At 60.9% G+C, this 54667-nt stretch carries 55 protein-coding genes and 1 pseudogene (1 of these 56 running past the window's edge); 23 read left to right on the plus strand and 33 right to left on the minus strand.

Going from position 1 to position 54667, the window contains the following annotated elements; all coding sequences use genetic code 11:
- Positions 1-115: 115 nt before the first annotated feature.
- Positions 116-547, minus strand: coding sequence for a nuclear transport factor 2 family protein (locus tag AC3WKX_RS03155; protein WP_003215089.1), 432 nt, complete (start codon positions 545-547; stop codon positions 116-118).
- A 255-nt stretch (positions 548-802) separates the two neighbouring features.
- Between AC3WKX_RS03155 and AC3WKX_RS03160 the strand changes: the two genes are divergently transcribed.
- On the plus strand, positions 803-1273 hold the full coding sequence (locus tag AC3WKX_RS03160) for a RidA family protein (protein ID WP_102604950.1): 471 nt from the start codon (positions 803-805) through the stop codon (positions 1271-1273).
- A 6-nt stretch (positions 1274-1279) separates the two neighbouring features.
- Positions 1280-2014, plus strand: a complete 735-nt coding sequence (locus AC3WKX_RS03165) for a CPBP family glutamic-type intramembrane protease (RefSeq protein WP_102604949.1) — start codon at positions 1280-1282, stop codon at positions 2012-2014.
- 6 nt (positions 2015-2020) lie between these two features.
- On the opposite strand, the gene AC3WKX_RS03170 is transcribed toward AC3WKX_RS03165, so the two are convergent.
- Positions 2021-2386 carry a hypothetical protein gene (locus tag AC3WKX_RS03170; protein ID WP_003215095.1) on the minus strand — a complete coding sequence of 122 codons (366 nt, stop codon included), beginning with the start codon at positions 2384-2386 and terminating at the stop codon, positions 2021-2023.
- Between the two features lie 288 nt (positions 2387-2674).
- Between AC3WKX_RS03170 and AC3WKX_RS03175 the strand changes: the two genes are divergently transcribed.
- Complete coding sequence (locus AC3WKX_RS03175; protein WP_003215097.1) at positions 2675-3091, plus strand: hypothetical protein; 417 nt, start codon at positions 2675-2677, stop codon at positions 3089-3091.
- Between the two features lie 18 nt (positions 3092-3109).
- Here AC3WKX_RS03175 and AC3WKX_RS03180 read toward each other — a convergent pair whose 3' ends face one another.
- Positions 3110-3919: a helix-turn-helix domain-containing protein gene (locus AC3WKX_RS03180; protein ID WP_173883029.1), complete on the minus strand. Its 810-nt coding sequence runs from the start codon at positions 3917-3919 to the stop codon at positions 3110-3112.
- A gap of 116 nt (positions 3920-4035) precedes the next feature.
- Between AC3WKX_RS03180 and AC3WKX_RS03185 the strand changes: the two genes are divergently transcribed.
- Both AC3WKX_RS03185 and AC3WKX_RS03190 read left to right on the plus strand, forming a co-directional pair.
- On the plus strand, positions 4036-4353 hold the full coding sequence (locus AC3WKX_RS03185; RefSeq protein WP_003215101.1) for a DUF2834 domain-containing protein: 318 nt from the start codon (positions 4036-4038) through the stop codon (positions 4351-4353).
- Positions 4353-4775: an MAPEG family protein gene (locus AC3WKX_RS03190; RefSeq protein WP_102369213.1), complete on the plus strand. Its 423-nt coding sequence runs from the start codon at positions 4353-4355 to the stop codon at positions 4773-4775. Before AC3WKX_RS03185 ends, AC3WKX_RS03190 begins: the two co-directional genes overlap by 1 nt.
- Here AC3WKX_RS03190 and AC3WKX_RS03195 read toward each other — a convergent pair.
- Genes AC3WKX_RS03195 through AC3WKX_RS03205 form a run of 3 tightly spaced genes read right to left on the minus strand, consistent with a single transcriptional unit; the run spans position 4765 to position 7724 of the window.
- On the minus strand, positions 4765-5688 hold the full coding sequence (locus tag AC3WKX_RS03195) for a substrate-binding domain-containing protein (protein ID WP_102604947.1): 924 nt from the start codon (positions 5686-5688) through the stop codon (positions 4765-4767). The two genes, AC3WKX_RS03190 and AC3WKX_RS03195, sit on opposite strands and share 11 nt — an antisense overlap.
- 48 nt (positions 5689-5736) lie before the next feature.
- Positions 5737-6879, minus strand: coding sequence for a phytanoyl-CoA dioxygenase family protein (locus tag AC3WKX_RS03200; protein WP_102604946.1), 1143 nt, complete (start codon positions 6877-6879; stop codon positions 5737-5739).
- Positions 6879-7724: an SDR family oxidoreductase gene (locus AC3WKX_RS03205; RefSeq protein WP_003215109.1), complete on the minus strand. Its 846-nt coding sequence runs from the start codon at positions 7722-7724 to the stop codon at positions 6879-6881. Before AC3WKX_RS03205 ends, AC3WKX_RS03200 begins: the two co-directional genes overlap by 1 nt.
- A gap of 123 nt (positions 7725-7847) precedes the next feature.
- Here AC3WKX_RS03205 and AC3WKX_RS03210 point away from each other — a divergent pair, with 123 nt between their 5' ends.
- Together AC3WKX_RS03210 and iolG are read left to right on the plus strand one after the other, a co-directional pair.
- Complete coding sequence (locus AC3WKX_RS03210; RefSeq protein WP_003215111.1) at positions 7848-8873, plus strand: LacI family DNA-binding transcriptional regulator; 1026 nt, start codon at positions 7848-7850, stop codon at positions 8871-8873.
- 36 nt (positions 8874-8909) lie between these two features.
- Positions 8910-9914 (plus strand): inositol 2-dehydrogenase, encoded by a 1005-nt coding sequence (gene iolG / locus AC3WKX_RS03215; protein ID WP_102604945.1) that lies wholly within the window; start codon positions 8910-8912, stop codon positions 9912-9914.
- A 42-nt stretch (positions 9915-9956) separates the two neighbouring features.
- Here iolG and AC3WKX_RS03220 read toward each other — a convergent pair whose 3' ends face one another.
- Both AC3WKX_RS03220 and AC3WKX_RS03225 read right to left on the minus strand, forming a co-directional pair.
- Positions 9957-11123, minus strand: a complete 1167-nt coding sequence (locus AC3WKX_RS03220) for a cystathionine gamma-synthase (RefSeq protein ID WP_102604944.1) — start codon at positions 11121-11123, stop codon at positions 9957-9959.
- Positions 11120-12496 carry a pyridoxal-phosphate dependent enzyme gene (locus tag AC3WKX_RS03225; RefSeq protein WP_102604943.1) on the minus strand — a complete coding sequence of 459 codons (1377 nt, stop codon included), beginning with the start codon at positions 12494-12496 and terminating at the stop codon, positions 11120-11122. Before AC3WKX_RS03225 ends, AC3WKX_RS03220 begins: the two co-directional genes overlap by 4 nt.
- A 265-nt stretch (positions 12497-12761) precedes the next feature.
- On the opposite strand from AC3WKX_RS03225, the gene atzF reads away from it, so the two are divergent.
- On the plus strand, positions 12762-14561 hold the full coding sequence (atzF, locus tag AC3WKX_RS03230; RefSeq protein ID WP_102604942.1) for an allophanate hydrolase: 1800 nt from the start codon (positions 12762-12764) through the stop codon (positions 14559-14561).
- Positions 14562-14563: 2 nt separating this feature from the next.
- Positions 14564-15250, plus strand: coding sequence for a GntR family transcriptional regulator (locus AC3WKX_RS03235; protein ID WP_003215120.1), 687 nt, complete (start codon positions 14564-14566; stop codon positions 15248-15250).
- Positions 15251-15398: 148 nt separating this feature from the next.
- On the opposite strand, the gene dapA is transcribed toward AC3WKX_RS03235, so the two are convergent.
- On the minus strand, positions 15399-16262 hold the full coding sequence (gene dapA / locus AC3WKX_RS03240) for a 4-hydroxy-tetrahydrodipicolinate synthase (RefSeq protein WP_102604941.1): 864 nt from the start codon (positions 16260-16262) through the stop codon (positions 15399-15401).
- Positions 16263-16554: 292 nt separating this feature from the next.
- A complete protein-coding gene (locus AC3WKX_RS03245; RefSeq protein WP_102604940.1) occupies positions 16555-17523 on the minus strand; it encodes an alpha/beta hydrolase in 969 nt (322 codons plus the stop codon).
- Between the two features lie 96 nt (positions 17524-17619).
- Between AC3WKX_RS03245 and AC3WKX_RS03250 the strand changes: the two genes are divergently transcribed.
- Positions 17620-18099, plus strand: a complete 480-nt coding sequence (locus tag AC3WKX_RS03250; RefSeq protein WP_087695027.1) for a VOC family protein — start codon at positions 17620-17622, stop codon at positions 18097-18099.
- Between the two features lie 13 nt (positions 18100-18112).
- On the opposite strand, the gene AC3WKX_RS03255 is transcribed toward AC3WKX_RS03250, so the two are convergent.
- Positions 18113-19276 carry a GGDEF domain-containing protein gene (locus AC3WKX_RS03255; protein ID WP_008436297.1) on the minus strand — a complete coding sequence of 388 codons (1164 nt, stop codon included), beginning with the start codon at positions 19274-19276 and terminating at the stop codon, positions 18113-18115.
- A gap of 70 nt (positions 19277-19346) precedes the next feature.
- The gene (locus AC3WKX_RS03260) at positions 19347-19967 is read right to left on the minus strand and encodes a LysE family translocator (RefSeq protein WP_102604939.1); all 621 of its coding nucleotides are present in this window, start codon (positions 19965-19967) and stop codon (positions 19347-19349) included.
- A 241-nt stretch (positions 19968-20208) separates the two neighbouring features.
- Between AC3WKX_RS03260 and AC3WKX_RS03265 the strand changes: the two genes are divergently transcribed.
- Entirely contained in the window at positions 20209-20775 is a 567-nt protein-coding gene (locus AC3WKX_RS03265; protein ID WP_102604938.1) for a hypothetical protein, read from the plus strand.
- Between the two features lie 175 nt (positions 20776-20950).
- On the opposite strand, the gene AC3WKX_RS03270 is transcribed toward AC3WKX_RS03265, so the two are convergent.
- Together AC3WKX_RS03270 and AC3WKX_RS03275 are read right to left on the minus strand one after the other, a co-directional pair.
- Positions 20951-22096: a serine hydrolase domain-containing protein gene (locus tag AC3WKX_RS03270; protein WP_102604937.1), complete on the minus strand. Its 1146-nt coding sequence runs from the start codon at positions 22094-22096 to the stop codon at positions 20951-20953.
- 71 nt (positions 22097-22167) lie between these two features.
- A complete protein-coding gene (locus AC3WKX_RS03275; protein ID WP_102604936.1) occupies positions 22168-23235 on the minus strand; it encodes a fatty acid desaturase in 1068 nt (355 codons plus the stop codon).
- A gap of 315 nt (positions 23236-23550) precedes the next feature.
- Here AC3WKX_RS03275 and AC3WKX_RS03280 point away from each other — a divergent pair, with 315 nt between their 5' ends.
- Positions 23551-24114 (plus strand): recombinase family protein, encoded by a 564-nt coding sequence (locus AC3WKX_RS03280; protein WP_102604935.1) that lies wholly within the window; start codon positions 23551-23553, stop codon positions 24112-24114.
- 43 nt (positions 24115-24157) lie between these two features.
- Here the strand turns inward: AC3WKX_RS03280 and AC3WKX_RS03285 are convergent, their stop codons facing one another.
- The gene (locus AC3WKX_RS03285) at positions 24158-25216 is read right to left on the minus strand and encodes an NAD(P)/FAD-dependent oxidoreductase (RefSeq protein WP_102604964.1); all 1059 of its coding nucleotides are present in this window, start codon (positions 25214-25216) and stop codon (positions 24158-24160) included.
- A gap of 81 nt (positions 25217-25297) precedes the next feature.
- A pseudogene (locus tag AC3WKX_RS03290) lies at positions 25298-25393 on the minus strand (AAA family ATPase); the annotation flags it as partial.
- Positions 25394-25514: 121 nt separating this feature from the next.
- On the opposite strand from AC3WKX_RS03290, the gene AC3WKX_RS03295 reads away from it, so the two are divergent.
- Positions 25515-25883 (plus strand): avidin-fold protein, encoded by a 369-nt coding sequence (locus tag AC3WKX_RS03295; RefSeq protein ID WP_102604934.1) that lies wholly within the window; start codon positions 25515-25517, stop codon positions 25881-25883.
- 16 nt (positions 25884-25899) lie between these two features.
- Here AC3WKX_RS03295 and AC3WKX_RS03300 read toward each other — a convergent pair whose 3' ends face one another.
- Positions 25900-26781 (minus strand): LysR family transcriptional regulator, encoded by an 882-nt coding sequence (locus AC3WKX_RS03300; protein WP_003215146.1) that lies wholly within the window; start codon positions 26779-26781, stop codon positions 25900-25902.
- Positions 26782-26903: 122 nt separating this feature from the next.
- Between AC3WKX_RS03300 and AC3WKX_RS03305 the strand changes: the two genes are divergently transcribed.
- Positions 26904-28034: an epoxide hydrolase family protein gene (locus AC3WKX_RS03305; protein ID WP_102604933.1), complete on the plus strand. Its 1131-nt coding sequence runs from the start codon at positions 26904-26906 to the stop codon at positions 28032-28034.
- On the opposite strand, the gene argC is transcribed toward AC3WKX_RS03305, so the two are convergent.
- Complete coding sequence (gene argC / locus AC3WKX_RS03310; protein WP_102604932.1) at positions 28018-28950, minus strand: N-acetyl-gamma-glutamyl-phosphate reductase; 933 nt, start codon at positions 28948-28950, stop codon at positions 28018-28020. The two genes, AC3WKX_RS03305 and argC, sit on opposite strands and share 17 nt — an antisense overlap.
- Positions 28951-29062: 112 nt before the next feature.
- Between argC and AC3WKX_RS03315 the strand changes: the two genes are divergently transcribed.
- Complete coding sequence (locus tag AC3WKX_RS03315) at positions 29063-29947, plus strand: LysR family transcriptional regulator (RefSeq protein ID WP_102604931.1); 885 nt, start codon at positions 29063-29065, stop codon at positions 29945-29947.
- Positions 29948-30008: 61 nt separating this feature from the next.
- Here the strand turns inward: AC3WKX_RS03315 and AC3WKX_RS03320 are convergent, their stop codons facing one another.
- The gene (locus AC3WKX_RS03320) at positions 30009-30644 is read right to left on the minus strand and encodes an HAD family hydrolase (protein WP_102604963.1); all 636 of its coding nucleotides are present in this window, start codon (positions 30642-30644) and stop codon (positions 30009-30011) included.
- 185 nt (positions 30645-30829) lie between these two features.
- Between AC3WKX_RS03320 and AC3WKX_RS03325 the strand changes: the two genes are divergently transcribed.
- Together AC3WKX_RS03325 and AC3WKX_RS03330 are read left to right on the plus strand one after the other, a co-directional pair.
- Complete coding sequence (locus tag AC3WKX_RS03325; RefSeq protein ID WP_102604930.1) at positions 30830-31636, plus strand: alpha/beta fold hydrolase; 807 nt, start codon at positions 30830-30832, stop codon at positions 31634-31636.
- 101 nt (positions 31637-31737) lie between these two features.
- Positions 31738-33933, plus strand: coding sequence for an OsmC domain/YcaO domain-containing protein (locus AC3WKX_RS03330; protein WP_087695051.1), 2196 nt, complete (start codon positions 31738-31740; stop codon positions 33931-33933).
- 155 nt (positions 33934-34088) lie between these two features.
- On the opposite strand, the gene AC3WKX_RS03335 is transcribed toward AC3WKX_RS03330, so the two are convergent.
- The 3 genes from AC3WKX_RS03335 to AC3WKX_RS03345 are packed head-to-tail and all read right to left on the minus strand — an operon-like array spanning position 34089 to position 38192.
- A complete protein-coding gene (locus tag AC3WKX_RS03335; protein ID WP_102604929.1) occupies positions 34089-35510 on the minus strand; it encodes an efflux transporter outer membrane subunit in 1422 nt (473 codons plus the stop codon).
- Positions 35507-37087 (minus strand): DHA2 family efflux MFS transporter permease subunit, encoded by a 1581-nt coding sequence (locus AC3WKX_RS03340; RefSeq protein ID WP_003215162.1) that lies wholly within the window; start codon positions 37085-37087, stop codon positions 35507-35509. The genes AC3WKX_RS03335 and AC3WKX_RS03340 overlap by 4 nt, the downstream gene beginning before the upstream one ends.
- Positions 37080-38192 carry an HlyD family secretion protein gene (locus AC3WKX_RS03345; RefSeq protein ID WP_008436342.1) on the minus strand — a complete coding sequence of 371 codons (1113 nt, stop codon included), beginning with the start codon at positions 38190-38192 and terminating at the stop codon, positions 37080-37082. The genes AC3WKX_RS03340 and AC3WKX_RS03345 overlap by 8 nt, the downstream gene beginning before the upstream one ends.
- Before the next feature lie 99 nt (positions 38193-38291).
- On the opposite strand from AC3WKX_RS03345, the gene AC3WKX_RS03350 reads away from it, so the two are divergent.
- Positions 38292-38996, plus strand: a complete 705-nt coding sequence (locus AC3WKX_RS03350; protein ID WP_003215166.1) for a CerR family C-terminal domain-containing protein — start codon at positions 38292-38294, stop codon at positions 38994-38996.
- A 2-nt stretch (positions 38997-38998) separates the two neighbouring features.
- On the opposite strand, the gene AC3WKX_RS03355 is transcribed toward AC3WKX_RS03350, so the two are convergent.
- The 3 genes from AC3WKX_RS03355 to AC3WKX_RS03365 all read right to left on the minus strand — a co-directional run bounded on the left by AC3WKX_RS03355 (position 38999) and on the right by AC3WKX_RS03365 (position 41566).
- Positions 38999-39619, minus strand: coding sequence for a LysE family translocator (locus AC3WKX_RS03355; protein WP_008436344.1), 621 nt, complete (start codon positions 39617-39619; stop codon positions 38999-39001).
- A 16-nt stretch (positions 39620-39635) separates the two neighbouring features.
- Positions 39636-39812 (minus strand): DUF6630 family protein, encoded by a 177-nt coding sequence (locus AC3WKX_RS03360; protein ID WP_003215170.1) that lies wholly within the window; start codon positions 39810-39812, stop codon positions 39636-39638.
- Positions 39813-39934: 122 nt separating this feature from the next.
- The gene (locus AC3WKX_RS03365) at positions 39935-41566 is read right to left on the minus strand and encodes a sensor domain-containing diguanylate cyclase (protein WP_102604928.1); all 1632 of its coding nucleotides are present in this window, start codon (positions 41564-41566) and stop codon (positions 39935-39937) included.
- 153 nt (positions 41567-41719) lie between these two features.
- Between AC3WKX_RS03365 and AC3WKX_RS03370 the strand changes: the two genes are divergently transcribed.
- Positions 41720-42757: an alpha/beta hydrolase family protein gene (locus AC3WKX_RS03370; RefSeq protein ID WP_102604927.1), complete on the plus strand. Its 1038-nt coding sequence runs from the start codon at positions 41720-41722 to the stop codon at positions 42755-42757.
- 3 nt (positions 42758-42760) lie between these two features.
- Here AC3WKX_RS03370 and AC3WKX_RS03375 read toward each other — a convergent pair whose 3' ends face one another.
- The 6 genes from AC3WKX_RS03375 to AC3WKX_RS03400 all read right to left on the minus strand — a co-directional run bounded on the left by AC3WKX_RS03375 (position 42761) and on the right by AC3WKX_RS03400 (position 48534).
- The gene (locus AC3WKX_RS03375; protein WP_102604926.1) at positions 42761-44104 is read right to left on the minus strand and encodes an APC family permease; all 1344 of its coding nucleotides are present in this window, start codon (positions 44102-44104) and stop codon (positions 42761-42763) included.
- Positions 44105-44237: 133 nt separating this feature from the next.
- Positions 44238-44990: an N-formylglutamate amidohydrolase gene (locus tag AC3WKX_RS03380; RefSeq protein ID WP_003215178.1), complete on the minus strand. Its 753-nt coding sequence runs from the start codon at positions 44988-44990 to the stop codon at positions 44238-44240.
- Positions 44974-46308: a type I glutamate--ammonia ligase gene (locus AC3WKX_RS03385; protein ID WP_256579787.1), complete on the minus strand. Its 1335-nt coding sequence runs from the start codon at positions 46306-46308 to the stop codon at positions 44974-44976. The genes AC3WKX_RS03380 and AC3WKX_RS03385 overlap by 17 nt, the downstream gene beginning before the upstream one ends.
- Positions 46305-46949, minus strand: a complete 645-nt coding sequence (locus AC3WKX_RS03390; protein WP_003215182.1) for a cysteine hydrolase family protein — start codon at positions 46947-46949, stop codon at positions 46305-46307. The genes AC3WKX_RS03385 and AC3WKX_RS03390 overlap by 4 nt, the downstream gene beginning before the upstream one ends.
- A 2-nt stretch (positions 46950-46951) precedes the next feature.
- Positions 46952-47806, minus strand: a complete 855-nt coding sequence (locus AC3WKX_RS03395; RefSeq protein ID WP_102604925.1) for a MurR/RpiR family transcriptional regulator — start codon at positions 47804-47806, stop codon at positions 46952-46954.
- Positions 47807-48033: 227 nt separating this feature from the next.
- Positions 48034-48534 (minus strand): Lrp/AsnC family transcriptional regulator, encoded by a 501-nt coding sequence (locus AC3WKX_RS03400; protein WP_102606534.1) that lies wholly within the window; start codon positions 48532-48534, stop codon positions 48034-48036.
- Between the two features lie 118 nt (positions 48535-48652).
- Between AC3WKX_RS03400 and AC3WKX_RS03405 the strand changes: the two genes are divergently transcribed.
- The 4 genes from AC3WKX_RS03405 to AC3WKX_RS03420 all read left to right on the plus strand — a co-directional run bounded on the left by AC3WKX_RS03405 (position 48653) and on the right by AC3WKX_RS03420 (position 53381).
- Positions 48653-49687 carry a histone deacetylase family protein gene (locus AC3WKX_RS03405; RefSeq protein ID WP_102606533.1) on the plus strand — a complete coding sequence of 345 codons (1035 nt, stop codon included), beginning with the start codon at positions 48653-48655 and terminating at the stop codon, positions 49685-49687.
- 77 nt (positions 49688-49764) lie between these two features.
- Positions 49765-51174: an amino acid permease gene (locus AC3WKX_RS03410; protein ID WP_102650496.1), complete on the plus strand. Its 1410-nt coding sequence runs from the start codon at positions 49765-49767 to the stop codon at positions 51172-51174.
- A gap of 204 nt (positions 51175-51378) precedes the next feature.
- Entirely contained in the window at positions 51379-52788 is a 1410-nt protein-coding gene (locus tag AC3WKX_RS03415; protein ID WP_023658889.1) for an OprD family outer membrane porin, read from the plus strand.
- A gap of 164 nt (positions 52789-52952) precedes the next feature.
- Positions 52953-53381, plus strand: coding sequence for a TOBE domain-containing protein (locus tag AC3WKX_RS03420; protein WP_087695062.1), 429 nt, complete (start codon positions 52953-52955; stop codon positions 53379-53381).
- Between the two features lie 99 nt (positions 53382-53480).
- Here AC3WKX_RS03420 and AC3WKX_RS03425 read toward each other — a convergent pair whose 3' ends face one another.
- On the minus strand, positions 53481-53990 hold the full coding sequence (locus AC3WKX_RS03425) for a cytochrome P460 family protein (RefSeq protein ID WP_003215197.1): 510 nt from the start codon (positions 53988-53990) through the stop codon (positions 53481-53483).
- A protein-coding gene (locus AC3WKX_RS03430; protein ID WP_102605876.1) for an alpha/beta fold hydrolase crosses the window boundary here: on the minus strand, positions 53990-54667 show its 3' portion. It continues 363 nt past the right edge of the window; only the last 678 of its 1041 coding nucleotides appear in the window; its start codon lies beyond the right edge, outside the window — the gene reads right to left on this strand; its stop codon occupies positions 53990-53992. The genes AC3WKX_RS03425 and AC3WKX_RS03430 overlap by 1 nt, the downstream gene beginning before the upstream one ends.

Here is a 54667-nt window from a genome sequence, read left to right on the forward strand (position 1 = left end):
GGGGGGGAAACGCCGCCTTGGACGCTCCGCGTCCCGCTGTAGATTTGCGCGATAGTGACGCAGAGCGTCACCGGATGCATTCCCACGCAGAGCGTGGGAACGATCCAGGCGGGACTCAGAACTTGTAGGCCTGGCGCCCGATCAGCAGCCATTTGCCTTTCTGCTTCTGCCAGACCTGGAAGTTTTCAATTTCGGTGGGCACCTCGACGCCACTGTTCACCGCCTGTGCGGAAAAGTGGTTGCGCACCAGGGCGGTGTCGCCATTGAGGGTGATGGTCTGTTTCTGCATTTCCAGGGTCTTGAAACCACTTCTGCCGGTTTCAATGTCGGCGATAAATTCCTGCTTGTTCTGGACCTTGCCGCTGGAATGGCCGTAGGTGAGGTTGTTCGCGGTGAGGGCCTGCAGTTGCGGGATGTCCTTGTGCAACATGGCCTGGGTCAGATGATCGACCGCAGCGGCTACATCCTTGTCACTTGCGGCGGGCGCGGCGGCCGCGTAACCGCTGAACAGGCACAGAAAACCAATCAGAACCTTGACGTTTTGCATGGGTGTTTCCTTGTTGTTGTGGGTACCGGGACGACTCGGATTGTGTTTTTAAGTCGTCGTACAACCATGCCGTATTTACCGGGATCAAGGAAAGTGAAATTTGTTCTTGGCTAGAAGATAAGCGCTGTTTGCCAGTATTGGTTGTCGTATCACTTGCGAAATAGCGGTCGGCACTTCCCGTGGAAATGGCACATAGCTATGCTGTGGCCGGCGACTTCATGGCGTGGATTCGCAACGACTGAGGAAAACAAAAAAATGACACCGGATCAAAAGTATGCGGCGGCCATGGTGCGCCTGGGTTATCAACTCAACGAGTTCAAGATCGGCGGCAACTACACGCCGCTGCTGAGGGACGGCAATCACGTCTACATCAGCGGCCAGATTCCGCGGGTGGGTGACGCCATCGTGTTGCCCGGCAAGGTCGGCGAAAGCCTCAGCCTGGCCGACGCACAGATTGCCGCGGGCGTCAGCGCACTGCGTTGCCTGGGGTTGCTCAAGCAGGCACTGGGTTCGCTGGACAAGGTCAAGGCGATCCTCAAGATCAATGTGTACGTGCGCAGCGCGGATGACTTCGACCAGCAAAGCGAAGTGGCCAACGGTGCGTCGGACCTGTTGAACGAGATCCTGGGGGCTGCCGGTTCTCACACGCGCACCTCGGTGGGCGTGCTGCAACTGCCCAAGGGTGCCGCCGTGGAAGTCGACATGATCGCTGTGGCGCAGGGCTGACATCGAGTGATCGCCGACGCTTTTACAGTCCTGATTCACTATGGGATTTATCTGCTGCCAGGGCTGATCCTGTTTGGCCTGTGGTTCGGCCTCACCCCGAAAACAATGCCGGGCGTGCGCATCGTTATTCTGCTGTTGGCGTTCGTGCTGATGCGCGATGCGATGACGCCGCTGGGCATGTGGTCGCTGAGCACTGAGGTGCAGATCCAGTTTACGGCCAACCCCTTCGTGCTGGCTGCGCTCGGCGGCTTGTCCCTTGGGCTGATTTCACTGCTCGCGCGCCTGGCTCCGGAGTTATGGCAACTGACGGTGCTGTTCAAGGGCAATCGTGCTGTGGGCCTGGCAGTGGGGCTGGTGGCCGGCTGTGTGATTGGCTTGCCATTGCGCCTGTATCAAGGCATCGAACCGGCGGCGATCCCGGCTTACTGGACCTGGATGATGGGCATGCTAGTGCTTGCCTACTGCGCCAATGCGCTGGAAGAGGTGCTGTTTCGCGGCTTCCTGCAGGGCTATCTCGAACAGCACGTTACGCCGCTGCTCGCGGCGTTGCTCAGCGGGCTGGCGTTCGCCGCGTGCCATTCATTTCTGGCGTTGAGCGTGACGCAACTGGGCTGGCCAGTGTTGGCCTTTACCCTGATTGAAGGCGTGGCCTGCGGGCTGGTGCGGATGCGCTACGGTGTGGTGGCGGCGACGGCCACCCATGGCACGGCGATCTTGCTGATTGCCGTGCCGATGGTGTGAACCGTCTCAGGCCTGTACATCAACGCCGATGTGGGCCTGGAGCCAGTCTTTGTAGACCGCGATGTTATCGGTCGACTGGTCGCCATTTTTCGCGGTGACAGTCTTGCCGTCCAGGCGCCCGATATCGAGCAGGTACTGAAGACCGTTGGCCACATGGGTGGCGTCGCTTTTGCTGAGTGACTGAACATCGGGCAGTTCGACGGCGTTGCCTTTATCGTCGAAGGTCGCCCATGAAGGATTGGCCCTGGCGGTGGCAACGGTTTGCGCGGTCGAGCGCACTTGCTCCTGATAGCTGGCTTCCAGCTTGGTCTTGATCTCGGGCGTGGCGTTGGTGACTTCAATCCTCCCGGCCCGCAGGGTGCCGTTTTCCATGGATTGTGTAAAAGTCTTCTGTCCCAGCGCTAACAGACTTGTCGTGCTTCCTATCATGGTGCCGCTCCCTTATTGGTAGCAGCAACAGAGCAAAACCCGGGCCATGTGCTGCATGCCTTGTGCGGCGCGGGCTGGGTGGTATTGCCGGGGCAGGGCGCAGGCCAGGAGTTGCCGGGGCTGGCAAAGGGTTGCCACGTCGGCTCGCGCGAGCGCATTTCAGAACGTTGGAAACTAAGTTCAGAATCTCCAGTCTGTAATAGCGTATCGCCACCTCTACAAGGAATTAACATGAAGCTTAAGGTCGTTTTGCTGGGCACGGTTTTGTTGGCTGCGCCGCTTTACCAAGCGGTTGCCGAGACGTGCAGGGCGAACAGTTATGGTGGGTCCGATTGCGAATACGACAATGGCACCTCTTCCAAGAGTCGCGCCAATAGCTACGGTGGGCAAGACACCCAATACAGCGATGGTACTTCCTCCAAGAGCCGCTCCAATAGTTATGGCGGGCAGGATATCCAATACGGCGACGGCACCTCGGCCAAGACCCGTTCCAACAGCTATGGTGGGCAAGACACTCAATACAGCGACGGCACCTCAGCCAAGAGCCGCTCCAATAGCTACGGCGGGCAAGACACCCAATACAGCAACGGCTCCTCCTCCAAGAGCCGCGCCAATAGCTATGGCGGGCAAAATACGACAAATAACTAATGGCCCCGCCGCGGCTTTCTACCTCACCAATGACCGCTCATACGCCACGGTCATCACCTGCCACGTCTGCGCATCCGCCGGAATCAAATGCTCGATGCGCAACGACGTTACCGTGATGTCCTGAGGCATGCCGAAGGTGGTGAAGGTCGACATGAAGTTCAGCTCACCTTCACGGGAGTTGACGCGTGTCAGCACCAGTGGCGGCGGTTCATTGACCAAGGCTTCGGTACTTAGCGGGGCCGGCAGGCTGTCCAGAAGCCTGGCAAGTTCGGAGTTGCCCAACGCCTCGCGCGTCGCCCGTTGCCAGGCGATGGTGCGGATTTCGTCAGCGTTGATCAAATGATCACCCAGGCCGCCAGGCTGTAGCAGGGTGACCAGCAAATTCAGCCCATCAGCCGCCTCCGGTTTGATCCCCACCAGCTCGAACAGCACCTGGGTACTGGCGTTGGCGGCTAGCACTTCCCAGTGGCTGCCCAGCACGATCGCCGGTGCAGGATTGTTCGCGTGGAGCACATGGCTGATTGCCTCGCGAATAGCCTCCATGGAGGGCGAGGAGAGCGGGGTTGCCTCATAGCGCGGGGCGAAGCCGGCAGCGAGGAACACGCTGTTGCATTGCTCCAGCGGAACCTCCAGCGCCATCAGCAAATTATGCAAGGTGCCCGGGCTCGGCTTGGCGCGCCCGGTCTCGATGCAGCTCAGGTGGCGTTGGGAAACCCCGGTGATCAGCGCCAGTTCCAGCTGGCTCAATCTGGCGTGCCGACGCAGCACGCGCAGTTGCGTGCCGGCGGTAGTGTCGGGGTTGGCGCGGGGGAAAGGTTGGCTGCTCATGGGTTGACTCTGGCCGTGCGGGTCGGTGGTGTCGATGACCTTCGAGGTCATTGAGAGGGGAACGACGTTATCACTAATGTGCAGCTTCCCGAACCGTTGTCTCCAAGGAGGAGAACATGCGCAGACCCTGGATTGCCCTGGCCGGGCTGTTGGCTTTTGCCCTGTACACATTGATCACGATGCTGATCGCCGAACAATCGCTCATGGCGTTCGGACGTGAATTGATATCGAGGCCGGATACTGCCCAGGTGGTGATTGACTTGTATCTGATGGCGGCCTTGGCGGGCGTATGGATGTACCGGGATGCGCGGGCCAGGGGCAAATCCCTGGCGTCGGTGTTGCCCTATTTACTGGTAACGGCGGTTTTCGTATCCATCGGTCCGCTGCTGTATATCGTGGTCAACGGGTTCCGCGAACCTTCAGGGGGCCGGTGATGGAGGTTTATGCGTTGTGCGTACTGGTGCTGTTCTTGAAGATGCTGGCGATCTCCTGTTACCAGGGTTTCTTTCGACTCAGATTCCGTGCATTCACTAACCACGAGGATGCAGCTTTCTTCCATCGCGATGCGAATCCAGAGGAGTTACCGCAAGTCTCCCGGGCCGAAAAGGCTTGGGCCAATGATCTGGAAAATATTCCGTTGTTCTTCATTTTGGGTGGCCTGTGCCTGGCGATGGAAACGCCAGGCACCGCTACCGCGGGGTTGTTCTGTCTGTTCACCGCTGCCCGTGTGATGCATACGGTGATGTATCTGAGCGGCCGCCAGCCCTGGCGCACCCTCGCTTATGGAGTGGGAGTGCTCTGTTTGTCGGGGCTGGCCGGTCTGCTTGGCGCTGGGCTGATAACAATCAAGGGGTGAGAAAGGCCTGATAGTTGTCCTTGGTGATCTGTTGATAGGGAATGGTCAGCTCCGCCGTGTAGGGCTGCTTCCTGATCATCTTCAGCGCCAGGTCAATCGAGCCGACGGCCTGGCCCTTGTTGTCCTGATAGGCCGTGACTACCAATAGATCTTTTTTGATCGCATCCAGGCCGGCGGGTCCGCCGTCGCTGCCGCCCACCAGGATGTCCTTGCCAGGGTGCATACCGGCCTGGGTAATCGCCATCGCGGCACCGATAGCCATTTCATCGGCATTGGCCGCCACGGCGTCGATTTTCTTGCCCGAGACGATCCAGTTGTTCATCAGGTCCATGGCCTTGCTGCGCTGCCAGTCGGCGCTTTGTTCTTCGACGATATGGATGTTGGGGTAATCCTTCAGTACGTTTTTCACGCCCTGTGTGCGGTTGTGGGTGGCGTTGTTGGAGAGCAAGCCGAGCATGATTGCGAGGTTGCCCTTGCCGTTCATTTTTTCCGCGAGGTAGCGCATCTGAATCTCGCCCGCTTTGATCTCGTCCGAGCCGACATAACCCACCCCGGCCGGCAGGACCGGGATGTCCGGGCGACGGTTGACGTACACCAACGGGATACCCGCCTGCTGGGCATTTACGGTCATTTTCTGGGTGGCGGCGGTGTCGACCGCGTTGACGATAATCGCGTCCATGCCTTGGGCAGAAAAGCTCTGCACCTGGTTCAGTTGGCGCACCACATCGCCTTGGGCGTCTTCGAATTGCAGGGTCACGTCGGTGAGGTCCCTGGCGTGGGTCGCCATGTAGTCACGCATCTGGGCGAGGAACACGTCGTCCACCTGGGCGATGCTGACGCCGATGCGTGTCTCGGCGAGGGCTAGCGGGGTAACGATGAGGGTCAGGAGCAAGGTCAGCAGCTGTTTTTTCATGGTGTCAGTCCGTTTTTTTGTTGTTTTGAAAGACGTTGAAAACATTCCTCAGCCTTGGCGTTTGGCGTGTAGTTGCGCAACGCGTTCGGCAAAGGTCTCGCAGGGCCAGCGTTCGTTCAGTGCCTGCAACATCAGTTGCTGCCCGGTTTGCGGAGCCAGGCCCTGTAAGGGTGGGTCGGTATCCAGGTTGGTGGGAAAGGAATAGCCATCGGCGGTGCAGGCGATCACCGCGTGCAGCGCCTCGCCATCCATGACGTTGTCCGCCAGGCGCTCCAACAGGCAGGGGTACAGCGCCAGCATCATCCGGTCGCGGTCCACAGCCTCCATCGTTTTGCCGAACGCCGAGGAGATTTGCAGCAGGTTGGCCATGCGCTGGCGGTCCGGTGTGCGATTGGTGCCAGCGGCGTGAAACAGGGCCGGGTTGAAGAACAGCAGGTCACCTTTGTTCAGCGGCAATTGCACGGCATGCTGCTGGAAGTACTCGATGAATTCAGTGCGCCTCCAGGCCAGGTAGCCCAGTGGGTATTGCTGGGAAAACGGCAGCAGTTGGGTCGGGCCGGTTTCCAGGGGCATGTCGCTATGGGCCACGGCCCCTTGCAGCGTGAGGTATTGGGACAGCGTGTGCAGGGGCAACGGAAAGCGCTCCACCACGTCGATGGTCTGGAACCCGAGGTGATAATCACGGTGCGGTTGCTGGGCTTGGCCACCGGGGTGCACCACGTTGACCTGGGCCGTGACTTGGTAGCCCGGGCCGAGCCAGGCTTGTGCGATCAACCCCAGCAGTGGGTTGGCGTAATATTCGACAAAGGATGCCGGCGACTGCAGTGCGGCCTTCTGTAATGAGTTCCAGATACGTCCGTTACTGCCGGCCTTGGCGAAGTGGTCGGCGGCCACACCTTGCGCAGCCTCTTGGGCAAAGATCGCTTCGAATACCTGGCTGTGACGGTCGACCACGTCCAGGTCGGCATAGCCCTGGCGCACCACCATCACTCCCGGCCCTTGGCTGAACAGGCGATGCAGTTCGTTCAGCACGGCGTGACGATCGCCGTTGCGCAGTGCCTGGGCCTGATAGATCGGGATGTTGCTGCACACTTCGGCGCAGTGCGGGTAGTCCTCGGCAGCAGCCTGCTGGGCACAGATCGAGTGAAAATCTTCCAGTTGCACCGCATCGGCGCTGACAAAGGCAGGCATCACGCACCCTCCACCAGGCTCAAGGCCTGATCGGGGCGTGGGGTGCCGCCGTCGCCACAGCCGATGACGCCTTGCTCCAGGTCGATCACCGTGCCGGTCATCATTCCCGACTCGCGTGACAATAGAAATGCCACGCTCCGGGCCACCTCTTCAGGTTTGAGCAGGCGGCCGAAGGGCTGTGCGGCTTCGGCGGCTTCCAACCAGGCATCCCCGGCACCGTGGTAGTGCCGCTGGATTTCATCCTCGTGCGGTGTGTCCATCCAGCCGATGTTCAAGCCGTTGACCCGAATCCGGTTGCGCAGGGCGCTGAACGCCACGTTTTTGGTCAGAATCGCGAGAGCGCCCTTGGACGCCGCGTAGGCACTCAAGAACGATTGCCCGCCGTGGCCGGTGACACTCTGGATATTGACCACTGCACCTTCAACCCTCTGGCTGATCATCAGCTTCAAGGCTTCCTGCATCAGGAAAAACGGCGCCCTCACATTGACCGCAAATAGTCGATCAAACAGTTCGGGGGAGGTGTCGAGAATGGTGCCGCGATCCGACATCCCGGCGCAGTTGATCAGCCCGTGGAGGGTGCCGAAGTGGGCACGGGCCGCCTCGATCACGGCGCGGCAGTCGCCAATCTGTTCCAGGTCCGCCTGGACAAACACCGCGCGGCAATCGAGCGCTGCCAACTGCCGTACTTGCTCCTGGCCCTGGTCCGGACGGCGTCCGCAGATGATCAGGCCGGCAGCACCGCGCCGCGCCAGGGTATGGGCGACGGCAGCCCCCAATCCCTGGGTGCTGCCGGTGACGACAAAGTATTGGCCTTTGAAGGTATGGCTGAGGTCGGTTGAAGGCATCGGGGTCTCCTGGGTTTTTGTTGTTTTGAAGGCCGGGCTCGACGCCGGGCAAAACTGAGACTAGCATTGCGGTCACCTCAACGAGTCTCAAAAAAACCTCAAAAAGACCTCAGGTCCAACAGCATGCTCGAACGCGCTAAACACTTTTCCATCAAGCAACTGGCCACCCAGGCGGGCGTCAGCAAGGCGACAGTCGATCGCGTCTTGCATGAGCGCGGCAGCGTGCACGCCCAAACCCGGCGGCGTATCGAACAGGCTCTGGATGAGCTGGAATCCCAGGAAAAAAATGGCCTGGCAGTAGGCCGTACCTTTCATGTCGATGTGATCATGCACACGCCCAAGCGCTTCAGTGCGGCGGTGCAGGCCGCCATCACCGCCCAACTGGGCAGCCTGGCACCGTTTCGTATCGCCCCGCGGTTTCATGTGTTCGAAGAGATCGAGCCTCAGGCGATGCACGACCAATTGCTGCGCTGCCTCGAGACCGGCAGCCAGGGTGTGGTGCTCAAGGCCGCGGACGAGCCGGCGGTGAATCTGGCGGTCAAGCACCTGGCGGCCGCAGGTATTCCGGTGGTGACCCTGGTCACCGATCTGCCCCACAGCGAGCGCATCGGCTACGTAGGCATGGATAACCGCACCGCTGGACAAACCGCCGCGTACCTTCTGTCCCGCTGGCTGTCACCCCAACCCCAGGAAGTGGCGGTGGTGATTGGCAGTGAATTGTTCCGGGGCGAGGAAGAACGCGAAATGGGTTTTCGCATGTGGCTGCGCGGCCGTGCGACGCACCTGCGGGTACTGGATATCAGCGGTGGGTACGGCGTGTATGACCGAACATTTGCCCGGGTCACCGATGCGTTGAAGCAGCATCCCGAACTGAAGGCGGTGTACAGCGTCGGCGGTGGCAACCGGGCAATTGTCGACGCCTTCGCGGCTCTGGATCGCCCGTTGGACGTGTTTATTGCTCACGACCTCGACGAAGAGAATCGCCAGCTGTTGGCTGAAGAAAAAGTCGCCGCGATTATCGATCACAACCTGCAGATCGATGCGCGCCATGTGTTCCTGCACATCCTGCAATTTCATCGGCTGTGGAAGGCTGGGCCGATTGCGCCGTCACAGGTACAGATCGTCACACCGTTCAACCTGCCGGACTGAATCTCCACACCCAATAACAATCCCAGGAGTTCGACCATGCTACGTATCGCTGTCCTTGGTGCAGGGCGCATCGCCAACATTCACGCGGCCAATGTCGCGGCCCATCCTGATGCCACTCTGGTGGTGGTCGCCGACCCCTGGCGGGAGGGCGTCGATGGCTTGGCTGCGCAGCTGGGTTGCGAGGCGGCCTATGACTGCGCAGCAGTGCTAAGTCGGGACGATATCGACGCGGTGGTGATTGGCACACCCACCGACACTCATATCGATTTGCTGCTGGCGGCCGTGTCCCAGGGCAAGGCCGTGCTGTGCGAGAAGCCCATTGACCTGGATTTCGCCAAGGCGCGGGCGGCGGCGCAAGCTGTGGAGCGCGAGGGCGGTAAAGTAATGCTGGGCTTCAACCGCCGCTTCGATCCCGACACGCTGCGCCTGCGCCAGGCCATCGACGCGGGGCAAATTGGTGCTGTGCGGCAGGTGATCATCACCAGCCGCGACCCGGGGTTGGCGCCACGGGATTACCTGGCACATTCCGGCGGCATCCTGCGGGACATGACCATTCATGACTTCGACATGGCGCGGCACCTGCTGGGTGAAGAGCCCATCGAAGTCAGCGCGATAGCCAGCCGGCTGGTAGATCCGAGCCTGGCGCAGATTGACGACTTCGACAGCGTGATGGTGCTGCTGCGCACCGCATCCGGGAAACAGTGCCATATCAACTGCTGTCGGGAGGCGGTCTACGGGTATGACCAGCGACTTGAGGTATCCGGGGCCAAGGGGGTGCTGCTCACGGATAACCATCGACCCAGCACCTTGCGCCATTGGAACCACGAGCACACCGAGGCGTTGGAGCCGTTGCAGCATTTCTTCCTGGAGCGTTATGCGGATGCCTACCGCAATGAGTTGGGGCAGTTTATCCAGGCACTGAGCGCGGGGCGCGCGCTGCCCACCAACATGCGCGATGGGCTGTATGCGTTGCACTTGGCGGACTGTGCGCTGGAGTCCATCAAGACCGGGCGAATGGTTGAGGTCAATTACGCTATTTAAGGTGTTGCCGGAGCGGGCATGCTCGCTCCGGCAGATTGCGCGTTAGATTTTTGCCAACGCCTGCGCCAGATCCGCCCGCAGGTCTTCCACGTCCTCAACCCCCACCGACAACCGCACCAACCCGTCACCAATCCCCAGCTGCGCCCGGGTATCTGCCGGTATGCTCGCATGGGTCATGATCGCCGGGTGCTCGATCAGGCTTTCAACGCCCCCCAGGCTTTCAGCCAACGCAAAGATCTTCACGTTTTCCAGGAAGCGTGTCGCTCCTGCCAGGTCGCTTTTCAGGTCCACCGAAATCATCCCGCCAAACCCGCGCATCTGCCGGCGTGCCAGCTCATGCTGCGGGTGTGATGCCAGGCCTGGGTAATAAACCCGCGCCACTTGCGGCTGTTGCTCCAGCCACGTCGCCAGTTCCAGCGCATTGCTGCAATGGCGCTCCATGCGCAGCGCCAGGGTCTTCACCCCGCGCAAGGTCAGGAATGCGTCGAACGGCCCGGCAATCGCGCCCACGGAGTTCTGCAGGAAGCCCAGGCGCTCGGCCAGTTCAGGATTCTGGCCGACCACCGCAATGCCGCCGATCACATCGGAGTGGCCGTTGAGGTACTTGGTGGTGGAGTGCACCACGATGTCGAAACCCAGCTCCAGCGGGCGCTGGATCCACGGGCTGGCGAAGGTGTTGTCGGCCACGCAGATGATGCCCCGGGCCTTGCAGATGCGGGAGATGGCACTGAGATCGGTCAGGCTCAGCAGCGGGTTGCTCGGGGTTTCGACCCAGACCATCCGCGTGTCGTCCTGCAGCGCGGCTTCGAAGGCCGACAGGTCGGTCAGGTCGACGAAGCTGAAGCGATGCCCGGCGCTGCGCTGGCGCACTTTGTCGAACAGGCGGAAGGTGCCGCCGTACAAGTCATTGCCGGAAACCACGTGGGAACCGGCGTCGAGCAGTTCCAGCACGGTGGAAATCGCCGCCAGCCCGGAGGCGAAGGCGAACGCCTGGGTGCCGCCTTCCAGGTCGGCCACGCAGCGTTCCAGGGCAAAGCGCGTCGGGTTGTGGGAGCGTCCGTAGTCAAAGCCTTTGTGAACGCCGGGGCTGTCTTGCAGGTAGGTGGAGTTGGCGTAGATCGGCGGCATCAGCGCCCCGGTGGTCGGGTCCGGGGATTGCCCGGCATGGATCACGCGGGTGGCGAAGGCGCTTTTATCGTGCTGGGTCATGCAAGGGATCTCCGTAGGTGATTGAGCAGGTCGACGCGGGTGATCAGGCCGTGAAAGCCCGAGGCGTCGGCAATGATTGCCACCAGCCCGCGATCCAGCTCGGCCTGCAATTGCGCAAGGCTGGCGCTGGGTGCGAGGGTGTGAAGGGCGTTGGTCATGGCGCTGCCCACGGTCATGGAAAAGTGCGCGGCGTTCTGATGCAGGCCGAGCAATACATCCGACTCGTCGAGCACCCCCACCAGTTGCTTGCCGTCCACCAGCACCGGCAGCTGTGAGACGTCGGCCAGGCGCATGCGCTGGAAGGCGGTGAGCAGGCTGTCGTCGGGGCCGACGCTGATCACCCGGCCATCCTCGAAACGACGGGCGATCAGGTCGCGCAGGTCGCCGTAGTGTTTGTATTGCAGCAGGCCGGCGTCGTTCATCCATTGGTCGTTGTAGACCTTCGACAGGTAGCGCGTGCCGGTGTCGCAGACGAAGGTGACCACGCGCTTGGGCTCGGTCTGTTCGCGGCAATAACGCAGGGCGGCGGCCAGCAGGGCGCCGGTGGAGGAGCCACCGAGAATGCCTTCGGCCCGCAGCAGTTGGCGGGCGTGGTCGAAGCTTTCTTCGTCGCTGATGGAATAGGCGTGGCGCACGCTGGAGAGGTCGGCGATCGAGGGGATGAAGTCTTCGCCGATACCTTCCACGGCCCACGAGCCGGGTTCGGTCATGGTGCCGCTGCGGCTGTACTCGGCCATCACCGAGCCGACCGGGTCGGCCAGCACCATGGCCAGGTCAGGTTGCACGCGTTTGAAGAAGCGCGTCAGGCCGGTGAGGGTGCCGGCCGAGCCAACGCCAACCACGATGGCATCCAGGTCATGTTGGGTCTGGGCCCAGATTTCCGGGGCGGTGCTGGTCTCGTGGGCCAGGGGGTTGGCCGGGTTGTTGAACTGGTCGGCGAAGAACGAATCAGGAATGTCCTTGGCCAGTCGCGCCGCCACATCCTGGTAATACTCGGGGTGGCCCTTGCCGACATCCGAGCGGGTGATGTGCACCTCGGCGCCCATGGCTTTCAGGTGCAAGACTTTCTCGGTGGACATCTTGTCCGGCACCACCAGCACCACCCGGTAGCCTTTGGCGCGTCCCACCAGGGCCAGGCCGAGGCCGGTATTGCCGGCGGTGGCTTCGATGATGGTGCCGCCGGGGCGCAGGCGGCCATCGCGCTCGGCGGCGTCGATCATGGCCAGGCCAATGCGGTCCTTGATGGAGCCGCCGGGGTTCTGGGATTCAAGCTTGAGGAACAGCGTGCACGGGCCGGTATCGAAGCGGCTGACCCGCACCAGCGGGGTATTGCCAATCAGTTCGAGCACGGCGGGGCGGGAAGCGGTGGGCATGTCGTCACCTGGCTACGGAAAGGGCGTATGGGATGGACAGCAGCGTTTACAACATGGTTTCGAACATAGGCCGGTATCGGGCCGCTCGCAACCGCGCGGCCGCCAGAATGTCTTTTTTTGGCGCATTGCTGCTTCATGACGGAGCACGGCTGGAGGCGATCCATCGGCGGGTTTTCTGTCAACCTCACGTATTCATTGGCTTGCAGCTGATTGGCCCAGGGATTGCTAAAAGAAATCCAAACTTGGATACAAGATGGAATCCTCAATGCGCAACGAACAACTCGGCTGGACCCTGGGTGAATGGCAAGCTGCCTACCGCAGCCAGGCGCTGACTCCCGATATCCTGTTGACCCTGGCGAGCACGTTTCCCTCCGAGGACAATGCCTGGATCAGCCAGGTGCAACCGCAGCAATTGCGTGACCAGCTGGCGCAGTTGGCCGAGCGGCTTGCGGCGGTCGACGGCGATATCGACCAGTTGCCGTTGTATGGCGTGCCGTTTGCCATCAAGGACAATATTGATGCGGCGGGTTGGGAAACCACGGCGGCGTGTCCGGAGTTTGCCTATCGCGCTGCGGCGGATGCCACGGTGGTGACCCGGCTGCGGGCGGCCGGGGCGATCCTGATGGGCAAGACCAACCTCGATCAGTTCGCCACCGGCCTGGTCGGTACACGCTCGCCCTACGGCGCGGTGGGCAACAGTTTTAACCCGGACTATGTCAGCGGCGGTTCCAGCTCGGGTTCGGCCTCGGTGGTTGCCCGCGGGCTGGTGGCGTTTTCCCTGGGCACCGACACCGCCGGTTCCGGGCGGGTGCCGGCGGGCTTCAACAATATTGTCGGGTTGAAGCCGACCAAGGGGCGCTTGTCCAACACCGGACTGGTGCCGGCCTGTCGTACCGTGGACTGTATTTCGGTGTTTGCGCTGACGGTTGAAGATGCCGAGACGGTTGCGGGCCTCGCTGCTGCTTACGACGCCAGCGACGCCTATTCACGCGTCAATCCCAACACTGCTCCTGTAGCGGTCGGCGCCACGATCAAGCTGGCGGTTCCGGCCAGCCTGGAGTTTTTTGGCGACGCGCAGAACCAGGCCGTATTTGAACAGGCGCTGCTCAGGTTCCAGTCCCTCGGCGCCGAAATCACGGCGGTGGATTTCAGCCCGTTTCAGCAACTCGCCGAGCAGCTCTATTACGGCTCCTGGGTTGCGGAGCGCACGGTGGCACTGGAAGGCATGCTCGCCAGCAACGCCGAAGCGATCAACCCGGTGGTGCGTGGTATTGTGGAAAACGGTCACACGTACAGCGCCTGCGATGCCTATAAAGCCGAATACCTGCGCGCCGAACTGAGCCGCCGCATCAACGACACCCTGGCCGGTTTCGACGCCTTGCTGGTGCCGACATCGCCGACGATCCGCACCCTGGCGGAAATGGCCGTGGAGCCGGTGCTCTACAACTCGCAGTTTGGCTTCTACACCAACTTCACCAACCTGGCCGACCTCTCGGCACTGGCCGTGCCCGCCGGGCTGCGCAGCGACGGCCTGCCGTGCGGCGTCACCCTTATCGCACCGGCCTGGCACGACGCCGCCCTGGCGCATCTGGGCAAGCGTTGGCAGGCCGGCCTTGATCTTCCGCTGGGCGCTACCCAACGCAATCTGCCGCAACCGGCACCGGCGCGACAGGCGCCAGGCAGCGTGCGGGTGGCAGTGGTTGGGGCACATCTCACCGGGATGCCGCTGAACTTCCAGCTGACCAGCCGCAACGCCGTGCTGGTGGAGCAAACCCTGACAGCGGGCAACTACCGCTTGCATGCACTGCCGGGCACGGTTCCGCCCAAGCCGGGGCTGGCCAGGGATGACTCGGGCCGCTCGATCATCGTCGAGCTGTGGGACATGCCTGTCGCACGCTTTGGTGAGTTCGTCGCCGAGATCCCTGCGCCGCTGGGCATCGGCAACCTGACCCTGGCGGATGGGCGCAGCGTAAAGGGGTTTATCTGCGAGCCCTGGGCCCTGGCAGGCGCTACTGACATCACCGAATTCGGCGGCTGGCGCGCCTACATGGCGAGCAGGAAATAGCCATGCAGCTCTCGACCATGAGAAAGCCCAGCGAACGGCCGGACAGCCTGGCGGAACGGGTTTACCAGCAGTTGAAGGACGACATCTTCGACTTTCGTTTGTTGCCGGGTGACCGCTTCAGTGAGGGTGACGTGGCCGAGCGCATGCAGGCCAGCCGTACGCCGGTGCGCCAGGCGCTGTATCGGCTGGAGCGGGAAGGGTACCTGGAGGTGTTTTTCAGGAGTGGCTGGCAGGTGCGGCCGTTCGACTTCAACTATTTCGAAGAGCTTTACGACGTAAGAATCGTGCTGGAGTTGGCCGCCGTCAGCCGCTTGTGTGGCATGGCGGAGCAGGGGCTTGAACGGCTTGAAGCGATCTGGCGGGTGGACGAAAGTGCGCGGCTGGATGACGCACAGGTCGTCTGCGCGCTGGATGAGGAGTTCCACTGCGGGTTGGTGCAGGCCACGGGCAACGCTGAAATGGCGCGCATGCATTACGAGATAACCGAGAAAATCCGCATCATTCGGCGGCTGGATTTCACTCAGCAATCACGTATCGCAGCGACCTATGAGGAACACGCAAGCATCCTCGATGCGATCTCGGCACGGCACCGCGATCTGGCGCAGCAACTGCTCAAGACTCACATCGAGGTGAGCAAGCAGGAGGTGCGCAAGATCACGTTGCATCGGTTGGCGGTGGCGAGAGGATAAGCCCTCCGTGTCCTGTGGCGAGGGAGCTTGCTCCCGCTGGGGTGCGAAGCGCCCCCAAAACCGGTCACCTTATGTTACCTGCCGAAAATGTGGTGCCTGAATGGGGGCTGCTGCGCAGCCCAGCGGGAGCAAGCTCCCTCGCCACAGGTTATTCCCGCGCGGCTAATACGTGTTGCAATCGGCTTTCCAGCGTCTCACTCGCCCTCAACATCGGCGCCCGCAACTCACTGCCGATCAAACCCTCCATCGCCAGCGCGGCCTTCACCGGCGCCGGATTGGGCTCCACGAACAGTGTGTGAATCAACGGCAGCAGCCCGAAAAACGTCTCGCGAGCCGCCAGCAACCGGTTGTCGCGAACCTGTCGATGCAGCGCCACAAAATCCGCGGTACGCACATGCGCCGACGCGGCAATCGCGCCGGTCGCTCCCAGGCACAGCGCGTTGAATATCTGCACATCCTCGCCACACAACACATCCACATTCCCGCTGGCCAGCAGCGCCAGGGTATTGGCCAGGTTGCCGCCACAATCCTTGATCGCGACGATCCGTTCATGGGCGACGATGTTCAGCAACGTCGCCTGTTCGAAGGCGATACCGGTGCGGTAGGGAATGTCATACAGAATGATCGGCACACTGGACGCATCGGCCACGGTGCGGAAGAACGCTTCAAGGCCCGCCTGGGACGGGCGGATGTAGCTCGGCGGCGGTACCAGCAAACCGGCCACCGCGCGTTGCTGGATTTCACTCTGGAACTGCAGCAGCTCAATCTGGTTATACCCCGCCAGGCCCATCACCACCTGCTGCGGCGGTACCAGTTCCAGTACGGCATCCAGCATCGCCAATTGCTCACGGCGGCTCAGTGCTGCGGCTTCGCCGGTGGTGGTACAGACCATGATCCCGGCCACGCCTTGTTCCAGCAGATGGCAGACCAGGCGGCGCAAGCCGATGAAGTCGATGGCGCCGTTATGAAACGGTGTAACGACGGGAACCCAGATACCTTGAAACGATGACATGCGCTTTCTCCTGATGGTTGACCGATTTCGTCACCGTCAGAAGGGCAGAGGGAAGTAAGCAAGAGGAGGGGGCCTTCGCGCTCAATGTCCTGTCAGCTCATCTGACGGGACAGCGCGCCCCGGTCACATGAGCGACTGTTTCTTCGATTTGAGGGCGTGCGCAACGCAACCTTGCGCCTTGGCAATCAAGCCAATGACGGAAAAGTTGAAGGTCGTTGCAGACATTGAGGACACACCCTGAAGAAGGCGCTTATCTTTATGGATTATTACAGGGTGTGTCAACTCACGGCGATCAGTCGCGGTTCAACCAGTGGCGCACGAAACGCACCTGCTCTGCCGACAGTTCTGCGTCTTCCGGCGCGCCGATGAAACCGCCGTGGGGCATTGCTTCAAAGATGTGCAGTTCCACCGGTACCTCGGCCCGGCGCAGCGCCCGGTGCAGGCGTACGGCGTTGGACAGGAACAGGTCGCGGGTGCCGCTTTGCACGAACGTCGGCGGGAAGCCTGGTGCGAAATCCCCGAACAGCGGCGACAGGTACGGGTGAGACAAATCCGCGCCAGCGGCGTACAGCAGGTTGGTGCTCATCAGCGGGTTGGGCAACACCACGTCGACGGTGCGGTTGACCTGGAAGCTGTCGCCCGATTCGGTCAGGTCCACTTCAGGTGACAGCAATACCAGCGCGGCCGGCAGCGGCAAGCCTTCGTCGCGGGCGCGCAGCACCATGGCAGCGGCGAGGTTGCCTCCGGCCGAGCGTCCGCCGATCACGATCTTGTCCGGGGTGTGGTGCTTCAGCACATGCCGGTAGGTGGCCATACAGTCATCGAGTGCCGCCGGGTACGGATGGTCAGGCGGCATGCGGTAGTCCACGCCGTAGCAGGTCAGGTTGTGCAGGTCGGCGTGCTTGCCGGCGGCGAGGCGGACGTTTTCGCCGCCACCGAACACCAGGGCGCCGCCGTGCAGGTCGATATAGGCGAACTCGGCCCCGTATGCCGGCGTCGCCCGGTACACGGTGGCGTCTTCCACGGTGAATGTCTCAACGTGGTCTGCCGTCTGTCCCGTCTGGGACGCCGCGTACTGTTGGGCAACTGCGGCCTGCATGCGGCGCCAGCCAGCGTGGTCATCGGATGCGGGCAGGGTGTACAGGCTGTTCAGCGGCACGCCATCGGCGTTCACCATGCGTTGCAGCATCGCCTGGGCCTCGGGGCTGATGGACCGCGGAACCGGGATGATTCGCGGGTCGATCCTTACACCATTACTCATTCTCTGCACCGTTTGGGTTCATGTCAGGACGCGAACGCATTCTTGTCGGTAGCGGTACTACACTGCAAGTCCGAACCTCCACGCTGGAGAACACTCATGCTCAGCAAAAACACGGTGTGCCTTTGGTACGACGGCAGTGCACTGGACGCTGCCAACTTCTACGCCAGGACCTTCCCGGACAGCGCAGTGACCGCGGTCCATCACGCCCCTGGGGATTATCCGGCGGGCAAACAGGGCGATGTGTTGACCGTGGAATTCACCGTCATGGGTATTCCTTGCCTGGGGCTGAACGGAGGCTCCGGCGTGCAGCACAACGAGGCGTTTTCGTTCCAGGTGGCCACCGACGACCAGGCGGAAACCGACCGCTTGTGGCACGCGATTGTCAGCCATGGCGGCCAGGAAAACGTCTGCGGCTGGTGCCAGGATAAATGGGGGGTGAGATGGCAGATTACCCCGCGTGTACTGAGCGCGGCGATCACCCACCCCGACCCGGCAGCGGCCAAGCGGGCGTTTGACGCGATGATGGGGATGACCAGGATTGATATTGCGGGGATTGAGGCGGCGCTCAAAGGTTGATGCACCGATTGAGTCAATCGGCGCCCACCGCCGTCCGGTCCACCAGACGAATACGGTTGCGTCCACCGCGCTTGGATTCATACAGCGCCGCGTCGCCTTGTTCGATCAAGGCCGCGAGGCTGGCGGGGGGCGTGTCGAACAGGCTGGCGCCGATGCTCAATGTCACCGCTTCGGGCGTGGCGAAGGCCTGCGAGGCAGCCTGATGAAACTGTTCGCGCAGGGCGCTGCCCAGCGCGACAATGCGCGCGTTCGAGGTGTCATTAAGCAGGATCACGAACTCGTCGCCACCCAACCGCGCCGCCAGCGAATCATCGGGCAACTGCGCGCGAATCATCTCGCTCAGGGCCACCAGCAGCCGGTCGCCCGCGGTATGGCCGTACAGGTCGTTGATCAGCTTGAAATTGTCGATGTCGATCAACAGCAGGGCACCCGGCCGGGCCTGCGACACCTCGCTCAGCAGGCTCGGCGCGCGCATTTCAAGAGCGCGGCGGTTGTACAGCGCGGTCAACGGGTCGCGGGCGGCCAACCGTGCAATCTGTTCCTCACGGCGGTAGCGCTCGGTGCCGGTCATCGACAATGCAATCAGCATGATCGCCATGGCGCCTTCCACCAGCGACACCTGAATGATCTCGCCACGAAACGCCGTCAGGTCGATCAGTGTCCCCGGCACGATCGCCACCAGCGACTTGGCCAGATAGAACAGCCCGTGGGCCAGCAGCACATAGCGCAGTTGCACCGCGCCCACGCTGAGTGATCGGCCATGGGGGCGCAACAGGAAACTGGCCCGCAGGGTCGGCAGGGCAACCAGCAGCGAGTTGGCCAGCAGCATGGCCCTGGACCACGACTGTCCTTCCGGCAACAGCAGCATGGCAAACCAGGCCACGAACATCAGGTACCAGGCGCGAGACAGGCGCACCTGGGTGAAACGCGCAACGCCCAGCAGGAACAGCCAGTGGGCGGTGATCAGCAACCCGTTGGCGAACCAGATGCCGATCAACAGCAGGCCGCTGGCCCGCAACAGCGCCAGGGTGCTGCCCACGCTGATGATGGCGAAACCGGCAGTCCAGTACAGCAGCGATGGCTCGCGGACATTGCGCCACTCGACGGCCAGGTACAGCGCGGCGGCGCCTGCCAGTGCGATGGTGAGGACCAGTATGGTGATGGGGTCGAGCGCCATGGGCGAACTGGCCTGCCTGAGTTGCGGTGAGACGGCGATTGTAAGCGTTTTCGCCGGTTTTTCGCAGTGCTCAGGCCCTGCGCGCCATCAGCAATACCGTCGCGGCGGCCGACAACAACCCCGCACAGCAGCGGTTGAAAATCCGCTTGCCCCGAGGCTGCGCGAACCAGCGGCGCATATGCAAACCCATATAGGCGTAGGCGCTGATGGCGAACCATTCCAGCGCCAGGAACATCGCTCCCAGCAGGGTAAATTGCGGCGTGATCGGATGTGCCGGGTCGACGAATTGCGGCAGGAAGGCGGTAAAAATCAGGATTGCCTTGGGATTGCCGGCGGCCACCAGGAACTCCTGTCGCGCCAAGGCCCACAAGCCCGCCTTGGGCGCCGTCGACTCAGCCTCCGCGTGCGGATTGGACCGCCACAGTTGATACGCCAGATAGAATAGATACGCCGCCCCCAGAATCTTGATCCCGTAGAACAACAACTCCGAGGTTTGCAGCACCACCGCCAGCCCGGCGGACGCGAGGGCGATCATCCCGGCAAAGGCCAGCAGTCGCCCGACGCCTGCCAGGCACGAAGTGCGGTAGCCGTAGCGGGTGGAGTTGCTCACGGACAGCAGGTTGTTCGGGCCTGGCGCCATGTTCAGGGCGAAGCAGGCCGGGAGGAAGAGGGTGAGAGTGGCGAGGTCCATGGGGGGGCTCCGGCGGGCGCTGGCAGGTAAGGCCACGAGGATAAGGGATGTGAGGCGGTTGAACAATTTGCGCTAATGGGTAGAACCGATGGCGCTCTGGCCATGTCTGTGAGTCGTGGGTAAATAGATCGGTCACCATGACGCTCATTCGTTAATATGCCCGGCATGCCAATCGGGTAAAGGAAGTTGGCGTGAAGCACGAAGCGCTTTTCCCGGGAATTAAAAATAGAGTAGGCAGGGAATGGAATATCCTTCATTTGAAAACAAATCAAAAAAAAGAACCTTGTTGTTGGTGGTGTGTCTGTTATTTGGAACATGGATTGCTTATACGCTCTGGGCCGGTCGCATTGTAATGCGAACGGTTTTAATGCCATCGATTCCCGAGTGGACGACCTATATAGTCATTGGTTGTCTGGTTGGACTCTTTTTTGCTGCAAGGGCTACCTACTATCGTCCGGCTGTAAGAAACCCGAACCGTGTTGGAGAATCTTTTTTTGGTGGTTTTTGCCTGGGTCTGATTTTGTCCTTGCACAGTTATGACGTCATTACGTACCTGTTGCCCGGCGACATTGTTCAGTATGCGTCACCTTACGAGCTGGTGACTCCGGGGCCCTACGTTGGAAAGTTCAGTCGTTGTGAGGCGGGTCTGCGGATTAAGGATTTAAAGACTGAGCGCTGGGTTGCGCTTTGTACCACTCAGTCGGAATTCAACGATCAAAGAAAGACAGGCATGAATGCAGTGTGGGTGACTGCTCATTCAAACAAGATAGGTTCTTATATCGAGGCGTATGAATTTATTTATAAATAAATCATGTCGTCGTTGTACCAGCCTTCGTTCATAAGCCAATGACTCATTGTTGGCCGGGAGGGGAAGGTTTCGGTTTGCCATCAGCCACTTGTGTCTTGCCACAAACTTGCTGCGTTGCATTCGGCAGTATTGCGCCCCCTTGAAAGCCTCAGATGAACAGATCCGCCCCTTGCCTTCAAAGCGCCGCATAGACAAGGGATGAAAGTCGGCGGGGGCGTGGATCAATCATCGAATGGCTGCCCGAAGTCGTGGTGACAAAACCGAAGCTCACTTGTTTTTCGGGATCAGCGAAACTGATCGGGCCACCAAGCCCGATATGGCCAAAGGTGTTCGGGCCCATTGCATGGGAAGCCGTCGGGTCGCGTTGCTGCTCCAGCATGCAACCCAATCCATAACGCATGGGGCGCATCCATACTCGATCCATGCCATGACTGTGCTCACGGCTGAATTCAGTAAGCAACTCGGGACCGATAAAGTTTCCTGCTATCAATGCACTGTAGAAACCGGCCAGGCCGTGAGCCGAACCGTGTCCACACACGGCGGGTTGCCGGTAGGCCCACCAGCGAGGGTCACTGGTTCGTCTGGGCACCATTCCGGGGTTGGTGAAGGCGAGCGTCGCGATATGCGACGGCTCGTTTTTCACCACGGTTCGCAACGCCTGCGAGTAAGGGTCACCGACTCGTCCCGTGGCACTGTCGAAACGCGCGATACGATGAAAGTGTTCTTCGTTCACGCCGAGGTGCACGTCCAACTCATGGGGATCGAGAATCTCTTCGTGGATAAACACACAGGGATCTCGTCCGTCCACCCGGCGAATCAACTCGCCGAGGATCCAGCCAAACGTGGTGGTGCCGTAGCCCAGGTCTGTTCCCGGTTCCCACCACAGCGGCTCGGCCTCCAGCAGTCGCAGCATGTGCTCCCAGTCATACATCATGGGGTTATGGTCGGGCCCCCGCAGCGCCGGCAGGCCTGCGGTATGGTTCATCACCTGGCGAAGGGTGACCTTTGCTTTCCCGCTCCGGGCGAACTCGGGCCAGTAACGGGCCACGGGTGCATCCAGCTCCAGCTTGCCCGCCTCAACCAACATCAGGACGGCCACCGCGACATAGGGTTTTATTACGCAGAAGGTATTGGCCAGCGTATCGCGGGTCCAGGGTTTCGTGCCCGCCTGGTCTGCCATGCCGGCCCACAGGTCGACAACGATCTCTGCGCCTACCTGCACGCACAGGCCGGCCCCACGTTCCTGCGGATCATCGAACATGTCCTCGAAGGCCTGCTTGACCGCTTCAAACTGCTTCGCACATATCCCTTGCGCTTTCATACCTAAACGTCCTCGTATTTGAAGTGCGGCCCTTGATACTTGCCGAACACCGATAATGGTTGTGGAGGAATTCACCCACGAGACCGAGTTTGGGAGTGCTCCATGGAAAAGCGATTGGCTCGTTTGTAGGTGCCGAAGTCATTGAACCTGACACCGGCCTGGGCCATGACTTTATGAGCATAAGGTGCCGTCATCTGACGCAGATAAAACGGGTCTCTCACCACGAAGTGATGGATGCTGTGAGTGCTGCCAAAGTTAAAACAGAACAACTGGAACGGCCACAGCCACCAAGGGTTCATCACCTGGGTTTGTTGTAATGCGTTACGCGGGGCAACATCGCCGTAATAGTGCATATTTGAACTTATAAAGAACAGGCAGAACTGCCGTATCATATTGGGCGCTATAAGAATAACCACTGCACTATTTACGATATCCATTAGTTCCAGCGTCGTAGCAGCGCTGTGAACCTCCATCCCGGTAATTGACCCAAGCCAGACATACAGGTGGTAGCCGAGGAACACATACCAGCACCCCCAATACAGAAGCCCGAATGGTGTATTGAGCCGAATGATCTTGCCTAACAATTTTACCTTTTGCCGCCATCCCGGAGCAAACACCGCATTTAGAAAACCAAATACAAATCCGTCCACCAGTTTGAGTAATCGCAGTATTCCCCAAGGACTGCCGCTCGTGGTGATCCAGGCTTCAACATCAGAATCAGTTCCGGACTCCTTATGGTGATGAAAGTGCAGACTGCGTCTTAGCCACGGGCTGGGCATACCCGGGCGTGCCAGCCAGCAGAAGAGCATCATGGCATTATGGGCCAGCGGCTGTTTTCTAAAATAAAGGCGATGAATCAGGTCATGTTCGATTTCATGAATGAACGAAGTCAGCAGCGCATTGACCAGAATACACATCCATGCGGGGATAAAACCCTTTAGATAGAGCCCTCCCGTAATGACCATCCCTATCAGGGAAAACGCCATGACACTCGCGCCCAGAGCATCCTGGTGCTGCAGGATCGGATAACGCTTTCGTAGGTAGTTCCCATGATCGGTAATACTGCGGGTTACCTTATCAATCTTTTCCTGATCGGCAGTTGGGCGATCAATTTCGATGGCGCCTTCCAAGACATTCATCCATTCATCCTCTGATTGCATCGAGAAATTAACAGCCGCGTCAAGCCGGTCATGTCAATTATTTGAGCTGTAAAACAGTAGATACTCATATGGGTTGCTTGAATTGCACGGGGCATTCAAGGAATACGAAATCGACTTTTTTGCGAAAAGCTTGTTAGAATTCCATGCTTCAAAATGATAAGGGAAGTTCAACTCTTTGCAACTGTGTATTTTGGGTGGGTTCAGTGTTACAAGTGCGGTGTAAGGAATTGATGATTTAGTTACAGTTTGTACAAGTATAAAATGACGCTGTACAAGTATTGCCAAGGAGGCACCATGAGATTGCATCGCATCAAATATTTCCGGCGCGCTCTAAAAGAGCCCGAGGGTGGCGTAGAGAAAATAACAAGCGACGATGTATTTGATGCCGTGTTTTGCGATGAGCCGGCAGACAATGCCGCGAATCCTGCAGGCCTGGAAAGGCTACTCCGCTACCTGCAGTGCGGGGATACCGTGGTGGTGGACAGCATGGCAGCGCTGACTTCAAGCACGGAGCAGCTGTGCGCCATCATTCGCCGGTTGATTGAAAAGCAGGTCACGTTGGAGTGTTTGAACGAAAACCTGGTTTTCCGGCATGACTGTCTTGAAGTCGTGGAGTCGATCATTGCGGTAATGGAGCTGATTGCAGAGTTCGAGCGCGCTGCGATGAGGGAAAGACAGGCGGCGGGAATTGCCAGTGCAAAGAATCGTGGGACTTATAGAGGTCGCAAGAAAAAACTGTCTGACAATCAGGTTGTAAACTTGATTGACCGGGCCGCTGCTGGAGAAAGTAAATCCAAGTTGGCGCGTGATTTTGAAATCAGTCGGCAGACGCTCTATCGGTACTTGAGATCCAGATAGGGGCTTCTTCGGGTCGCACGAGGGAGCGGCTGCCAACAAGATCCTACAGTTGAAAAAACCTGTCAGGACGGCATGGCCCGAAAGCGGTGGAAGTCTTGCCATCATTGATTTCTTCACTGGCAAGACGTCCCACTATTGCGGCCAACGCAACCCCAGGGTGCATCACACAGATGTACACGCCCTCCACGTTGGGTAGATAACCAATGATGGGGAGGTTGTCTGCGGGAATGGGCCTGAGTCCGATACATGCCAACTCCGGCTCAATCGAATCAACGCCATGGAGCTCGTGCCGAATGGTGTTGGCCGTGCGTAGCGCGATTGCCATCGGCTGGTTTTCCACGGCATCGCCCAGGTAATCCTCTGCCGCCAGCAACGTACCGTCGGCCGCTTGCCTGACTTCCATTTCCGGGCTGGAGATAAGTGTCTGCACCAGGTTGGATTGCGCGGTGTAGCGGATGAAAATGGAGGGCGACGCGTGTATGGGAAGGGGCGCCCCAAGCATGTCTGCCAGCGTCGAGATGCCCGTCCCGGCGGCCATTACCACAACGTCGGCATCGATGATGCCCTTGGCGGTTTCGACGCCCGTCACCCGGCCGTTCGCGGTTTTGAAGCCGAGAACCTGGGTCTGCGTGAGTACCTTCGCCCCTAGCGTCTGGGCGCCACCGACCAACGTATGGGTGGCGTGCACCGCATCCAGGGCGCCTTCTTCCGCGACATACAGGGCATGCTCAGGAGGGTTTTTCAGGTTGGGCTCAAGGTCGAGAATCTGCGAGCGCGACAACCGGTGCGCCGAAGGCTGCTGCAACGCCCTTGAGTTCGCGCCGTAAGACAGGGCGCCTGTCCAACGAATGTTCAGGCCCGGCAGTTGGGTTTCAAGACGGTGATAGTCGTTGATGGCCTCGCCACGCAAGGCGGCGATCGGGTCCGGCCCGCGGTGTGAAGTGGTGATCCAGGCAAATGAGGTGGCCGTCACGCCGGAGGCGATGTCTGCAGCCTCGACCAAGGTCACGCTCGCGCCTTTGACGGCAAGGTGATACGCCAGGGACGCGCCGACGATGCCTGCGCCAATCACCACGACGCGCTTTTCTCTTTGCTCTTTCATATCCTGCTCCATCTATTCAAGGCAGCCTGCAGATACTGCGGGCAAGCGCTCGAGAAACTCGGCAAGCTGCCGGCCACCGCGCAAGTGCACCACGGGCAAGCCCAGGAGTTGGCCGAGGGCGCGGGCTAGGGTGGGTTTTCCGCTGCCGGCATTACCGAGAATCACGATGCGTTGCATGAAGGGACGTCCTGTCGCGGAAAAGCCCACAATTGTGCAGGTTTTACATGACCGACAAAAGCCATATGAGGTAGGTTGGGCGCCCCGGAATGGACCCTCTCGACCAAGGAAGCGCCTGTAAATGCCAAATGCCTTTTCCCAAATCAGCGAACGCCTGGACAACCGCCGGTTTATCGTCGCGGGCAACACCCATGGTGTGTCCGGTACAGGCACCGTGTTTCATTACCACGTCGATGAAAACGCCATCTGGGGCACCTACCAGGGCGGCCGGATTCGCATGGGCAATCAAGTCGGGCGCGCCACAGGCCCCGATACCATCGAGTTGCTGTACCAGTGCCTGACCACCGAGGGCGAGATTCTTGCCGGCTGGTCCCGGGGCACGGTAGGCGTGGACGCCGCCGGGCGTACCACCCTGGCCTTCGTCTGGGGCTGGTTGTCGGGCGCGACGGGAGGCGGGGAGTCGAGCTACGTCGAACTCGTTGCCGAGTAGTAATGGGATTTCGCGCCTACTGGAACCGCTCAACCAGGTAGTCGACAAAGCACCGGACCCGCGCCGGCGTGTGGGTACCGCCCAGGAACACGGCATGGATCTCTTCGCCATCGCCGGGATTGAATGCCTCCAGCAGCGGCACCAGCCGACCCGCCTGAATGGCGTCCGCCACGGTCTCGGCGCAGACCCGCGCGATGCCGATGCCCTCGGCCGCCAATTGGCCCTGGGTGTCACCGTTATTGGTTTCGACATGGCCCTTGATCGTCAGTGAATAGTCGTGGCCATCCTTGCGAAACGGCCAGGTGGGCGCCGCACGCTTGAAGTTGAAACCGATGCAGTCGTGATCCAGCAGGTCTTCCGGCACCTGCGGCGTGCCGCGTCGTGCCAGATAGCTCGGCGCAGCAATGATGACCTTGTGGGTGGCGCCCAGCCGGCGGGACGTCAGGCTGCTGTCGGGCAGCGGGCCCAATCGCACTGCGACGTCGGCTTGCCCGGCGGCGATGTCGACCACGGTGTCGGTCAGGTTGATGTCCACCAGGATGTCCGGGTAACGCTGAATGAACTCGCCCAACAACGGGATCACGAAGGTCCTGCCATACAGCAGCGAACTGCTGACCCGCAGGCGCCCGCGGGGTGAACTCTGGTCGGTAATCTGCTGTTCGGTTTCCCGCAGGTCCGTGAGGATCCGCCGGGCGCACGACAGGTAGGCGGCACCCTCCGGGGTCACGGTCAGTGAGCGCGTGGTTCGCAGCAACAGGCGTACGCCCAGCCGGGCCTCCATGCGGTCCAGCACCCGCGCGATGGAGGAGGGCGCAAGGTTCAAGCGACGCGCGGCCGCCGAGAAACTCGCGGTCTCGGCCACGAGGGTAAAGATTTCCAGTTCGTCCGTTATGTCCACGGGAAACTCATTTGTGCGTTTTTCGCAAAGGCCTTGAGCGGCGTAATGGGGTTCACATCGGCTTTTGTCGGGTTCAGTATTGCGTAAAGCAATGTAATACGGAAACTCACCAGGAGAATCCCATGATCTTGCCCTACACCATCAATGTCCCCGACGAACGTCTTGTGGCCATCCGCGACAAAGTCGCCGCCTACGATTGGACCCGGCTTCCCGATTTGGGAGGGTGGAAGTCGGGCGTTGGCGTGCGCGACCTTCAGCGCCTGGTCGCTTACTGGCTGGAATCCTATGATTGGCGCCGGGTCGAAAAACACCTCAACCAACTGCCCAACTTCATCACCGAGATTGAGGGCGAGCACCTGCACTTCGTCCATGTGCGGGGCGACGGTTCCAGGCCGCCGATCCTGCTGCTCCATGGCTGGCCAGGTTCGTACCTGGAATTCGAGGCGCTGCTGGAACCGCTGGCGGCTGACGGACACGATGTGATCGTGCCGTCGCTTCCGGGGTTTGCATTCTCCAGGCCGATCACCGGAGTGATTGGCCCACGTCGGGCGGGCGAACTCATGCATGGGCTGATGGCCCGGCTGTTCGGGCCAACCCGCTTCATCGTTCAGGGCGGTGACTGGGGTTCGGGCATCGCCGGTTGGATGGCCCACGATCGGCCCGAGGCGTTACTGGGGATTCACCTGAACATGGCCGACCTGCTGGCCCAGGGCACCGTTGCGACCACGCCGGAAGAGGAGGCTTTCGTCGCCCGGCGTGACGTGCTGATCGACTGGGAAACCGGCTACAACCACCAGCAGGAAACCCGCCCGCAGACCCTGGGTGTCGCGCTGGCCGACAGCCCGGTGGGGGCCGCGGGATGGATCCTCGAAAAAATCGGCACATGGGCCGATCTGCCCACTACCGCCGATGGCAGCCCGGATCTCTGGGGCACCTTTACCGAGGAGCAACTGCTGACCAACATCATGTTGTATCTCGCGCCATCTTCCATGGTCACCGCGACGTGGATGTATCACGGCAAGCGCCTTGAGGGGGCATCAAAATTCCCGGCCGGCACCCGCATCCAGGTGCCGACCGGATTTGCCGCCTTTCGTGACCCGGTGTTCGTGCCGCCGCCGCGCTCATTTGCCGAAAAGACCTTCAACATCGTGCACTGGAGCGAGATGCCCGCCGGCGGTCACTTCGCGGCCTGGGAGCAGCCGGCGTTGATGCTGGCGGACCTGCGCGCCTTTATCGCTACGGTCTCGGCTTGATCATCAAATCCAGGTTTTGCACGGCGGCACCTGCGGCGCCCTTGCCGAGGTTGTCGAACACCGCCGCCAGCAGGACCTGGCCCGTCTCGTGGTTCTCACACACGATCAAACGCACATCGTCCGTGCCGTTCAGCGCTTGAGGGTCGAGGTAGGTCAACTCCCTCGCAGCCTGCATCGACAGCACCTGTACGTGACGGGTATCGCGGTAGTGCTGCGACAGGCAGGCATGCAACCGCGCGGCGTCCACGCCCGGGGCCAACAGCCGCAGTTGCAGCGGGATGGTTAGCACGATGCCCTGGCGGAACGCCCCGTAGGCCGGCACAAACAGCGGCGGCTGCGTCAGCCCGCTTTGCTGCTGAATCTCCGGCACATGCTTGTGTGCCAGTCCCAGCCCATACACCAGGAACGCGGGCGCCTGTGAAGCGTCGGCGCCCTCGTGCTCCTGCACCCCGGCGCGGCCCTTGCCGGAATAGCCCGAGACGGCATGAATGGTCGTCGGGTAGTCCCCGGGCAGCAGCCCGGCCTCAAGCAACGGGCGCAACAAACCAATCGCGCCGGTGGGATAGCAACCGGGATTGCTCACCCGCTGCGCCGTGGCAATGCGTTGCGCCTGTTGCGGGTTCATCTCGGCGAAACCGTAGGTCCAGTCGGGATGAGTGCGGTGTGCCGAACTCGCGTCGATCACCCGCACGGCCGGATTGTGGATGCTGGCGACGGCGTCCCGTGCGGCGTCGTCGGGCAGGCAGAGAATCGCGATATCGCAGGCGTTGATCATCTCGGCGCGCTGCTGCGGATCCTTGCGGTGTTCAGGGCTGAGGGTGATCAGTTGCAGATCGGTGCGGTCGCGCAGGCGTTGATGGATCTGCAGCCCGGTGGTGCCTTGGTCGCCGTCGATGAATACAAGAGGATTTGCCATGGGATGCACTCGGATAGGAAATCAGGTGTTCCAATCTTCGGCCAGCCGCTAGGATAGGAAAAGTTGAATTTCCAAACGATGAAGTTCAGTTTTTATGAACGAGGATTGACCCATGCGCGAACTCAGCCTGGACCGCCTGCGTACGTTGGTGGCGATTGCCGACCTCGGTTCGTTCGCCGAAGCAGCCCGCATGCTCAACCTGGCGCCACCCACCGTCAGCCTGCACATCGCCGACCTGGAGGCGCGAGTGGGCGGCAAGCTGTTGTCGCGTACCCGTGGGCGGGTGCAACCTTCAGCGATTGGCGAAACCCTGGTGGAGCGCGCCCGCCGCTTGTTGGCGGATGCCGGGCAGGCGCTTGAAGACGTGGAGCGACAGGTGCAGGGGCTGGCGGGGCGGGTGCGTCTGGGAGCCTCAACCGGAGCCATCGCACAGTTGCTGCCGCAAGCCCTGGAAACCTTGAGCCAACATCATCCCGCCATTGATGTGCAGGTGGCGGTGCTCACGTCGCAGGACACATTGAAGAAGCTGGCCGAGGGCGCCCTGGAGATCGGCCTGGTGGCGCTGCCCCAGGCACCGGTGAAGGGCTTGCGGATCGAGCCCTGGCGGCGCGACCCGGTCATGGCGTTTTTGCCGGCGCGCCGGGAATGCCCCGAGGTGGTAACACCCGCCTGGCTGGCTGCCCAGCCGTTAATCCTGAATGACAACACCACCCGGCTTTCGCGCCTGACCGCCGAATGGTTTGCCAGTGAAGGATTGCAGCCCACACCGCGTATTCAACTGAACTACAACGATGCGATCAAAAGCCTGGTGGCCGCCGGTTATGGCGCGACGTTGTTGCCCCATGAAGCGTCCACGCCGTTGACCGACAGCCGGATTGTGATGCGGCCATTGCAACCGTTGCTGTGGCGCCAACTGGGGATCGCCCATCGCGCCGGGGAGGTTGAGCGGCCTACGCAACATGTGTTGGACGTGTTGTGGGGATTGAGTGCGGGGTAGGGCGTCGTTGTCTGTGAACTGGGTGGCTGATCGGCGGTGATTGAGTAAGGCCGCAACAGGCCTATGAGGGCGGTGCGAGGTTCACGCCCTCAGCCTGGAGCTTGGCCAGTTCCGCAGACAGAGAGCTGCCCGCTGTCCATAGCACCGCATTCCAGCCCAGTTGCCTTGCGGCGACGACATTCGCAGGGGTGTCGTCTATCAGCAGCAATTGTTCTGGAGCGAAGCCCGAGAGAGCGGCTGTCTGTTCAAAGAACTCCCGTTCAGGCTTGCGACTGCCCAGTGCCGCCGAATAATAGATGCCGTCAACGTGCGGGCCGAGGCCAAGTTGATTCATCAGGTAGGCCGACCGCAGGTGCTCCTGGTTGGTCGCCAGGAAGACCTTCGTACCTCTCTCGCGCAGTTGGGCGAGTGCTTCCAGCAACGGCCGGTTTAGCCTGGCGTCACTTGCAAACCAATAGGCAATCAAGTCTTCGTGGGGAACGGACGGCGTAAGTCGCGCCAGTGCCAGCTTCAGTTGCTCGGCAAGCCCCGAGTGTCCGACGATGATGTCGCTCCAGTAAGGGCCAAAAAACTCGCGGTTCAAATCGGCGTTACTGATGCCCAGATCCGCTTCAATCTCAGATGCCCAAGGCCTGCCATCTGCAGGCCGCCCGTTAATCAGTACACCGTCTACATCGACCATTATCGCGTGGATCATCGTGCCGCTCTTCCCCATGGTGGTTGTAAGTACTGCAGATACCACGCTGCAATGCCATGATTCATACGATTGGCCTATGAATGCCTTCTTGAATCGGGAATTTACACCGGTATGAATATCCTTGAAATTGGCTGCTTTGGGCAGCTAATCCGTCCAGTGCGGTCGTCTTTCGAGGAATCAACACTATGTCGTCACCCGAACCGTTCACCCATACACGGCTTCTCCAGACGGTCGACGATGTGCCGTTGAACATCGCCGCGATCCACCGCGCGGGTACCCTGGCGCCAATCGTGTTCCTGCATGGCTTTGGCTCGACCAAGGAAGATTACGCCGACATCGTCCAGCAACCTGCCTTCGACGGTCATCCATTTTTGGCTTATGACGCCCCGGGTTGCGGTGAGAGCCATTGCGATGACCTGTCGAAGATCTCCATCCCGTTCCTGCTGCAAACCGCCTTGCAGGTGCTGGAGCATTTCAACATCGAGCGCTTCCATCTGGTAGGCCACTCCATGGGCGGGCTTACCGCGCTGATGTTGGCGCACCAGTTCCCGGGCCGGGTGCTGAGCTTTGTCGATATCGAAGGCAATATCGCCCCGGAAGACTGCTTTCTCAGCCGGCAGATCGTCGACTACCCGGCGGACGATCCCGAGGCGTTTTTCAGCGCCTTTATCGTGCGCACCCGGCAGGCACCGGCCTACGCCAGCGCGCTGTATTCGGCGAGCCTGCGGCACAAGGTGCGTGCCGGGGCGGTGCGGGGGATCTTCCAGTCGATGGTCGAGCTGTCGGATAACGCCGACTTGATGGGCAAGTTTCTCGGCCTGGAATGCCCGCGCATGTTCATGTACGGCGAGCAGAATGCCCATTTGTCGTACCTGGCGCATATCCAGGCGCAAGGCGTGCGGTTGGCGCCGATTGCCCGGTGCGGGCACTTCCCGATGTACTCCAACCCGATCGCGATGTGGCAGCAGATTGCGGACTTTCAACACGGCTGATACCCATCGCCAACGATCGGCCAGGCCCGAAAGCACAAGACTTACGCCTCGAAACCCGGATAATGGCGGCCATATTTTGCTCGCTATTCTGGTAATCCCGCATGGAAATCAAGGTCAATTTTCTCGACAACCTTCGACTTGAAGCCAAGTTCGACGACTTCACCGTGGTGGCCGACCAGCCTATTCGCTACAAGGGCGATGGCTCGGCCCCCGGTCCGTTCGATTACTTCCTGGCGTCGTCGGCGTTGTGTGCGGCTTACTTTGTGAAGTTGTACTGCGAAACCCGCAACATCCCTACCGACAATATTCGCCTGTCCCAGAACAACATTGTCGACCCGGAAAACCGCTACAACCAGATCTTCAAGATCCAGGTCGAGTTGCCGGCGGACATCTCCGATAAAGACCGCCAGGGCATCCTGCGTTCCATCGACCGCTGCACCGTGAAAAAAGTCGTGCAGGCCGGGCCGGAGTTTGTCATCGAGGAAGTGGAAAACCTGGATGCCGATGCCCAGGCATTGCTGATGCCGAGCGCGGCGTCCGACGCGGGCACCTACATCGCGGGCAAGGACCTGCCGCTGGAAACAACCATCGCCAACATGTCGGCCATTCTCGCGGGCCTGGGCATGAAGATCGAGATCGCTTCGTGGCGCAATATCGTGCCCAACGTATGGTCGCTGCATATCCGCGACGCGCACTCGCCGATGTGCTTTACCAACGGCAAGGGCGCGACCAAGGAAGGTGCATTGGCGTCGGCATTGGGCGAGTTTATCGAGCGGCTGAACTGCAACTTCTTCTACAACGACCAGTTCTGGGGTGAAGACATCGCCAACGCGGCGTTTGTGCATTACCCGGACGAGCGCTGGTTCAAGCCGGGCCGCAAGGACGAACTGCCACCGGAGATACTCGACGCGCATTGCCTGCACATCTACAACCGTGACGGCGAGCTGCGCGGCTCACACCTCTATGACACCAACTCCGGCAACGAAGAACGCGGCATTGTTTCGCTGCCGTTCGTGCGCCAGTCCGATGGCGAGGTGGTGTATTTCCCGTCCAACCTGATCGAGAACCTGTACCTCAGCAACGGCATGAGTGCCGGTAACACCCTGGCTGAAGCGCAAGTGCAGTGCCTGTCGGAAATCTTCGAACGCGCGGTAAAACGCGAAATCATCGAAGGTGAATTCGCGCTGCCGGATGTACCGCAGGAAGTGCTGGCGAAATTCCCCGGTATCCTGGCCGGTATCCAGGGCCTGGAAGCCCAGGGTTTTCCGGTACTGGTGAAGGATGCGTCCCTGGGCGGTGAATTCCCGGTGATGTGCGTGACGTTGATGAACCCACGCACCGGCGGCGTATTCGCCTCGTTCGGCGCGCACCCAAGCCTGGAAGTGGCGTTGGAACGCAGCCTCACCGAACTGCTGCAAGGCCGCAGCTTTGAAGGCCTGAACGATCTGCCGCAGCCGACGTTTGAAGGCCATGCGGTGACCGAACCGAACAACTTTGTCGAGCACTTCATCGACTCCAGCGGCGTGGTGTCGTGGCGCTTCTTCAGCTCGAAGTCGGATTACGAGTTCGTCGAATGGGACTTCTCCGGCCAGGGTGAAAACTCCAACGCCGAAGAGGCTGCAACCTTGTTCGGCATCCTCGAAGGCATGGGCAAGGAAGTCTACATGGCGGTGTACGAGCACATCGGCGCGACCGCCTGCCGCATCCTGGTGCCGGATTATTCGGAGATCTATCCGATCGACGATCTGATCTGGGACAACACCAACAAGGCGCTGTTTTTCCGCGAAGACATCCTGAACCTGCATCGTCTCGATGAGGCTGAATTGAAGGGGCTGGTTGAGCGTCTGGTGGAAAGCGAGCTGGACGACTACACCGACATCACCACCTTGATCGGCATCGAGTTCGATGACAATACGGCGTGGGGTCAACTGACCATCCTGGAATTGAAGCTGCTGATTTATCTGGCCCTGCAGCAGTTCGAAGAAGCCAAGGAACTGGTGGAGATGTTCCAGCAGTACAACGACAACACCGTCGAGCGCGGCTTGTTCTATCAGGCCGTGAATGCGGTGCTGGAGATGGAGCTGGACGAAGACCTGGAACTGGCGGACTACGAAGTGAATTTCCGCCGGATGTTTGGCAACGAGCGGATGGACGCGGCGATTGGGTCGGTGAATGGCAGTGTGCGGTTCTATGGTTTGACGCCGACGAGCATGAAGCTGGAAGGGCTGGACCGGCACCTGCGGTTGATCGACAGCTACAAGAAGCTGCACGCGGCGCGGGCCAATACGGCCAATTAAAAGCTGACACCGTACCTGTGGTGAGAGGGCTTGTTGTGGCGAGGGGGCTTGTCCCCCGTTGGACTGCGTAGCAGTCCCTCTTTTTTAGGGCCGCTGCGCAGCCCAACGGGGGACAAGCCCCCTCGCCACAGGTCAGTGGTCACTCGGGTTATTTGTCACAACGTCCATCCCAACCCCAGCGCCTTGTGCAATGACGCAAAGTCCTTGAGCAACAGCGCATCCCCGGAAATCCGGCTTTCCTGCGCCTGGTACCGCGTACGTTCCGCGTCCAGCCAATCCAGCGTGCTCGCCGTACCTGCCTTATAACGCTGGCGCGTCAGGTCCGCAGCCCGTACCGCCGAAGATTCCACGTTACGCAGCAGCACCACGTTCTGCCGCTGGTTGCCATACCGCGCCAGGGCCACATCCGCATCACGCAACGCACTCAACACCACGCTTTTGTAATGGGCCAGGGCCTCGTCGCGCCCGGCTTGCGCACCTTTGACACTGGCCGCCACCCGGCCGAAATCCAATGCGTTCCAGGTCAGCCGCGGCAACAGCAGCCAGGTGCCGCTGTCCTTGCGCGCCAGGTGCCCGGGATCGGCCGCCGAGAACGACAAGTCGCCCATCAGGCTGAGCTTGGGAAACCAGTCGGCGGTTTTCTCGCTGATCTGCGCGTTGCTGGAAGCCAGTTGGCGCTCGGCCACCCGGATATCCGGGCGTGCTTTCAGGATCGCCGCCGGGTCGGCAAATGGCACCTGGCTAGGGATAGCGGGCAGGGCGCGGGGAGTGTTGAGGCTCGCGTCCAACTCGCCCGGTTCCAGGCCGCAGAGCAGGTTCAACTGGTCAATCGCCTCGACGATTGACGCTTGCAGCGGCAGGCGTTGGGCCCGGGTGTTTTCGGCCTGTGTCAGGACCTGCTCCAGTTGCAACTGCGAGGCCACGCCACGGCTGCGTCGCTGCTGGGTCAGGTCCAGCGCCTGTTCCTCAATCTCGACACTGGCGTCCACCAGTGCCAGTCGCGCCTGCTGGTCACGCACGTCGGCATAGGTCTGCACCACCTCGGCTGCCAGTTGCACCTGGGCATCGGCCAGTTGCGCCTGCGAGGCGTCGTTCTCCGCCTGGGCCGCCTCGATTGCACGCCGGGTGCCGCCGAACAGGTCGGCCTCCCAGCTGGCATCAAAGCCGGCGAGGTAAAGGCTCAATGGCCCGCGACCACCGCCACTGCTGCCACCCAGCGCCGAGGTGTCGGGGGAGCGCAGCTTCAGCATCGCTGCATCGCCGGTGATCTTGGGCAGGGCGTTGGCGTTGGCGCCACTCAGGCTGGCTCGCGATTGCTTGAGGCGCGCCTGGGCGGTCGCCATGTCCGGACTGTTTTGCAGGGCTTGGGCCACCAATTGGTTGAGCTGCGGATCGCCCAGGGCTTGCCACCACTGGGCGACCGCAGGTGTGCGCGGCAGGCCTATGTCGGCGTGGGGCAAGCGCCCGGCCGCGAGGGTCTTTGGCGCGGCATCCGGCGCGCCCTGGTAGTCCGGCCCCACGGTACACGCCGTCAGCAGGCCGACGGTGAAGAGCAAGGGAAGTGAGCGATAAATCATGTTCGTTGGCCTGCCTGCGCCGCGCGCTTTTTCAGGATGAAGATCAGGGGAAGGCACGCCAGCATGGCGAGTCCCAGCACGTAGAACGCGTCGTTGTAGGCCATCACCGCCGCTTGTTGGGCGATGTCGTTGGCCAGATGACTGAGGGCCTGCAGCGAGGCGGTGGACGGGTCGCCGGTTTGCGCCAGGTAGCTGGCGGTATCGCTCGCCATTTGATCCTGGGTCAACTGGGTGTTGGCCTGGATGCCTTCGCGCAACATGTCGTCGTGGAAGTGGCTGCGCCGGTCCATCAGTACGCCGAGCAGCGCCAGCCCCAAGGTACCGCCGAGGTTGCGTGACATGTTGTAGAGCCCGGCCGCATCACCCGCATCGCGGGTTTCCACCGAGCGCATCGACAGTTGGCTGAGGGGCATCATCACCAGGATCTGCCCGAAGCCCCGCAGGATCTGCGACCAGTAGAAATCATGGCCGACACTCTGGGCGGTGAGCTGGGTGTCGAGAAAGCAACTGGCCCAGTACATCAACAAACCCACGCCGACCATCATCCGCAGGTCCAGGCGGCCAAGCATTCGCGGCAGGATCGGCATCAGCAGGAACGCCGGAATCCCCGACAGCAACATGATCGAACCCGACTGTTGCGCGTTATAGCCCGACAGGATGCCGAGGAACTGCGGCACCAGGTACGCCGTGCCATAGAGCCCGGCGCCGACCGCCGTGGCGATCAGCAGCACGCTGCCGAAGCTGCGGTTGAGCACCAGTTGCAGGCGCAGGATCGGCGTACTCGAGCGGACTTGCCCGACGGCAATCAGGAAGAAGCCGATCACCATCGTGATGCTCAACCAGATGATCAACTGCGAATCGAACCAGTGTTCGCGCTGGCCTTCTTCCAGCACCACGGTGAGCGAACTCAGGCCCATGGCCAGGCCAATGATGCCCAGCCAGTCGGCCTTGATGAATTGCTGGAGGTTCATGCGGTCGCTGGGCAGGCCGGTGATCAGCAAGGTGATCAAGGTAATGCTGACGGGCAGGTTGATGAAGAAGCACCAGCGCCAGTTGATATTTTCCGTGAGCCAGCCGCCAATCACCGGGCCCAGCAGCGGGCCGAGGATCACCGTCATGCCGAACATCGTGGTGCCGATTGCCAACTGATGGGCAGGCAGGCGGGTGCGTACGATGGTCTGTGCGGTCGGGATCATCGCGCCGCCGGCAAAACCCTGGCCGATACGCCCGGCGATCATCGCGCCGAGGCTTGAGGAGAGCCCGCAGAACATCGAGAAAAACGTGAACATCAACGCGGTGCCGATCAGGAACCGGCGCAGGCCGAATACCCGGGTCAGCCAGGCGGCGAGGGGAATCATGACGATTTCCGACATCAGGTAACCGGTGGCGATCCACGTGCCCTCGGTACCGGTCGCGCCGATCTGGCCCTGGATCTGCGGCAGCGCCGAGTTGGTGATCGAGATGTCCAGGGTCGCCAGCAAGGCGCCCAGCGAGCCGGCGGCGACTGCGATCCAGTCGGTCAGCGAAGCGTTGCGCGGTTTGTCCGCGGGCACTTCGGTCAAGATGGCTTCAGCCATGGTTGGCGTCTGCCTTGTGGGTGCGGGTGTCGACTTCCACGGTGGCGGACAAGCCGGGCACCAGTGCCTGGCGCACGTCGTCATCCGGTACATCCAGGGAAATCCGCACCGGCACCCGCTGCACGATCTTGGTGAAGTTGCCGGTGGCGTTGGACGGCGGCAGCAACGCGAACTGTGCGCCGGTGCCTGGGGACAGGCTGTCGATATGGCCCTGAATATCATGGCCTGGCAGTGCGTCCACATGCACGGTGACGGTCTGCCCGGCGCGCATCTCGCCGATCTGCGTTTCCTTGTAGTTGGCGGTCAGGTAGATCGCGCTCACCGGCACTACGGTCAACAAGCGTGTGCCCGGCTGCACGTATTGGCCGACGCGTACACCGCGATCAGCGACGCGGCCATCGAGCGGGCTGCGAATCACCGCGTCGTCCACGTCCAGCTGGCTCTGGGCTTCGCTGGCCTTGGCCACGCCGAGTTGCGCCTGGGCTTGCTTGAGCTGGGCTTCGAGGGTGCCGTAGCGGGTCTGGCTGGAGCGCAACGCGGCCTGCTTGGCGGCCACGGTGCTGCGGGCCTGGGCGAGCTGGTTGTTGAGCTGCGCCAGGCGTTCTTCCGGCTCGGCCCCGGAACGCGCCAGCGGCGCATAACGTGCGACTTCGGTTTGCGCGTGCTGGGCGTCGGCCTGGGCGCCTTGCAGTTGGGCCCGTGCTTCGGCGATGGTCGAGTCCTGTTGCACCAGGTCGGCCTGGGCCTTGGCAAAGTCGGCCTCGCGGGCCGCAATCGTCGCCGAGGCTTCGTCACTGACTGCCTGGTATTTGCGCGCATCCAGGCGCACCAGCACGTCGCCACGCTTCACGTTCTGGTTGTCGGCCACCAGCACCTCGGCGACGTAGCCGTTGATTTTCGGCGCCACGCTGATGCTGTCGGCTTGCAGATAGGCGTCGTCGGTGGTCTCGATAAAGCGCCCGGTGAGCCACCACCAGGCGCCCCACGCCAGCCCGGCCAACAGCGCCACGCCGGCGAGTGACAGTAGAATCCGTCGGGCTTTGCCACGTTGGCCGTTGACGGTGGTTTCAGGAATGACCTGAGGAGAGGGAGGTGCAGCGGACATCAAGTCACTCCAGTTTTATATCAGTTGGAATAAATTCGTTTTTTCGCGAATTTTTGTCAACTGGTATATTTTGGTTACGTTAAAAAAATGGAGTGGCACATGGCACGACACAAACCGGCCGCCGAAGGGGGTTATCAGCGGGGTGAAGAAACCCGCGCACGCATTATCGAGGCGGCTGTCGAGGTATTTGGCGAGCGTGGCTACGACGGCGCGTCCACGCGAGACATCGCGAATGCTGCCGGCGTCAATGCGCCCGCGATCCAGTACTACTTCGATGGCAAGGAAGGTGTGTACCTGGAATGCGTCGAGCACTTGATCGCGCTGTTGTGGCAGAAGATGGCGCCTACCGTTGAAGCCGCAGAAGGTGCGCTGGCCGATCCCGGGGTCGACGATCAGAGGTTGATCGACGCCTCACTGGGCATTCTCGGCGCGGTGGTTTCAACGATCCAGGACAGTCCCCAGACCACCGCGTGGCGAGCGTTTCTTGATCGCCATCAAGCCGGGCTCTGCCCTGAAAGCGCGACCATGGCGTTCGAGGAACGCTTCAAGGCGCGCATCGCCAACGTGATCCGCCTGCTGATCGCGCGCGTTGCCGGCCTTGCCGTTGACGACGAACGCACGGTGATCCACTCGATGGCGCTGTTCACCCAGGGCCTGGCGTTTCGGGTGCAGAAACCCAAGCTGCTCTCCGCCTTGAACTGGACCGAAGTGAGCCAGAAGGAAATGGAACTGGTGCGGGATGTGGTGCTGATGCAGGCGCGGTTTACCCTGGAAGGCCTGGTACGGCATCGGGACCGGCGCTGACTTCAGCGCTTGCTGAAGGCCAGCCGGGCCGCGAACAACACGAATATCATGCCGGTGGTGCGGTCCATCCACTTGATCACCTTTTCACGCCGCAGCACACCGGCCAATGGCTGCGTGGCACCGATCAGTATCAGTGCCCAGGCCAGGCTGATCACCACGTGGATGCTCACCAGCCCGAACGTCCACGCCACCAGCGGATGCCCCTGGGGAATGAACTGCGGCAGGAAAGACACGTAGAAAATCCCGATCTTGGGGTTGAGCACGTTGCCCATCATGCCTTTCAGGAACCAGTTGGCGCCGGGCTTTCCATCGGCCTCGACGGACGCCAGCGAACTGCGCGGACGCACCAGCATGTTCAAGCCCAGCCACGCCAGGTAAGCCGCGCCGCAGTACTTCAAGACGTTAAAGGCCACCTCGGACACGGCAATCAACGCGCCCAGCCCAAAGGCCACCGCTGCACCCCACAGCAGGCAGCCGGCATTGATGCCCAGGGTGGCGCGCAAGGCTTGTTGCTTGCCCTCCACCGTTGCAGTGCGCAATACCAGGGCCGTGTCCAGTCCGGGCGTCAACGTGAGCAACGTGGCTGCGAAGGTGAAGGCGAGCAGGTTGTCGGTGATGGACATGGATATTTACCTGAAATCAGAAACTCTCAAGACTGGCGTTGATACCGGCGAAACGCGCCAGCTCGATGGTTGCCGCGACCTGTTCAGCATCGATGATAAAGCCCTGGAAATCGTCATCTCCCGAGTCCAGATGAACGTAACGCTTGCCGAACCGAACCAGCCATTGGTCGAAACGGTCCAGCACCTCAGCCATTGATGACCTGCATACGTTGTATTCATCGTTCGTGGGGCAGATTACGGTCATGGGCGCGCGGCTGTCGATATTTAATCAAGAGCGTTGTGGCTTTCTGGAAAGGCTCATGACGCACTACACCGTCACGCCACGCGATTACGCCCCGACGACTTGGCCCGATACAACTGCTGATCCGCACGCTTGATCAGCACTGTGGTGTCGCTGTCCGAAGCTTCAACGAGCCCGACGCCAATACTCACCGTGACCTGCCCAACGGTCTCGAAGTGCGCTCCGGCAATTGCCGCGCGAATCTTCTCGGCCAACACGTCCGGGCTGTCCGGCGCTTCGACTCCCGGCAACAGCACCGCAAACTCTTCACCGCCGTAACGGGCGACGAAGTCGGTGGCGCGGGTGGCGTCCTGAATCAACTGCGCGAGCTGGCGCAGTACATCGTCCCCGACGGCATGCCCATGGGTATCGTTGATCCGCTTGAAATGATCGACGTCGATCAGCAGCAACGCAAACGCGCGCCCGCTGCGCTGGAACAACAGGCTGTACTCCGCCAGCTTTTCATCGAAGCGCCGACGGTTGTAGACGCCGGTCAGGGCGTCATGGCTGGCCAGGTTCAACAGCTCGGCATTGGCCTGGGTGAGGGCGGCAGTACGCTGGGCGACGGTGGCTTCCAGGGACGCATTGGTGTCCTGCAGCTCGCGCTCTTTGCCAAGCAGCGATTGGGTCATGCCCTTGATGGAGCGCCCGAGCTGGGCGATTTCCAGTACGAAATGGTCTTGAGGGAAATACGCGCCAGGCTGTTGGTTTTGGACCTGCTTGGCTGAACGCGCGAGTTCTTCGATGGGCCGGCTGAGGTACGACGCCAGGTAATACGCCACGAAGCCGAAAATCACCGCGGCAATGACGCCCAACAGCAGCAGTTTGTAGAGCAATACGCGGGCAGGGTGCAGGGCGATTTCCAGCGGCTGGCGCATCACGATGTACCAGGTCAGGCTGGAATTCGACGGGCTGGGCACCGCCACGGCGCTGGTCACGTAGCCGTTGTCGACCGACCAGCCGGTGTCATTGGCCAGGCGGTCCTGGGGCAGTTGCTGGCCGGCCAGTTGTTCCGGGTAGAGCACCTTGCCGTCGTTGTCGATGATCAGCGCCTCGATGTCCGGCGTATTGCCTTTGGCCGCTTCGACAATTTGTGTCACCCATGTCCAGTGGGCGTGAGCCCCCAGTACGCCGATCACCTGGCCCCCGGCATTGCGAATCGGTGCGGCAAAGTCGATGAAGCGCCAGGGCTCACCGTTGGAGCCTGGCAGCAGCTTGGCAAGCAGTACCGCCTCGTGGGGATCGCCGGTGTAGTTGCCCTGCAAACCGGCCTGGAACCAGGGCCGTGCCGTTACGGATTGGTTGACCAGCAGCCCATTCACCGCCTGGCGCACACGCCCGTCGGTGTCGGCGACGCCCATCCATGCGTACTCGGCGCGGGACTGGGTGCGCTGTTCCATGGAGGTCAAGATGTCCGGATCGTCCAGGTTGCCCCGTCTGAACAGCGGTGCGCGGCTGAGCAGCGACACTTCGAGCTGGCGTTCACGCAGCTGCACCGCCAATAGCGCGGCGGTGGAGCGGGCAGTGCTCAACAAGGCATTGCCACTGGCCAGTTTCAGTTGCTCGGTAGCGATGTGCCCAACGTAGAACCCTACGCTCACCAGGGTGAGCAGCGACAAACCGGCAAACCAGAGGGTCAGGTGACTACGCAGGCTGGCTTTGATCATTGGGGGCTATCTGAAAGGAGTGTGACTACATGGTAGTCGTACCATTCGGATAGTTGCCATAGCCTGAAGGTTTATACGCGCATTGATTTCCCACCTGCTTTCCCATGACGGGCATGCCAGAATATGGCGCTTAGCCACTTAGGGAACTCAAGGATGAAAACGCTGTGTGCTGCGCTGTTGTTGATGGTTGTCACCGGGCTGGCTCAGGCCAGTGAGGTGAGGACCGGCTTCCAGGAAATTGTGATTCCCGACGCTGAACACGGCAGGCCGTTGCAGGTGGCGGTGTGGTACCCGACCGATGCCACCGGCACGCCACAACTGATCGCCGACAATCCGGTTTTCTACGGCGCGCCGGCCTTGAAGGACGCCGCACCGGCCGCCGGCGAGCATCCGTTGGTGGTGATCTCCCACGGCATCTTCGGCAACTGGATCAACCAGTCCTGGCTCGCCAGCGCGTTGGCCGGGCAGGGTTACATCGTCGCCTCGCCCAACCACCCCGGCACCACCAGCAAGGACCGCACACAGCCGGCCGCTTCCGAGCTGTGGAAACGGCCCCTGGATATCCATCGGGTGATTGATGCCGTGATTGCCCAGCCGAAACGCTTCGGCGCGGTGGCCCAACGCAAGATCGCCGTCGTCGGGCACTCCCTCGGTGGCTGGACCGCACTCGAAGTCGGCGGTGCCCGCTTTGATCCGCAGCGCTTTACCGAGGACTGCAAGTTGCATCCGGAAATTGCCCCTTGCAAGGCCTACGAACAACTTGAGGTTGGTCGCACCGAGCAGGCGAGGCAGCGACTGGCCGGTGACTTGAGCGACCCGCGCGTGGCGGCCATTGTTTCCCTGGACCTGGGATTCGCCCGCGGCTTCAGCGATGCCAGCCTCGCGGCGCTGAACCGCCCCACGCTAGTGATTGCGGCGGGCACGCCGTCGCCGGAATTGCCCGCCGCACTCGAGTCGGCCGACTTGGCCAAGCGCCTGCCGCAGAAGACGTCGCGCTACGTGGAAATCAGCGACGCCACGCACTTCAGCTTCCTGCCCCTCTGCAAGCCGGGCGCGGTGGAGCGGATTGAACAGAGCGACCCCGGCGAAGGCTTTATCTGCCTGGATGCCAAGGGTGCTCGTCCCAAGCCGCAGATCCAGCAGCAGGTACTCAGCTTGATCAGTGAGTTTCTGCAGCAGTCACTGCGCTAGCCGTCAGATGTCCTTGGACAGCACCAGGCTCGCGCCCTTGCGGCTGAGGAACCGCAGGTAGACCAGCCCGATCACGACCCAGGCAATCCCGAGCTTCTGTGCCTGCAGTCCCATGTTGAACATGATCGCGAAGGTGATCACAAAGCCCAGCACCGGCGTGATCAGGTGCCGCCACACATTGCGCGACTGCATGCGCCGCCAGTAGTAGTTGATCACGGTGATGTGCAGGATCATGAAGCCGCTCAGGGCGCCGAAATTCACCAGTGAGGTGAGGGTGTCCACGGTGTCGATGAAGAAGTAGCAGATGACCAGCGACAGCACGCCCACCAGGTAAATGCTCAGGTATGGCGTGCTGTATTTCGGATGGACCCTGGCCAGGATTCCCGGAAGCTTGCCATCCCGGGCCATGCCGAACAGCAGTCGCGACACTGCTGCCTGCGAGGTGATGGACACCGCCACACCCCACGCCAACGCCGTGGCAATCGCCGTCAGCGAAGCCAGCCAGCTGCCGCCGGCAATGGCTGCAATTTCGTAAAAAGCCGAGTCGGCGGACGTGAAGCCCATGCCTGCCGCAAGGTCGGTTGCCAGCCAGGTTTGCGCCACGAAAATCGCGCCCATCACCAGCAAACTGATCAGCGCGGCCCGGCCCACACTGCGCCCGGCATCGCCTCTGGTTTCTTCCGCCAGGGTGGAAATCGCGTCAAAGCCCAGGAACGACAGCACCGCGATTGAAACGCCCTGCATCAGCAACCCAAAGTTGAATCCTGTGGGGTTGTACAGCGGCGCCAGCGTCAGGTGGCCGTTGCCGGCACCCCCGTGCAGAGCCTTCCAGGCACACACTAGGAAAATCCCCAGCACCACCAGTTGCGCCAGCAGGAACACGATGTTCATGCGCGCGGTAAACGTCATACCGCGCAGGTTGACCAGGGTGGCACTGACCAGGAACGCCAGGATAAATGCGGTCTTCGGAATCTCGGGGTACAAGTGGTTCAGCGCAATCGCGGCATAGATATACAGCAACGGCGGGATCAGCAGGTAATCGAGCAACAGCAGCCAACCGGCAATAAACCCGACACCTGGATTCAGCCCGCGCTGGGCGTAGGAATACACCGAGCCGGCAATCGGGAACGCCCGCGCCATGCTGCCGTAGCTCAACGCGGTAAACAGCATTGCCACCATGCCGACGATATAGGCCAGCGGTACCATGCCGGGCGCTTCGCTGTTCACATAGCCATACACGCCAAAGGGCGCGATGGGGATCATGAAGATCATCCCGTAGATCACCAGGTCCGTAAGGGACAGGCTGCGCTTCAGTTCTTGTTTATAGCCAAACTCTTCAATTGCCATGATGGGGTACTTCCGTATGAAGTAAGGCGAATGCGCAGCCGCCAAAGCGGCCGAACATGTTCTTGAACCCGGCAGGTTAAAAGACGCCCAGGCGGTTTTTTTATAGTTGTAAGACCGGTCCAGCCAACAGCAGCTACAGCAGTGGAGCCAGATAGTCCGCCCATGACTGCAGCGCATGGGGCGTTCGCAGCAGGTCGTTCCTGACCTCCAGCAGCACGGCCTCAATGCCGCGCTGATCACCGTGGAACGGCACGGTCATGTCACCGAGCACATCCACTTCGTAAGGCTGGTTGGCGGCAACGTTCAAGCCCTGGGCGGCCAACCCTTGCAGAATCCCTTCGGCATAGGCGGCGGCGCCGGCAAACAACACGCCGGCCTCGAGCGGGCGGGGTTGGCCGTGGTAAATCGGGGTGAAGCTGTGGACGGCCACGATGCGCACTTCGCGACCTTGCGCCAGTCGCGCATCGATCAGGGCGCTCAAGCGCTGGTGAAAGGGTGTGAACAAGCGCTCCTGGCGATACTGGCGAACGATGTCAGGAAGTTCCCGGTTGCCTGGCACGTCGTAGATTTCGCTGCGTGGCGGAATGCTGTCGGGGGCTTCCAGCGGGCGATTGAGGTCGATCAGCAAGCGCGAATAGGCGGCCGAGATCAACGTGGCATCCAGGGCCCTCGAGAGTCGTTCCGCCAGTTTCAGCGCACCGATGTCCCAGGCGATATGCTCCTTTGCCGCTTCATCGTTCAGGCCCAGGGCGTTCAGTTCCGTGGGGATGTAGGAACTGGCATGTTCGCAAACCAGAATCACCGGGTGCTCGGACTCTTGCCGGCTGACCCGGTATACCGGTTTCTTGAACAGGCCGTGTTCGGGGGAATCAGTAAAGGCGGGCATAGTGATCACAGAGTTCGGCAGGCGTCAGTTTTTCGGTGGATTTGAGCTCTTCGGCTTTCAGGGCGAAGTAGGCATCCATCAGCAGTGGCGGCAATTGGTCCAGCAACTGCGGGTTGTTGCGCAGGCTGGCGAGGGCGTCTTCTAGGGTGTCGGGCAGGGCGAGGATATGCCGCGCCTGGCGTTGTTCATCGCTCATGGACTCCGGGTCTTCATCGGAGGAACTGTCCAGCGTGAGCTTTTGCTGGAGGCCCAGGCGGCCGGCAATCAGCACGGCGGCCATGCTCAGGTGCGGTGAGGCGGTTGCGTCCAGCGGGCGGAACTCCAGGTTGTATTGCCTGGCCGGGGACTTGCCGCCGATGGTGATGGTCGGGCAAATCCGCAGTGACGCTTCGCGATTGCGCTGGCCCAGGTTGGCGTAGGACGCACTCCAGTGATGAGGCTTCAAGCGCAGGTAGGAAATCGGCGTGGGCGCGCTGAAGGCGCATAACGCGGGCAGGAATTTCAACACGCCCGCCGCCCACTGCCGGCCTTTTTCGGACAGCCCGTTGCTGCTTTGCGCGTCGTACATCACCGCGTTTCCGGCTGGATCCTGCAAGCTGATATGCAGGTGCACGCCGTTGCTCACGCCATCGGCTTCGAGCTTGGGCGAGAAGCTGATATCCAGGCCCATCTGGCGCGCGATTTCACGGGTGATCTCCCGCACATTCACCGCGCGATCGGCTGCGGCCACACCTTGAGTGGGACGGCAGGTGACTTCGTATTGCGCCTTGCCATACTCCGGCAAAAACATCTCCGGTTCGACGCCGGCCGCCTTCAGCGCGCTCAACAGCCAGCCGCCGAAAGACGCGGCGTGATGCTGGGCGGAAAGCGAGAAGGCATGGTGAGCGTTGTCAGGGGCCTTGTAGCCGAGGTTGAACTCATGTTCGAACGCGGCAGTCACCTCAAGCCCCAGCTCGTCGCGATAACGCTGGATCTCGTTGCGCAACATCGTGCGCGGGCAGGCCGCCCAGGGCTGGCCGTCGGTTTCGCAGATATCGGCGTGGATAAAATCCAGGCCCGGCGCATTGGCGTCCGGGCCGTTGGGCACCTGCACGCGGGCATTCATGTCCGGGATCAGGCGCAAATCGCCGCAGGAGCCCCAGGGATTATTCTCCGCTACCCGGTCCTGAGGCGTCAGCGCACTGTTGGCCGGCACCCAACCCACACCGGCTTGCTGATAACTCTCAAGCTCGTCCGTGGGAAACGAACGTCCGCGAGTCACACCAATCAGGTCGGTGGTGACGATAGTGGTCATTGCCGTTGGCTGGATCAGGCTCACGGGCGCAACTCCTGCAAACGGTTGATCACGGTTTGGGTGTCGGTGATCCAGCAATAACCCTTGATCGCCTCGAGGCACGCGTGATGCCGTTCGAAGGTGTAAGTGGCGCAGGCATCTTCGATCAGGGTCACCAGATAGCCACGGTCTGCGGCGTCACGCACGGCCATGTCGACGCACTGGTCGGTAACGATGCCGGCGATGATCAGGTGCCGGGTTTCCAGATTGCGCAGCACGTAATCGATGTTGGTGGAGTTGAAGACCCCGGACGACGTCTTGGGCAGCACGATTTCATTTTCAATGGGCGTCAACTCGTCAATCACGCCGGCCTGGTAGCTGCCCTTGGGCAAATGCATGTCCGACAGCTTGTGATCCAGCGAGCGATCGCGGCCATCCGCCGTGAGGCTTTCGATGATGGTGTGCAGCACGTTTTGCCGGGCTTCGCGCACCGCATTCAACAGCCGGACTTGATTGGGGATCACCGTTTCCCGAGCACGACCCAGGAAATATGCTGCGTGCGGGCCCTGCAAATGCGGGTCGAGTGCCGGGTCGAGCCAGGCACGTTGCATGTCCACCAGCAGCAAGGCGGTGTTGCCCGCGGTGAACGGAAGATCGCGGGGCGAATGATGGGGGAGCGTGAACATTGTTATTTTTCCTCCAAAAGGTGAGCGGCGAATTCCGTGCGAAGGGCATCGATCCCTTCCAGGCGGGCATCCAGGCCATTGCTGTGTTGTGTGAGGGTGGCGATCAGGGCTTCTACCTGCGCGAGGGCGGGCACCATCGTGTCAAAGGCCGACACCGATTCCACTGGGGAGCTGATGATCAAGTCGGCCAATTCCCGCAGCGGCGAGGCATAAATGTCGGTGAACAACACCACCCGCGCGCCCCGCGCCTTGGCGGCGGTTGCCACGCGCAAGGCCTGGGTCTGGTAGCGGCGGTAGTCGAACAGCAGCACCAGGTCCTGGCGCTGGATGTCATGGATTCGGTCGGGTAACTGGGCGTTGTCTTCCAGGGAATGACAGCCCGGACGCAACAGGCGCAAGTGATTCACCAGGTAGCCCGCGAGAAAACTGCTGAGCCGGCCGCCGAAGCAGAACACCTGGTGTTTGGTATCCAGCAGCCATTCGGTGAGTACGCGCACGTCTTCGGGTTGGGTCAGGGCCTGGGTTTCCTGAAGGGCGCGGTTGCAGTCGTGCAGGTAAGTGGCCCAGGCGTTATCCTGGGACGAGTGCGCCCGGGGTTGCAGCAGGGTGATTGGGGACCGCAGGCGGTGGTCCATTTCGCTGAGCAAGGCGTCCTGGAATTCGGCATAGCCACCGAAGCCGAGCTTCTTCACCAACCGCATGATGGTCGGGTCGCTGACCCCGGCGTGTTCGGCCAGGCGCGCCATGGAACCGAGGCCGCTGCGTGGATAGTGGTCGAGGAGGGCACGGATCACCTTGCGCTCGGAAGGCGTAGGGCTGAGTGCGGCGTCGGTGAGTTTGTCACGTAGGTTGGTCATATCTCGCCTTGTTGTTTTTGCTACGGCTTGGCGAGAATGAGTGTATTGGTAGTAAATGCTACATGTAAAGGCAGATTTCGGCTGTTTGTTGGAAACACTACAGGGATATGGCTTGACCTGTAGCGAGGGAGCTTGCTCCTGCCGGGGTGCTAAGCGCGTCCAAAGAAAGGACCGCTACGCAGTCCAACGGGAGCAAGCTCCCTCGCCACAATGGTATTTGCATTGGATCACTTCCCCACCCGCCCCGGAATGGCCACCCGACTTGTCGCCTTCACCTCCCGCAACGCCAGGCTCGACTGAATCGACGCAATCCCCAATTGCCGCCGCAACACGCTCTCTACAAAATCGCTGTAGGCATCCAGATCCTCCGCCAGCACCTGCAGCAGATAATCCGCATCCCCGGTGATCTTGTGGCACGCCTGCACCTGCGCCAGTTCCTTGATCACCGCCTCAAAATCTTCCGGCGTATGGTCGGAATGCACGGCAAACCGCACATGCACAAACGCCATGATCTCCAGGCCCAGCATCCTGCGATCGAGGTTGGCCTGGTAGTCCTTGATCACGCCTTCCTCCTCCAGCCGCTTGCGCCGTCGCCAGCATGGAGTGAGGCTCAGTGACAGCCGCTCGCTGAGTTCGGCGTTGGAAATACTCGCGTCTTCCTGCAGCAAGGCGAGGATGGCGAGATCGGTGTCGTCAAGTGCGACCTGTCTGGTTTTATTTTTCTTCATGGCGGCTCTTTGGGGTAAAAATTCCCGATTACGCTAGCATCGGCGCACGTAAAAGCAAAGAAAGCCCACCGCAGCCAGAACAAAATAATCACCTGTCTTTCACGGGTGGATGTCTTTCATGTTGACTGTTTTCAGCGACTCTCATCGTTTGCACCATGGCACCGAACTCAAGGATGGCGTGCTCAAGCCGTCCTTCGAACAACCCAGCCGCGCCGACACGGTGCGTGATCGGGTCAAGCACGTTGGGCTGGGCGATATCATCGTGCCGCGCACGTTCGACCGGGCCTGTTACGTCAATGCCCACAGCGAACGCTACGTGTCCTTCCTGGAAACCGCCTGGGCCGAATGGACGGCGATTGGCCGTGCCCATGACGCCTTGCCGCTGGTGTGGCCGGTGCGGGACCTGGCCAATGAGCAGGTGCCGGAATTCATCGACGGCAAGCTCGGGTTTTTCGCGATGGATGCCGGTTCACCGATCACCAGCACCACCTGGGAAGCGGTGAAGACCAGCGCCGATATCGCGCTCACCGGCCTGGCATTGATTGATGAAGGCCACAACAGCGCCTTCGCCCTGTGCCGGCCACCGGGCCACCATGCGGCGCGGGAATACATGGGCGGTTATTGCTACCTGAATAACGCAGCCATTGCCGCGCAACAGGCGATCACCCAAGGCGCCAAACGGGTCGCGGTGCTGGACGTGGATTTCCACCACGGCAACGGCACGCAGAACATCTTCTATGACCGCAGCGACGTGATGTTCGTCTCGCTGCATGGCGATCCGTCCGTGTCGTATCCCTACTATTCGGGCTTCAGTGCCGAGCGCGGTGCCGGGGCGGGCGAGGGGTTCAACCTGAACTACCCGCTGGCGAAAAACACCGGGTGGAGCACCTACAAAGAAGCGTTGCTCGACGCCTGCAATCAACTCAGAACGTTCTCGCCGCAAGTGCTGGTGATTTCCCTCGGCGTCGACACCTTCAAGGACGACCCCATCAGCCATTTCCTGCTGGAAAGCCGCGACTTCCTCGGCATCGGCGAGATCATCGCCAGCGTCGGCGTGCCCACGCTGTTTGTGATGGAAGGCGGCTACATGGTCGATGAAATCGGCATCAACGCGGTCAACGTGCTGCACGGTTTCGAGAACAAACACGCCTGACCCCGATGCCATTCCAACAATAAACAACGCCTGACTTTTTTCTGCCAAAACTCAAAAACATAACAAGAGGTTTTGTGATGAAAACAACCGTGCCCGGGCTGATTGAAAAGCCCGCTTTGCAACGCACCCTCAACAACCGCCATATCCAACTGATGGCCATGGGCGGTGCGATCGGCACCGGCCTGTTCATGGGCTCGGGCAAGATCATCGCGCTGTCCGGCACCTCGATCATCCTGATCTACATGATCATCGGGCTGTTTGTGTATTTCGTGATGCGCGCCATGGGTGAGCTGCTGCTGTCCAACCTGAACTTCAAGAGCTTCGCCGACTTTGCCGGTGCCTACCTGGGGCCGCGTGCGGCGTTTTTTCTTGGCTGGTCGTACTGGCTGAGCTGGAGCGTGGCGGTGGTGGGGGATGCGGTGGTGGTCGGGGGCTTTTTCCAGTACTGGTTCCCGCACATGCCGGCCTGGATACCGGCGATTGCAATGCTGCTGACCCTGTTTGCCTTGAATGTGCTGACGGTGCGGCTGTTCGGCGAGGTGGAGTTCTGGTTTGCGATCATCAAGATCATCGCCGTGGTGACCCTGATCAGTGTGAGCGTGGTGTTGATTGCCAGCTCGTTTGTGTCGCCCACCGGCGTCACGGCTTCCCTGAATCATTTGCTGGATAAACAGGCGGCGTTTCCCAATGGCGTGTTCGGCTTCTTTGCCGGGTTCCAGATGGCGATCTTCTCGTTTGCCGGTACCGAGTTGATCGGCACGGCGGCGGCCGAAACCCGGTCGCCGGAGAAGACACTGCCCAAGGCAATCAACTCGATTCCGCTGCGGATCATCCTGTTCTACGTGCTGGCCTTGGCCTGCATCATTGCGGTGACATCCTGGGAGCAGGTGTCCCCCAGCAAGAGCCCGTTTGTCGAGCTGTTCCTGGTGGCCGGCTTTCCCGCCGCCGCCGGGATTGTGAATTTCGTGGTGCTGACCTCAGCGGCTTCTTCAGCCAACAGCGGGGTGTTTTCGGCGAGTCGTATGTTGTTCGGCCTGGCGGACCTGGGAGACGCACCCGGCATATTCCGACGACTGTCGAAAAACAGCGTGCCGTTTATCAGCCTGGCGTTTACCACCTTCCTGATGCTGCTGGGCTTGTTGCTGCTGTTTATAGTCCCGGAAGTGATGACGGCCTTTACCATCGTCTCCACCGTTTCGGCGATCCTGGTGATCTTTACCTGGTCGACCATCCTGGCGTCCTACATCGCCTATCGGAAAAAGTGCCCGGAGCTACATGAAAAATCCCTCTACAAAATGCCCGGTGGCGTGCCGTTGGCGTGGGTTTCACTTGGCTTCCTGGCGTTCGTACTTTGCCTGCTGGCACTTCGCCCAGATACCCGCCTGGCCCTTTGCGTGATGCCTGCATGGTTTATGTGGCTGGCGGTTGCCTACCATTTCTCGCATTTTCGCCACCGACTCCAGCCTGATCAACGCACGGCGCTGTAGCGGTTGTCGTACAACTGCAGGCCATTCAACCCTCGAAAAAGGCCGGCTTGTACGGCCTTTTCATGACGGTTTTTTCATCGGTACATGACAAAAATTTCACAATCTGCGCCATCGGCCCCATGCCACAATCCGCAGCGTTTGCAGGGCCGCAACGGTATTCGCTCGAAGGACAGTAAAAAAATAATGTTCACAGGGGCGCAGTAAATGAAACTCTCTACATTAGCGTTGGCCATCACGGCGGCTGTCCTTGCACAACACGCCAGCGCAGACGGCTTTGGTCTTGGCTCACTCGGCACGGGTGACGGCCATAGCGGCTTCCTCGAAGACAGTCATTCTTCGATCAGTTCGCGCACCATGTACTACAACGCCGACGTTCACTCCGGCACGGCGAACGACCTGCGGGAAGCGGCTCAAGTACTGCGTTTCGACTATAAATCCGGTTACACCCAGGGCACCGTCGGCGTAGGTTTCGACGTGATGGCTTTCGGCGCGTTGCGTCTGGACGGTGGCGATGGCCACGCAGCGGGCAATGGCCTGTCGGGTAACGGCAACAGCTTCTTCCCGGTGAAGAACAATGGCACCGAGCCTGCTGACAGCTTCGGTCGCGCAGCCGGCAACGTTAAATTCCGTATTTCCCAGACTGAATTGCACGTGGGCGGTGGTTTGGCGCCGATCCTGCCGATCCTGGTGTCCAACGACAGCCGTGCCGCGCCGCAGACCTTTGACGGCGGTATCCTGACCTCCAAGGACATTCCCAACGTCACCTTCACCGGCGGCGAGCTGAACAAGGCTGAAGGTCGTGCATCTAGCAACTCCACGGGCTTGAGCGTGGCCGGTGCCACTCGCGACAGCGACAGCTTCCGTTTCGGTGGTGTCGACTACCAGCCGTTTGGTTCTTCTGACAACGTCATCGCTAAAAACCTGACGTTGCAGTACTACTACGCCAACCTGGAAGACTTCTACAAACAGAACTATTTTGGCCTGGTCCACGTATTGCCATTGGGCAATGACCAGTCGTTCAAGACTGACCTGCGTTATTTCGACAGCACCAGCGACGGCAAAAACGGTTCGGCCGGCTATGCGTTCAACAACAACGGCGGCTATGCCAAGCACGCCGGTGAAGTCGACAACAAAACCTACAGTGCTGCCTTCACCTATCAGTTGGGCGGCAGCCAGTTGATGCTCGGCCATATCGGCGTGAGTGATGACGGTGGCTTCGTCTGGGTCAACCAGGGCAGCATCGCCGATCCAACCGCCCAAGGCGCGGCCGGTTCCGACTTCTACCTGTTCACCGACGCGGTGGTTGGCCAGTTCTCCCGTGCGGGCGAGCAGGTCAATTTCGGTCAGTACCTGTATGACTTCAGAACCCTGGTGCCGGGCCTGAAAGCCTCGATTGCCTACCTCAACGGCAGCGACATCAAGGCCAAGGTTGCCGGTGGCAGCGATCAGTCGGAACGCGAAACCGATTTCCGTCTTGATTACGTCGTGCAGGAAGGCCCGCTGAAAGGCTTCGGTACTACGTTCCGTACCGGCAGCTACCACGGCCATAACACCGGCACCGCCGACCAGGATCAGACTCGCCTGATCTTCAACTACACCTACGCGCTGTTTTAATCAGTCGTCGGTAACTGCTCCAGATGAAGGCCGCCCATTGGGCGGCCTTCTTTATTTGCGTGGGGTTCCAGGCAGAGCAGGGCGCTATAGTTGTTTTTACACAACGCAACGTTTAATCATGCGCGGCAATTCCTAACCTACAAGTCAAGAAAAGGACCGTTCCCATGAAAGTCAGTGCACGCAACGTATTCAAAGGCCAGGTCAGCCAGGTCCAGGACGGCGCGGTCAACGCCGAAGTGGTGTTGACCCTGCCCGGTGGCGAGCAGTTGGTGGCGGTGGTGACCCTGGAAAGCATCCGCAACCTGGGCATTGCCGTAGGCAAGGAAGCGGTCGCGCTGATCAAGGCGCCGTGGGTGATGTTGATGACTGAGTCCAGCGACATCCGCCTGTCGGCCCGCAACTGCCTGGAAGGCAAGGTGCTGAGCGTGAATGACGGCGCGGTGAATGCGGAAGTGGTGATCGAGTTGGCGGGTGGTTCGAAGGTGTTTTCCATCGTGACCCGCGACGCGGTGGCCGAGCTGGGGTTGAAGCCGGGCGTGAGCGCCACGGCGGTGATCAAGGCGTCCCATATCATCCTGGGCGTTCCGGCCTGATAAAACCCCACTCAACGTAGCAGCTGTCGAGCCCAAGCGAGGCAGCTGCTACGGGATGCCCGGTTGCCACGGCGTTTGTTGTTGAAAAGGGCTATTGCGCTAAGGCGCCAGCCGGGTGAACACATAATCGTGGTTCTTCACCAGCGCCTGATGGCAGGCAAAGCACGTCTCATGCTGCGCCTGGTCCACCGGCTTGCCATTGATGAACCGTCCAAAGCCCCAGCCTCCGGTCGCTGCGTATTTCTTCGAGTCCTTGACCATGAACTGCACGGTGGTCGCCGCGCCGGGAATCGACGCGGTCTTGAACTCGGGCGATTGCACGTGCTTCCAGGCCAGTTTCGCCAGCACGGTGCCGTCGGGGAAGGGCAGCGTGCCGTCGCGGTACGCCTTGAGCGCCACTTTATTGCCCAGCACCACCCGCAGTTCATTCAGCGGGTCGGCTTCCTGGGCCGGCGCGATCAGCTCCCATTGACGGTAGCCGTCGGGAATGGTCACGCCGTAGATCGGCGAAGGCTCGCTGGTAGCCGGGCCGCCAAAGGCGAACCCGGTAGCGGTGGCCACCACGGCAGCTGTTGCAGCGACGAGTGCAGCAAGATGCAGGCGCTTCATCACAGGTGGTCCGCATCGATCACAGCCTTGGCAAAGGCTTGCGGTGCTTCCTGCGGCAGGTTGTGGCCGATGCCGCCGCTGATCAGCCGGTATTCGTACTTGCCGGTAAAGCGTTTGGCATAGTCCTCTGCGGCCGGGTGCGGCGCGCCGTTGGCGTCGCCTTCCATGGTGATGGTGGGTACGTTGATGGAGGGTGCAGTGGCCAGTTTCTGTTCCAGCGCAGCGTATTTTTTCTCGCCCTGCACCAGCCCCAGGCGCCAGCGGTAGTTGAAGATCGATACGGCGACGTGGTCGGGGTTGTCCAGGCCTTTGGCGCTGCGGTCGAAGGTGGCGTCGTCGAATGCCCATTTTGGCGAGGCGATCTGCCAGATCAACTTGGCGAAGTCGTGGGTGTTTTTCGCATAGCCGGCGGCGCCGCGATCGGTGGCGAAGTAGAACTGGTACCACCATTGCAACTCGGCCTTGGGCGGCAATGGGTTCTTGCCGGCGGCCTGGTTGCCGATCAGGTAGCCGCTGACCGATACCAGCGCCTTGACCCGCTCAGGCCACAACGCCGAGACGATGTCGGCGGTGCGCGCACCCCAGTCATAGCCGCCGAGCACGGCCTGCTTGATCTTCAGCGCGTCCATGAAGTCGATCAGGTCGACGGCGAGGGCGGCCGGCTGGCCGTTGCGCAG

Source organism: Pseudomonas sp. GP01-A4, from assembly GCF_058780865.1.

Bases quoted from the DNA above. Each gene is read 5' to 3' on its own strand.
- AC3WKX_RS03155 (WP_003215089.1), bottom strand. From the start codon at position 547: ATGCAAAACGTCAAGGTTCTGATTGGTTTTCTGTGCCTGTTCAGCGGT.
- AC3WKX_RS03160 (WP_102604950.1), top strand. From the start codon at position 803: ATGACACCGGATCAAAAGTATGCGGCGGCCATGGTGCGCCTGGGTTAT.
- AC3WKX_RS03170 (WP_003215095.1), bottom strand. From the start codon at position 2,386: ATGGAAAACGGCACCCTGCGGGCCGGGAGGATTGAAGTCACCAACGCC.
- AC3WKX_RS03175 (WP_003215097.1), top strand. From the start codon at position 2,675: ATGAAGCTTAAGGTCGTTTTGCTGGGCACGGTTTTGTTGGCTGCGCCG.
- AC3WKX_RS03180 (WP_173883029.1), bottom strand. From the start codon at position 3,919: ATGAGCAGCCAACCTTTCCCCCGCGCCAACCCCGACACTACCGCCGGC.
- AC3WKX_RS03185 (WP_003215101.1), top strand. From the start codon at position 4,036: ATGCGCAGACCCTGGATTGCCCTGGCCGGGCTGTTGGCTTTTGCCCTG.
- AC3WKX_RS03190 (WP_102369213.1), top strand. From the start codon at position 4,353: ATGGAGGTTTATGCGTTGTGCGTACTGGTGCTGTTCTTGAAGATGCTG.
- AC3WKX_RS03195 (WP_102604947.1), bottom strand. From the start codon at position 5,688: ATGAAAAAACAGCTGCTGACCTTGCTCCTGACCCTCATCGTTACCCCG.
- AC3WKX_RS03200 (WP_102604946.1), bottom strand. From the start codon at position 6,879: ATGCCTGCCTTTGTCAGCGCCGATGCGGTGCAACTGGAAGATTTTCAC.
- AC3WKX_RS03205 (WP_003215109.1), bottom strand. From the start codon at position 7,724: ATGCCTTCAACCGACCTCAGCCATACCTTCAAAGGCCAATACTTTGTC.
- AC3WKX_RS03210 (WP_003215111.1), top strand. From the start codon at position 7,848: ATGCTCGAACGCGCTAAACACTTTTCCATCAAGCAACTGGCCACCCAG.
- iolG (WP_102604945.1), top strand. From the start codon at position 8,910: ATGCTACGTATCGCTGTCCTTGGTGCAGGGCGCATCGCCAACATTCAC.
- AC3WKX_RS03220 (WP_102604944.1), bottom strand. From the start codon at position 11,123: ATGACCCAGCACGATAAAAGCGCCTTCGCCACCCGCGTGATCCATGCC.
- AC3WKX_RS03225 (WP_102604943.1), bottom strand. From the start codon at position 12,496: ATGCCCACCGCTTCCCGCCCCGCCGTGCTCGAACTGATTGGCAATACC.
- atzF (WP_102604942.1), top strand. From the start codon at position 12,762: ATGCGCAACGAACAACTCGGCTGGACCCTGGGTGAATGGCAAGCTGCC.
- AC3WKX_RS03235 (WP_003215120.1), top strand. From the start codon at position 14,564: ATGCAGCTCTCGACCATGAGAAAGCCCAGCGAACGGCCGGACAGCCTG.
- dapA (WP_102604941.1), bottom strand. From the start codon at position 16,262: ATGTCATCGTTTCAAGGTATCTGGGTTCCCGTCGTTACACCGTTTCAT.
- AC3WKX_RS03245 (WP_102604940.1), bottom strand. From the start codon at position 17,523: ATGAGTAATGGTGTAAGGATCGACCCGCGAATCATCCCGGTTCCGCGG.
- AC3WKX_RS03250 (WP_087695027.1), top strand. From the start codon at position 17,620: ATGCTCAGCAAAAACACGGTGTGCCTTTGGTACGACGGCAGTGCACTG.
- AC3WKX_RS03255 (WP_008436297.1), bottom strand. From the start codon at position 19,276: ATGGCGCTCGACCCCATCACCATACTGGTCCTCACCATCGCACTGGCA.
- AC3WKX_RS03260 (WP_102604939.1), bottom strand. From the start codon at position 19,967: ATGGACCTCGCCACTCTCACCCTCTTCCTCCCGGCCTGCTTCGCCCTG.
- AC3WKX_RS03265 (WP_102604938.1), top strand. From the start codon at position 20,209: ATGGAATATCCTTCATTTGAAAACAAATCAAAAAAAAGAACCTTGTTG.
- AC3WKX_RS03270 (WP_102604937.1), bottom strand. From the start codon at position 22,096: ATGAAAGCGCAAGGGATATGTGCGAAGCAGTTTGAAGCGGTCAAGCAG.
- AC3WKX_RS03275 (WP_102604936.1), bottom strand. From the start codon at position 23,235: ATGAATGTCTTGGAAGGCGCCATCGAAATTGATCGCCCAACTGCCGAT.
- AC3WKX_RS03280 (WP_102604935.1), top strand. From the start codon at position 23,551: ATGAGATTGCATCGCATCAAATATTTCCGGCGCGCTCTAAAAGAGCCC.
- AC3WKX_RS03285 (WP_102604964.1), bottom strand. From the start codon at position 25,216: ATGAAAGAGCAAAGAGAAAAGCGCGTCGTGGTGATTGGCGCAGGCATC.
- AC3WKX_RS03295 (WP_102604934.1), top strand. From the start codon at position 25,515: ATGCCAAATGCCTTTTCCCAAATCAGCGAACGCCTGGACAACCGCCGG.
- AC3WKX_RS03305 (WP_102604933.1), top strand. From the start codon at position 26,904: ATGATCTTGCCCTACACCATCAATGTCCCCGACGAACGTCTTGTGGCC.
- argC (WP_102604932.1), bottom strand. From the start codon at position 28,950: ATGGCAAATCCTCTTGTATTCATCGACGGCGACCAAGGCACCACCGGG.
- AC3WKX_RS03315 (WP_102604931.1), top strand. From the start codon at position 29,063: ATGCGCGAACTCAGCCTGGACCGCCTGCGTACGTTGGTGGCGATTGCC.
- AC3WKX_RS03320 (WP_102604963.1), bottom strand. From the start codon at position 30,644: ATGATCCACGCGATAATGGTCGATGTAGACGGTGTACTGATTAACGGG.
- AC3WKX_RS03325 (WP_102604930.1), top strand. From the start codon at position 30,830: ATGTCGTCACCCGAACCGTTCACCCATACACGGCTTCTCCAGACGGTC.
- AC3WKX_RS03330 (WP_087695051.1), top strand. From the start codon at position 31,738: ATGGAAATCAAGGTCAATTTTCTCGACAACCTTCGACTTGAAGCCAAG.
- AC3WKX_RS03335 (WP_102604929.1), bottom strand. From the start codon at position 35,510: ATGATTTATCGCTCACTTCCCTTGCTCTTCACCGTCGGCCTGCTGACG.
- AC3WKX_RS03340 (WP_003215162.1), bottom strand. From the start codon at position 37,087: ATGGCTGAAGCCATCTTGACCGAAGTGCCCGCGGACAAACCGCGCAAC.
- AC3WKX_RS03345 (WP_008436342.1), bottom strand. From the start codon at position 38,192: ATGTCCGCTGCACCTCCCTCTCCTCAGGTCATTCCTGAAACCACCGTC.
- AC3WKX_RS03350 (WP_003215166.1), top strand. From the start codon at position 38,292: ATGGCACGACACAAACCGGCCGCCGAAGGGGGTTATCAGCGGGGTGAA.
- AC3WKX_RS03355 (WP_008436344.1), bottom strand. From the start codon at position 39,619: ATGTCCATCACCGACAACCTGCTCGCCTTCACCTTCGCAGCCACGTTG.
- AC3WKX_RS03360 (WP_003215170.1), bottom strand. From the start codon at position 39,812: ATGGCTGAGGTGCTGGACCGTTTCGACCAATGGCTGGTTCGGTTCGGC.
- AC3WKX_RS03365 (WP_102604928.1), bottom strand. From the start codon at position 41,566: ATGATCAAAGCCAGCCTGCGTAGTCACCTGACCCTCTGGTTTGCCGGT.
- AC3WKX_RS03370 (WP_102604927.1), top strand. From the start codon at position 41,720: ATGAAAACGCTGTGTGCTGCGCTGTTGTTGATGGTTGTCACCGGGCTG.
- AC3WKX_RS03375 (WP_102604926.1), bottom strand. From the start codon at position 44,104: ATGGCAATTGAAGAGTTTGGCTATAAACAAGAACTGAAGCGCAGCCTG.
- AC3WKX_RS03380 (WP_003215178.1), bottom strand. From the start codon at position 44,990: ATGCCCGCCTTTACTGATTCCCCCGAACACGGCCTGTTCAAGAAACCG.
- AC3WKX_RS03390 (WP_003215182.1), bottom strand. From the start codon at position 46,949: ATGTTCACGCTCCCCCATCATTCGCCCCGCGATCTTCCGTTCACCGCG.
- AC3WKX_RS03395 (WP_102604925.1), bottom strand. From the start codon at position 47,806: ATGACCAACCTACGTGACAAACTCACCGACGCCGCACTCAGCCCTACG.
- AC3WKX_RS03400 (WP_102606534.1), bottom strand. From the start codon at position 48,534: ATGAAGAAAAATAAAACCAGACAGGTCGCACTTGACGACACCGATCTC.
- AC3WKX_RS03405 (WP_102606533.1), top strand. From the start codon at position 48,653: ATGTTGACTGTTTTCAGCGACTCTCATCGTTTGCACCATGGCACCGAA.
- AC3WKX_RS03410 (WP_102650496.1), top strand. From the start codon at position 49,765: ATGAAAACAACCGTGCCCGGGCTGATTGAAAAGCCCGCTTTGCAACGC.
- AC3WKX_RS03415 (WP_023658889.1), top strand. From the start codon at position 51,379: ATGAAACTCTCTACATTAGCGTTGGCCATCACGGCGGCTGTCCTTGCA.
- AC3WKX_RS03420 (WP_087695062.1), top strand. From the start codon at position 52,953: ATGAAAGTCAGTGCACGCAACGTATTCAAAGGCCAGGTCAGCCAGGTC.
- AC3WKX_RS03425 (WP_003215197.1), bottom strand. From the start codon at position 53,990: ATGAAGCGCCTGCATCTTGCTGCACTCGTCGCTGCAACAGCTGCCGTG.